The following is a 57,671-nucleotide window of genomic DNA, read 5'->3' as shown; positions in this document are numbered from 1 at the left end:
AATGCAATCATAGAATCAATGAGCACCATCGGGTCTCTATGGGCAATGAGTGTCGACATATCGATATCAAGCATCAACTTCTCCGACAATGATACAGGCGTTGTTACCGCCAAAAGCAAACGAGTTACTCATACAAATATTTGGTTTCTTTATTATTTCTTTTTGAATTATGTTTATTTTTTGCAACGTGTTATCAAGCTGATAATCGCCTTGCTTGGGCAATGACAATGGTGAGTCCACTGCCAGGCGCTGCTGTTCTATCAGTAACCAACAGATAGCCGCTTCAATCGCGCCAGCGGCCCCTAAGGTGTGACCCGTCATGTGTTTCGTGGAGCTAACAGGAACATCACATCCTAACACACTGGCAATCGCCTGCGCCTCCATTTCGTCATTCTTGGGAGTAGCTGTACCATGGGCATTGAGGTAATCAACATCCTGCGGGGTAATTTTGGCATTAGCCAAGGCTTGTAACATCGCGCTTTGTGCTCCCTCCCCCGCAGGTTCCGGAGCGGACATATGATACGCATCAGAGCTCGCGCCGCAACCTAATAAAGCAGTATGTGCAGCGCTCAGTGACGCGTCCTGACTCATCACGAAAATAGCTGCACCTTCACCGATGTTGATACCATCTCGGTCCGCAGCAAATGGTCGGCAAATTCCATCAGTGGTTGATGCTAATGCATTGAAGCCATTGACAGTGAGCTGACACAAACTGTCTGCGCCACCACAAATTACTACATCAGCCAAGCCTGCCGCCAATATGCCTTGGGCACTACTTAACGCCTTAGCGCTGGAACTACATGCTGTGGAAATACTATAAGCTAAGCCTTCTAGTCCCAATGTCGCTTTTATGTATTGTGCTGGTGCGTCCAACGCTTGATGGTGATAGTGATATCCTTGTGGCCAAGTATTATCTTGCGTCCGATCCCATTCTACCCGAGCCCTCTCACCGTCGTAGATATCTGCGGTACTGGTACCCATTACCACCGCGATACGATCTTTACGATATTGCGCTAGAACCTTAGCAAGTGTTGGTTGGATTTGCGCCAGTGCGAAGTCGATGATCTGGTTATTACGTCGTGTTGACTTCAAGTCGACCTCAGCTACCTTGCCGACAAAAGGGTCCTTACCTGTGTGACTCAGGCCGCTTTGTTGCGACAGCGGTTGAATATTCGCATTGGCAAGCGCGTCTAGATGCGCACGTTTTGTCGCTCCTAACGCACTGACAATTCCTACATCATTAAGCCAAGCCGTCATGGGTTTACCTTTTCGAATCGTATTTCATAGTCACGTAATTCATTTTTGAGTACTACGCCGTTATGTTCATAGGTGATTGTCATAAGCACGTGCTCACCCTCGAGTACTTCTCGAACTCGCCCTTGTTCGGTCGCATATTCAATGATTTTGGCGCCACGTAAGTGGTCTTGCAACTGCGCTACAGGCCAATGTACAAGCTGTATATCCGCCAAAATGTAAAGCGGATTTAATCCTGCGAGGTCAACAAACTCTTTTGCCCGAACACCAGTCACTTGATCAAACGTTAGCGTTAACACTGGAATTCCCACGGACGTCATAATGGCCAAATTCACTGTGCCGCCCTCATCGATAGCAAGTTGGCTTAATAAGGTTTTGCTGTTGCCTGAACGTGATACAAACATGCGCTTTTGCCATTGATTGCCATAAAGCTCAACGCTTGGCGCACTCAGGGTTAAGCTAGTCGCAGGTTGCAAATACACTGTCTCGCCGTTTGGTTTGTGCGCATTACTCACACAACCACTGAGGACTATGACGCACAACAGCAGGATTACGCGCATTAACTCGGCTCCAGTTGGCAAAGTTGAGCCAACACATTTAATCGACGTTCACTTTGGGCGACATAAGGGTTTTCATCATCCCAAGCATAACCCGCTAGAATTGCGCTTATCATACGGCGAACTTCTTGGCCTTGGTGTGGGTAAAAGATCACATCTTGAAAACGTGTGTCATACCACGCGGTTACAAAGGTCTTAAAGCATTCAACACCTTGTTTTAATGGCATAGCAAATTGCGTTTCAAAGTCAGCATCCTCCCCCTTGAGGTACGCATCAACCACTGGCGCAACCAAAGAGGCTGATTTAAGTGCAATGGTCACACCGGAAGAAAACACAGGGTCAAGGAACTCACCGGCATTGCCGAGTAAGGCAAAACGCTTACCATACAAGCTTTCAACGTCTGCCGAATAGCCGCCTAAGGTTTGCACGTCGTTGATAGCTTGGGCATGCGCCAACAATTTTGCGAGGTTTGGTTCTTCTTTTACGCGCTTCCATAAGTTCTCAGAGGCACTGAGGTTATCATCAAATAATGTCGGTTCCCCAACAACACCCAGACTTGCCGTACCGTCTGAAAACGGGATCAGCCAATACCAAATGTCTCTGTGATCTGGGTGCACACTAATGAGTATTTTATCTCGGTCAAAACGCTCATCAATAATGCCGTCTTGAATGTGACAGAAATGCGCTGTACGCGTTGGTAAACAGGAAGGTTTCTCCAACTCCAGTAACCGTGATAATACCCGCCCGAAACCGCTTGCATCGAGTACAAAACGAGTTTCAAGTTCATAATCACCCTCTGCGCTGCTGACATTCAATGTTACCCCCTGCTCATGCTCGTTAAAGCCTGTCACTCGGTGGCCATAGTGAATGTTTACGCCTTGTGATGAGGCGGTGTCGGCCAACAGTTTATCGAATGGCGCACGCTTAACTTGATAGGTTGTGCCGCGTCCTTGAGTAAATTTATCTGTAAAATCAATGGCAGTATCGACACCATTGTGATGAAAAGCTGCACCATTTTTAAATTGAAAGCCACACTGCTGTGCATGCTCATCAATAACCTTATCCATACCTGCTTCGGCTAAAAAGTGCATACATTGAGGCAATAAGCTTTCGCCTATTGAAAAACGCGGAAAATGTTGCCCTTCTAACACCGTTACCTGCCACCCTTTTTGTTGCAACAGCGCGCTTGCGAGTGCTCCTGAGGGACCTGCACCGATGACCACTATGTCCGTTGTGGATTCATTCTTATTCATTTTTGTTCTCGATACTAAAGGGCGCCAAAATATAAACAACAACTAGGCCAACCAATACGGCGGCACCAAACTGGCTAATTGCTGGTGTTTTTGAAAAGATTAACATAGCAAATACCGCCAAGGATGACAGTGCAGATAAACTGATAGCAGCAAACGTTTCACCACTGTATCCGCCTTGGCGATAGAAAATAAAGTAGTCGACGGCAAGCGCCAACACGAGGATCAGCCCGAGGGTGTGAAAAACGGAGATCGGCGCGAATACACTTATAATGGTAACAATGAATAACGCCGTGAGTGCTAACCATGCACTCATTTTTGCGCCACTAATCAGACCGAAACTCACAACAAATATCACAAAAATAGCGGTGAGGGCTGCCAACAATGCCCAATGAATACTGCTGTGAAAGTGCGCCAATATTTTGCTTAGTTGCTTTGGCACATCAACCACTGCACAAATTTGTAACTGTGCACAGGCTTGCTCAACAATTGTTGTATCAACGTCTACTACATTAACTAATGAAAACTCTTTACCTTGCAAATGAATAGGCAGGGGCAAGGTGTCGGCCAAAGGCCCGGTTAAAAAATTATCATAGCTGAGCAACCTAGGATTTTGTGTCGTGATTCGTGTCCCGGTGAACTGGGTGATTGACGCAAATACATTCGTCTTTACTGCTTGTTCGTATAAAGTCAAAGAGGCCTTTTGGCGTTGTTCACTCGGCAGCAATGAGCTTATGCCATAAGTATTTGCCCCTTTAGAAGACACCCAATCGCTCAGCATTTCTTCATTCGCTAACAGATCTTGAATATCATCCCCTTCAACGATAACGCGATGGCTTTGTACACCGCCACTCAAATAATCTTGGTGCGCAATTTGGGCAGCCATGAGCGTCTCGCTACTGGCATTAAAGCTGGCAATTGAGTCATTTAATTTGGGCGGCGTTATAACCCATACACACACGCACAGTAATAGAATCACCGCGCCTAACGCATTTGCATAGCGCCTTGCACTGTGCTGCAGCGCAATCGCATGAAACGCCATGGTGTCAATATTAGGTCGCAGCACAACGGCAATACGTGTGGTTGGCAAGCAAAATCGTACAAATACCCACGCGCCTAACAAACCACCGACGACAAAAATCGCCACATCTTGCAGCAGTGTCATCGGCGCAGTTAAGAAACACAAATAACCAATGCTGGTAGAGCTCAACGCGAGCAGCAAACCGCGTTTAAGTGCAGGTGAATAACCTTTTGACTTTGCACCCGAGTGAGCCATGGCATGAAAGGCATAATCAATTGCGACGCCGATTAACGTGGTCGCGAACACCAACGTGAGTATGTGAATTTCACTGCGCACAATCCATAAAGCGAGTACACCCGCCAAAATTGCGCTGAGAACTGTAAGTGAGCTTATCCATAGAGGTGCCAGACCACGCAGGAATATCGCTACGAACGTCGCCAATAGAATGACACTTATTAGACCAAAACGATTCATTTCCCACTTTGCTTGCAGCGCATTTTCGGCGTTATGAAACAGCACTCCTGAATAACGTAATTCCAAATTTGGGTATTGTTCGCTAATACGCGATATTGCCGCTACTATGGCTTCACTCAACGCAATTGAACCATTGATTGAGTCACCGTGAATTGAGCTAGTAGCAATCATCATCCACACAGTTTCACCCGATGCGTCGCGAGCTTGCAACTTCCCATCGACAAGAGTGAGAGCTTGAGCACTGCCCAAGGTGCTAACGAAACTAAACGTCGCTAATGATGGATCTTCACCGACACTTTTGCTCAACCATGGCGAGGATGTTTGAGTGAGTTGGCGGGTAAAATAGTCATTGAATGTGTTCGGGTTAGCGAGTGCTTGACGATACGCTTGACTCATCAGCGCCCCTTGGTAAGGCGCATAAAAATCAATAATCTGTTGCAAATCGCCCTGATGTTCTTGCACTTTAATATCAAGTTGATCGAGTGCAGTCGCCAAATCAAGATAAGCGTGTTGTGCCCCATCCCCCGCTAAAGAAAACACCAGCGAAGATTGCTGCTGCGTTAAGAGAGCTTGCTGCGCTTGATAAAATTCGACAGACGTAGATTGCTCGTCGTGTGCTGAGTTATCGCCCAGTATCGCTAGCATGTCACCTTTGATGCTAATCGGCTTGAGCTGCGCAGCTGCCATAATTGCTGCAAACAATAACAGTGGGAACAACGCCAGCAACGCAACATGAAAGCGAGAATTCATGACCACTATCTATCCGGTGTTAACGTAATTTCAGTCGCCGTGCCATTGTCTTCATACAAGCCAATAAATGCGACTTCTTGTTCATGCGCGCAACTAATAAAATGACTGAATAATGATTTCAGCTCAGCGACTGTTGGCACCAATTGCACACACTCAAGTGCGGATTCGGACAAAGACTCTGGAGGTGCAACTGACTCAGCTGAAAAAAACTGCGCCAATGCTGTGTCGTCCTGCGCTAGTAGCGCAGGCAGTAATGCGCCGTAGGTGCCTGTTTGCAGTTGCGCAGCGTATTCACCGTTGGCTTGGCGTTCATAGACGCCCGTTGCATCAATTTTAAGTTGCGACTCAACAGGTGTCATTGTGTGCCACAATAATTGGTCATCATCGAGGGTGTATTGCCCTGTACTTACAAACGCTTGTTTAAAGCCTGCAAAGAGTTTGCTTTGCTCAAATTGCCCTGAATCGGCCTGTACAAACGTTGACAAGAACAAAGTCAGAAGAGTGACAATGCGAATCATCCCAGCACTCCTTTAAGCTTGTCCAGCAAGATTTGTGGCGACACGTATTGCATTTCTTTACTTATCGGATCAACCGCCACCTGCACCGTGTACGCTTTCGTCAGGCGCTTATTTGTTTGCGCATCATAGATAATGTAATCAATCTTGAGACGGGTTTCGTACTCTTTTAGATAGGCTTCAACACGAATGGTCTGAGTGAACACGGCGGAATCGATGTATTTGATTCGCATATCAACGATGGGCCATGCGTATCCCGACTCCACCATTTGCAAATAATCATATTCAAACTTGCGCAGTAACTCACAGCGCGCAACTTCAAGGTAGCGCGCGTAATTGCCATGCCAAACAATGTGCATGGGATCGCAATCGTGAAAGGGAATTTCAATTTCTACCGCTGCACTTAACAGCGCATTCTTGCTATTCATATAAGTCCCAACGTTGCTGCACGATATAATCTACGGTTGTGCGCAATGTTTGTTCAAGAGGTCGATCCTCTGTGAGATTATCAAAGTATTCGCAGATGTCGCTATACATAGTGCGAATATTTACACTTAATCCCTGCTCGTTCACTTCGCCTTGCTTGATGCGAATACGCAGGCCTTGAACAGCTGCAAGTAGTGTGCACGCCAATACTTGTTCGGTAAGTTCCAGCACGCGCATGCAGTCTCGTGCAGCAATTGTTCCCATGCTCACCTTGTCCTGATTATGACATTCTGTAGAACGTGAGAAGACACTTGCTGGCATCGTCAGTTTCAATGCTTCTGCTGTAAAAGATGACGCGCCAATTTGCACTGCTTTAAATCCGTGGTTGATGTAGCGACGGGTGTCATCTGCATCACTTAAATTGCTGGGTAAGCCATTGTTATATTTTGTATCGACCAAAGACGCGATTTGACGGTCAGCCAAATCAGCAAGATTCGCAACCGCTGTCTTCATGCTGTCCATTGCCATCGCAATATGACCGCCATAGAAATGACCACCATGCAGAACGTGCTCACCTTGACCATCAATAATCGGGTTGTCATTTGCAGAGTTAAGCTCATTTTCGATGAACTGACGTAACCACGGCAAAGAATCAGCAAGCACACCAATTACATGCGGTGCACAGCGAATTGAATATCTATCCTGCAAACGCTCAGCGTTACGCGGATGAGTGTGATGATTAAGGTCTTCTCGGATCCACGCAGCGACCTGTTGTTGACCGGCATGCGGCTTTACAGAGAATAGTATTTCGTCAAAATGGTGACTGTTGCCTTTAAGCGCCAGTGAACTCAAAGCCGTAACGCGCGTCGCTAATTTATGTAAGTAATTAGCGCGGTCATAGGCTAAACAGGCCACGGCGGTCATCACCGCAGTGCCATTCATAATGGCTAAGCCTTCTTTAGGGCGCAGCGTTATGGGTTGCAAACCGACTTTGGCAAAAGCGTCTCGAGAGGGCATTACGGCCCCTTGATAATACACATCTCGCTCCCCCACTAACGCCCCTGCCACATAGGACAGAGGTGTTAAATCACCGCTTGCACCGACAGAGCCTTCTTGAGGGATCACCGGTAATATGTCGTGATTAATCATGTCACGCAGCAAGTGCAGCAATTGCCAACTTACGCCAGAGTATCCCTGAGTAAGGGAAGTTAAACGCGTCGCGAGAATGGCGCGTGATTGAGCATGTGAGAAGTGTTGCCCCATGCCACAACCATGAAAGCGTGTAAGATGTAACGGCAACTCTTTGACAAGCTCAAGTGGGATACCCACGGTGACTGAATCGCCATAGCCTGTTGTCACCCCATAAATTACGCCTTCTTTCTCCAGCAATTCATCTAAAAATGCGACGGCAGAGTCTATTTTGATACGCAGCGCATCGTCTTCGCTAATCGCAGCTTTAGCATCAGAGTGGGCAAATACCACGATGTCTTCAATTCGAAGTGGTGCAGCACCAAAGATGACTGTTGAATGGTTAGACACGAACTACTTCTCCTCGTTGCGCGTGCTCTTTTCGTCACGCTGCCAAAAATCATAAAAATTAAACCACTGATAAGGGTATTTTAAGGCCACCCTTTGCAACTCGCCGACATAGTCTTCAATCACCTGAGCGAGTGCCTGCTGGCGCGTTTTACGGGGCAAAGAAAGGCCGTCACTATAATGGGTGAATTGAACGTCAAATCCGCTGTCATTACGCATGCAAAACAGCCAATAGATTGGACATTCAAGCAACGCAGCTAGGATAAATGGACCTTGTGCAAATGGCGCTTCCTGCCCTAAAAATGAGGCGTAGTGCACTCGCCCTACTGCTGTGGTACTGGTGCGATCGCCAACAATCACTATAAATTCGCCTTGCTCTACCTTCGACTTTAACAAAATCGCTAAGTCAGGTCCCATGTCAGTCACTTGAATTAAATTAACGCTGACATTGGGGTTGATGCGTTGCAAAGTTCGATTAAATTCAACAGCATGATGAGTGAACACCAAGACATTGATCACGCTGCTAGTATGGCGCATCCCAAGGGCTCGACACACTTCTAAATTGCCTAAGTGAGAGCCAATAAAAATGGCACCTTGTTTTCGCGCGACCAAATCATCAAACAAATGTTGATTCGCATAGGTCAGTGATTGCGGTGTGATTCGTCCCAACCACGCATCGATTTTGTCAAAGGCACTGTCGGCGAAAGTACAAAAGTGCTTCAATCCAGTTCTGAACCCAGGTTTTGCCAAAGACGCATCGAATGCATGCACGTGAGTCCAGTATTGATGAGAAGCCTTTCTTGCGGATTTACCGCTAAGAAAAAAGTAAAACACCACGGGAAACATGAAAATCCACAATATTCGGCGACCAAAAATACGATACACACTCAATAAAAATTGCATGCCAAAATAACTGCCGCGTTCTTGCACTTTGGACCAATGTGTTTGGCTCATTATCTCACCCTTGGACGCGCAAAAATGAGTTTTGGGGCACGTAATAACATGGCGAAAAACAAACGCGTATGGAGCCAACTAATTTTTAAGTTATCGTTTAACGGTTGAAAGTGAGACACCCCGTTTTCGGGATAAATCACTTGCGTGTCAACAAACTCGCTGGCGGTGCCACGCCAATACATACGCACCATGACTTCAATATCAAAGTCCATACGCTTGCCTAACTCGCAGTTGTTAAAGAGCTCAATACATGGCGCAAGTGGATAAACGCGAAAACCGCACATTGAGTCTTTGATAGAAAAGCTGAGCGTTTCAATCCAAACCCAAAAATGGGTGATATAACGACTTAAATAGCGATGCTTTGGTACCGACTCGTCATAGACAGGTCGACCACTAATAATGGTATTTGGGTACGTCTTCGCACAGTCAATCAAACGGGCAATATCTTGCAAGCAGTGTTGACCATCAGCATCAACTTGCAACGCATGGGTATAACCTTGCTCGAACGCCCATTTTAGCCCAGTTTGTACTGCTCCACCTTTACCCTGATTATGCTCATGCCGCAGTAGGGTCATATTCTCGTAACGCTCAGCGAGCGTCTTAAAATGATTCTGCGCCTCTGGCGTACTGCCATCATCAACCATCACGATATCAAAATGCTCTGCACTCAACTGCGCAATGACATGATCGATGGCATGGGTATGGTTATAGTTTGGAATAACAACACACAATTTCATGATTAACTAACTCGAAATCACAACTCGGCCGCTAGCATGCTGACCTTTGTGAGAGTGATAACTGAAACTAAATTTATCGTCTTTTTTCTTAGTTAGCGTCAGCGTTAATTCAAGCTCAGGCGTCATAACAACTTGAAACTTAAGCACTTCAATATCTTTCACATCACCTTGAATAGACAAATATTGACGAGCGTACTTCACCGCCCAATCCAGTTGCACAACGCCTGCTAAAATGGGTGCGCCTGGGAAATGGCCTCTAAAATAATCGAGATCAGGGGTAGATACAGTGTCAGTACAACTTCTTCCGCAGATTGCGAAACGTTGAGGATTCTGTGGCTCTGTTAACACAAGGTCAGACAAAATATTGCTCCAATTCACTATACACCAGTTTACCTTGGCTGTTATAAGGTAACTCACTCACGTAGCGCCATTTTCGCGGTAGACACACCGCATCAAATTCCAATGAAAGCCATTGCTTTAGCGCTGTGGAAATCGTTTTACTAGACATTGGCATTTGTACATCTTTTAGCTCAACCATGGCGCCTAACCGGCCTGATTGCAATTGCACTATGACACAATTAGCAACGTCTTCATGGGCACTTAGACGTTGTTCCATACCCGCAAGGTTTACTCGTTTTTCGGCCACTTTAACCGTTCTATCAGCCCTTCCCGTTAATATAAAACAACCGTTACTCAATACCTTGCCCATATCATCAAGGATACGTTGGGGCTCGTCTATCAAAGGGGAGCACAGCAGCAAAGAAGTTTCACCCTGAGTGACACTCACTTGCGCAAATGGCTGCCACGGGGTCAAGTCTTTACTGACTACATCACGATAGCCAATACCGCCTGTTTCTGTGCTGCCATAAACCTGTGTGATGCCTACCTGCAACTGATTATGCAACGTCAAGGCGTCCTCATCTTTTAACGGCCCACCAGAAGAGAATATCTTACAAATGTTGTCACTGTGGTTCACTAATACATTATCTTGCGTTAAGCGTGATAACTGCGCAGGTGAAGCAATGACAAACCAAGTACTATAGCCACTCATTCTCTTCGCTAAGTGTTCGGGATACTGATAGGTTGTCACTTCAAAACGATGGCCGTATCGCAACGGCCACAGCAACTTAAACAGTAAGCCATAAATGTGCTGATGCGACACCATGGCCACAAATTCGGGTTCGGCCACTGCAGTAAACGTACTTTCGAGGGTTGCCAGTTCAGTGTTGATCGCATGCCAAGATTTACGAATCGCTTTTGCGGGACCCGTAGAGCCTGAAGTGAAAAAGATTAAATCTCCGGCGCCACTGTCCTCGCTTGGCCAGAGCAACTCTGGACTATCCACACGCACACCACAGTTTGAATCAATGAGAGTCAGTTCTTGCGGTAAATCCTCGATGAATTCGCCACTGTAAAGTGATGACATTTTTGCTAGGTTGCTCAGCGTCTGAGCCTGACAGTTGGGGGGCAAAATGACATCAAGATCACACTGACCTAACGCGAGCAAGCGCAATGCAAATTCCAAGCTATCGCTATGCCACAGTATCACTTTTGAGCGCTTTGGTATTTCTCGATAATTCGCTAAATAGACGCGCAACTTCTCAAGCATAAATGCTTTATCGATCACTGTGCCATCACGACTAGCCGGAAACTCTGCGATAATGTCATTTAATTTATACAAGGCGGCCCTGCCTCTTTAACCAAAAACGATAAGCAAACTCACCACCAGCTAATGCCCCCATCAATACATAAGCAATCAACCCATTGTATAGAGTCCATACTTGCACATTATCGAGATAGACAGTGTAGCTAGCTATGAGCATGTTCATGACAAAAAACACACACCAAATTTGGGTGACTTTGCGCGTATAGCGCACACCCTGTTCGCTTAAATTTGGCTCTTGCAGGCGTGCGAAGCGCTCAACCATACTTTGTGGTTGAAACAGTGAGACACAAAAGGTTATTGCCATGATGGCATTGACGACTATTGGATATAACTGCAACCACTTCGGCTCATCACTTATTGCTGCACCGAATACGACCACCAAGCCACATGCAGAAATAGGCAACAACCAGCTACTTATCGCCTGCTTTTTCAGCGATAACAACAAGCGTGAAGCCAGCAGTGCCACCAATACCCATGCTACTTGCTGTCCATATCCGTTGCTCAAACCAAAATAGACCAACACCGGATAAGCCAGCAAAGCAATGGAAATCAACACATTAACAATGCCTTTTAGCATTACTAGTTTACGAGTTGCTCTACTTGGTTTACTACATCAGCAACCGTTCTTACCTGTTTAAAGGCTTCTGGTTCAATCTTTTTGCCAGTAATTTCTCGTAGCTTAACGACTAAATCAACCGCATCAATGCTGTCTAGGTCTAATTCTTCATACAAATTAGCGTCCATAGAAATATCATCGGCATCTATTTCAAAGTCATTCTCTAAAATGCCACGTAATACGTCATAAATTTCAGCAGCAGTTTTCATGTTGTGTTCCACTTATTAAGCGTTATTTCGCGATTGTTCAATAAACTCGGCCAATGCATTAACAGATGCAAAGTGAGCTTTCGTTTGTTCAGAATTGGCATCGATTTTCACGTCGAATTCTTTTTTAATAGCCAGTCCCAATTCTAAGGCATCAATACTATCGAGACCTAAGCCGTCTATAAAAAGCGGTTCAGCATCATCAATATCCGTTACGTCAACATCCTCTAGATCGAGGCTTGAGATGATCAATTTTTTTAGTTCTAGTTTTAAGTCATTCATAAATTAGCTACTTGGTTTTGAAAGTAATTCTCTAAATATTTAGTTAAATTGCGTGATTGCATACTCAACGGGTCGTGCTGATTATGCTCCCAAGGCTGTGGTTGCTCCTTTGCAATCGCCATGGAAAAGTGCGCTTTGGTTGGCGCCACTTTGTACCAAGGTGTTCCCTTGGTCAACGTACTCGGGCGCATAGTGATCAACACGCTCGTTATCGGTGAAGCACAGCGTATGGCTATATTAGCGGCGCCCCGCTTAAACTTTTGTAATCGCCCCTCGTCCGAACGTGTACCCTCCGGAAAAATAATAAGGTTGTTACCCTGCTCCAAAGACCTGCAGCAATCCTCTAAAAGTCCTTCGGGATTAGCGTTACTAATGTAACCAGTGCTCTTAATAACCCCTCGCATAAAAGGGTTTTTAAACAAGTGCGCCTTAACTACACAGTCAGCGCTAGGTATCGCCGCAATGAGGACCACAACATCGATTAAACTAGGGTGATTAGCGAGTATCAATTGTCCACGTAACTTTTTAAATCCATTGGGATTTTCTATATGAAAACCAATCACACCTAAGGTATTCATGACCCCCACAAAAAAGCGAAATGTATTGTGTACTAGATGGCGCGCTTTGCGTTGTCGAGTCTCAATGTCTGCGTACAACAGTCGTTGGCACGGCAAAATAAATGCACTCAATATAATGCCACCCACACCAAATAGCGCAAAACAAAAGCCGGTGGCAACAATGCGCCAACAATAATTAAATCGGTTAGCCATGAACAATACGCCAAGCATCAAATACAAAGTCGTGCTTATGAGACAAAGCATCAACTAACAGCAATGCAGACTCGATACCAGATTGAGCTTTTTGATGCTGATCTAGCTGCTGTAATTCAAACCCATGGGAATTTGAGGCTTTCTCTAGAATAAAGGCAACACAATGATCACATTGTGGCTCGTCAGCAAATTCTTGATACAAGTCGGGCAGTTCACGGTCAGCATGGATCACCAATACTTTGTCTGTAGTGCCTGCATGCAGCTGCATATAGGCCTCACATAACGCGCTTGATAAGGAGTTTACTCCGCCTGCTATCGCTGTGATAGGTGCTTTATTGCTAGTAAGGATGGACAACAGTCCAACAACCGCATTGTGCACCGATAAACCAAACTGGGTTGGTGATAAAGGTTCGTTTTCGACAAGTTGCTCGAGTAAATCAGACGTTTTGTGTAAATCGCCATGGCGAGATGAAAAGACAATTGGAATTGGCTGTACACTCGGATTCACAGCGTGTGCACAACTCAGGATCATTTTGGCAAAATGACTTAATCGACGACGTTGTATTGGTTTAACCCAACTAACGTCAACCGCAATTGCCACATCTTGAATACGCTGGATGAGGTCGTTTATTTCATTATTATCTGAACAAGTTGGCGAGATGCAGACAGCCAACTTTTCGACAGCACACTTCATTGCCAAAAGTCCATTTACCTTTAAGGCGCAAATAGTAATGGATTGTAAAAAAAATAGCAAAAAAGAGCCGGTATAATTAACCGGCTGTTAAGTAGAAAAATGATAGTTAGCGGTTGCTTAGACTAATTTAACGTCATTTTCGTCGATTATTGCGGCAGTTGCGTCACCAACAATATGGTGTGCATCTATCGATGTCAGTAACTCAAGGCCAGTTTGCTGCTGTGTGCGACTTAGTGGCACATAAGGTAGGCGGAAGACGGGGTTCACCGCCCCAGTCATTGCTAGCACAGTGTTAATTGCAATAGGGTTAGGTTCGCAAAACAACCAGTTCATCAAGGGAATCAACTGGTTATTCAGTTCTGGTTGTGGTTTTTCCATTAAAGAACAAAACAGCTCTGGGATGAGATTGGAAGTCACAGAAATAACACCGTGCGCACCATGTTCATGACGTGCATCATGTGCCTCGTCGTCATTACCAGACCAACACGCAATACCCTGTCTTTCATACTGGGCAATACGCGCATTGCCGCCACATTCCTTCATACCAACAAAATTAGAGTGTGAAGCAATATTGGCGATAAATTCTGGTGTCAGATCTTGACCCGTACGCCCCGGTACGTTGTAGATAAACGCAGGACCAATATCAAGCAAGCGCTTAAAGTGCTCCAATAAACCAGCCTGCGAGGTTCGTCCATAATAAGGATTGATCTGCAATGCTGCATGCATGCCAGTCGCAAACCCATATTCAGTAGCTTTGAGTGCCTCGCGTGTATTATTACTGCCGGTATTACCAATGATAAGTATACGTTCTGAAAATGATGACACACTGTGGGCGATGAGCATTAAGTGCTCTTCCCAGTTCATCAGCTGTCCTTCACCTGTTGTTCCGCCGACAACGATCCCTTCAACCCCTGCTGCTATCTGGCGCTCAACAAGCTCATCGAAGGTCTTAAGACAAATTTCACCTGCATCATTGTAAGGCGTTTTTATCGCGGTGATGACTCGAGCTTGTCTAATTTGCTCCATTGTTCGCATGTTTTCGCTTCTCTTGTTCGATATTTTTCGTAATTTAACCATATTCACTGCTCAATTCCGAGCAACAAAATGATAAATCCCTTTGCTTTATGACTGATAATAATTCCTTGCAACTTAATTTGAATTGAACCACAATAACTGTATATTTATACAGTTATTAAAGAATTATGCATTTACTGGATTATCTAGAGCAATATTTTTACCGAGAAGATCAAGTGTGTCAGTTGTTAGGGATCAATGATGAACAACTCGAAAATTGGCAACATTTGTGTATTTTCCCACAGCCCAGTTATAGCTTAGAAAATAAAATTCAATGCCACTCCGTTCAAGGGATCTTTGATTGTCAGGTATTTTGGCAGTATTACCCGATAGCATCGGTTGAATGGGGTAAACAATTGGACAAAGCAAAAATAACGAGTGCCAGTATCGCCTTTAATCTTTTCGCGCAACGTGCACAGCACGCGCTGAAATTGCTCGTAGACCAAGGCCACTTTATTGATGAAAGTTATGCTGAAGACTTGGAAGACCACTTAACTCATCTTTGGCAGCAATTTTTGAGCGGTCAATTTGGTACCCAAACACGTCAAGGGCAAGTAGAAGAAATCATCCAGATGGACGCTATAAAATATAGCTTAGATACACTGACTGAAGGCTTTTCCCTAGCTTCTCTAGATACTGAGCAAAGAAAGAAAATTCATCCACTACTCAAGGTGTTTTCAAAAGCAATTATTGATCCTCCAAGCCACGAATATAGTCATTCATACAGAGCAAAATATTTAGATAAATTAGTGATGAAATATGACCTATCCGTAAAAAAATAGACCGCCAGTCTTAATCATTTACAAATGAAAGTACGCGTTTACTTTACGAAGACAACAGCGAAGCATAAACTGAATGTATCTGAAAAGTATGGGTAAAAGATAATTTGGTGCGTCTCATATTACTCACAATGTGGCTTTTTACGTCGGCGTTTCCTCATAATGCTGATGCAAACGAGGCTAATGCAAAGCAAACTCTCAAAGTACACTTTGTGAACCCCGGTCATCAATTTGATAACTCAACAGGACTGTTTTGGCGAAATGTTTCCATTGCTATGGAAGCGGTTGCAGACGATTTGGGTATTCAACTCACGACGACTTACGCCAACCGAAACCATATTTTGATGAAGGAACAACTCCTTAGCGCACTAAAAAGCGATGTTGATTACCTCGTAGTTGTAGATGAAAAAAAAGCGGTAACACAGCTACTTAAACAAATTGATACAGTAAACAAACCGCTGCTTTTTATATTTAACGCGCCAGATGATGACGTGCTTGTCACCAAACCGAAATGGCTTGTCGGTTACTTAGCGCCTAATAACTTTGACGCAGGTTATAAACTTGCTCGCAGCTTATATAAAAAAGCCCTAAGCCTGTATTCGCAAGACGCAAAAATTAACATGTTCGCCCTGTACGGCGACTATTTGACCGATTCTGCAATTAGCAGGCAGCATGGTTTAGATTTGTTTTTACGCCAGCACCCACAAGTAAAATTACTTCACAGCGATGTTGCAAATTGGTCAAAGAGTGAAGGCTTTAGAAAAAGTCTGGGGGTTTTAAGTCACAGTAAAGAAATTAACGTGGTTTGGGCAGCTAACGACCCAATCGCTAGCGGTGCGTTATTAGCTGCGCGAAAAGTTCGTCCCACCAATGTCCCGATTATTGGCGGTGTTAATTGGGATAAAATTGCAGAGAATGAGCGTGCGGAGGTTTCAGTGGGTGGCCACGTTTTATTGGGTGCTGCAGCTCTGATCATGCTTTATGATTCCCACAATGAAAATGCTGAATTTGCCACAGATAGTAATTTTGAAATATTTGAACCAAATAACGAAGAATTTCATCAGTTGATAGAGACCATGCACAACAATGAGTTAAGCAAGATTAACTTTAAAAGGTTCAGCACATCGCATCAAGACACCTGGCCTTTTAGTCTGCAAAATCTGGCTAAATGTTTAAACCAAGGGTGTTAAATCAATAAATAGAATTTATGCCGCTCAGACACATGTGGTGCTATGCAACTGAGCGTTAATGATAAGGGCATATTGGCCTTTGAAGTATGAGTGTTGTTCACCATAAAGACCAACTTTTCTGCGCATTACTTGCCGAACAATAATTCCCAAAAGCCCGGTGGCTCATGCAACTTATGGTACTCTTTTCGTAAACCATCAATTTTTGCTAAGGCATCTTTGGCAGCGCCGAGTTGTTCTTTTTGTGCAAACGCACGTGCTAACTCAACTTGCTGAAACACCTCGTCTAGGCCTTGTTGAGATTTCTTCGCTTCATTTTTGAACTTCGCTTGTTGCGCCTGCTTCAAATAATCCTCGAATTGGACCAATGCGGACAACATTTCATCTCTTGACGTAGATTTCACAGCGAGTTTGTAACTGTGCCCCATTTTTTTCATCACAGCTTCTAAGTCAACATCCTGTTGTGCAAAAACAGAGCTTGTCGATAGAGCAAAAATCAAACCCAACGCAATCGCATATATGTAGCGCATAGCAAACGTCTCTTAATTCAAATTGGCGCTATTGTACCCTACAGAAGCTAACACTCAATAGTGCTGTCATCCCCCTTTACACTGCAAAGGATTAGTCTTGTAGAGGCGTTGGCCATTCATGTGGTTGAGCATAACTTAAACGCCCTAGACGACTACCAAGGTGGTAACCATCAAGCCCTGTCACAGCCACTGACTCAATAGTATGCAGATCAATATGGCCATCACTACACAACGCATCATCACAAACGACCCCATGTTCGATAGAGCCTACTAATAAAATGGTGCCATTTTCTTCAATTTCCTGTTCGCGCACTAATTTCACCGCGTATTTTGCAAGGCTTTCTTTTACATAAGGCGCAGGGCAATCACCAATGAACTCAGGTTTGAGCCCGACCGCATTAAACTCGCTTTCACAGCGGTCATATTTCGCGGAAGTTTGATGAGCAGCCTGCCAAAACCTGTGGTTCACTTGATTAAGAGTAAACCAACCTGTTTCACGAATATTAGCTAACGTATGACGTTCGACCACGTCAGGCCTCATGACCATAGCAACAAGTGGGGGGTGGGCGCCTAGGTGCACTACAGAGCTCACGATTGCGAGGTTCTGCCGCCCTTCATTATCAATTGTTCCGACAAGGTTGGCACTTTTATAACCTGACAAGCTATTTATAAAATGGGCGCGATACCTCGAAGGCATGGCGTCGATATCTTTTCTACTGAACTGCATTTCTACTCTCTTTCATGCTAATCAATAAGGGATGGGTTGTTTATTCCAGTCAAAATACCCACATTCGGGGAGGTATTCGTAATCCAAACTCAATAACAAAAGGCGCTCGGCAACGAAATCTGGGCTAAACAGTTTTTCCTTAGGCACATTCTTTTGAAAGGGTTTGGATAGTGCGGTATCTGTGGTGCCGGGATGAAACAGCAGAAATTTACATGCCTTATGGGTACGCTGTATTTCTATCGCCGCTGTTTTTGTCAGCATATTCAAGGCTGCTTTTGAGGCTCGGTAACTGTACCAACCACCTAGTTTGTTATCACTAATACTGCCAATGCGGGCGCTCAATAGCGTAATCACTGCCGCTGCGTCTTTTGGAAGTAGTTTGGTGACATTCATTAGCCACCACATAGGCGTAACAGTGTTACAGCGGAGGACCTCAAAGAATGCATGTTCGCAAAAGCGAGCGATGGTTTTTTCCGGCGAAATAGACTCTGTGTGCAAGATGCCATTAAAAATATATATGTGCGAGAACTTATGCCCCTTGGCAGCCATGTTTTCGCACCACCTAGAAACTGACGATTCGTTGTAATCGAGCTGTGTGTGACCATCCCTGTTGAGCGACTTTTTGCTTACGCTAAAAACTAATTTACCTTCTTGCTCAAGCTTCTTAATCAGCGCTTGGGCAATTGCACTTGAAGCGCCAACAACTAACACTGAACTCATGGCTTGCCACCGCGACAGCGCCAAGATTGGCAGCGCTGAGCGCCAAATATCGGCCTAAGGGTCGCGAATAGAGAGTACACCCAATCAGCTAAAGTGCGCACAACTGGCGCGCGCAACATGTTGAGCCAGCGCATTTTGCCAACACAATTCCATGCCGCAACATTGGCATCAAGACCACGCAGTACGTTGCCGCTGGCATCTATCGCATGCAACGTCCTGTAAGCAGCATCGTAAGAAACAGCTGGGTATTTTGACATGTGTTCAGCATCGTTGATGTCAACCAACACCAATGTGTTTGCTACATCATGGTTTTTGAGTGCTGATATCTCTCGTGCACACAATGGGCACGCGCCGTCATAAAACAAAGTAAGCATAGATTCCTCCTAAGAATCATACGCTTTACGACTTTCTTTCGATTCAAAAAAAAGCCCCTAGCTATCGCTAAGGGCTTGGTGTGCTCACATGAGCAACTATCAGTTAACTGGCATCACGTAGGCTTGCATCTTGAGAATCTGCTCGCGAACCATCAGGGCGAAGTAGATTCATGTCAAAGTCATACTCGTCTACACGAATTGCAATTTCACGCTTGCGGTTGTAATCCACTAACGATGCATATTCGTTGGCATCGATGATACTTGCCGCAAGTGCGTTGTCCAACGTTTGCTCGAAACGCACACCGGCGCGAATTTGCTTCGATTTAATCGCCTTACGTACCTTTGCTAAGCCGTCAAGATTCGCTAACTTCGCTTTGTAAGCCTGCTCATTGATATCATGTCCATCGCCAGGCGTTGGCTTCACTAGATGTGTCAACTGTTTCTTAATCGCTGTATCTAGTTGTGCTTGATGAGCAAGCTCTCGTACTAGATCATCACTGATTGATGGCATTTTATAGCCATACTGCAACGTCAGTACTCGCATGAATTTACGCGTACCAGACGCCGGGAAGTTATCAAGGAAGCTATGCAATGCTTGCTCCGCTTGTTGCAACGCCCAACGCGTCGCATAGTGGAAGTATGGTGCTGCTTCGGCGCGATCTGCACTACTCACTTTCTGCTCGTAGTACTTGATTGAAGCCATCGCTGCGTACATGTAGCTCATCACGTCACCCAAACGCGCTGATAACATTTCAGCTTGCTTTAACTTTCCACCCAACACCAACAGTGAGAAATCTGCATATACAGCTAAGCGTGAAGACAACTTGTGTACAGCCTTTTCGTACTGACGTACTTCAGCAAGACTTGATGCACTCGGTGCAGTAAATGGTAATAAACCATGCTTAAATGCACGTAATGCGTTCGCCGTGCTGTAGCCCACTGTTTTGCGCAAAATACGATTGAATGTTGCGTCTGCATCATTTTCTTGCGAGTGAATTGACTCAACCATGCTCTGTAAATAAGGGTGACAACGCATTACACCTTGACCGAAAATCATCAGGTTACGCGTCAGGATATTTGCACCTTCAACTGTGATAGCAATTGGCTGAGCGACAAAACCGGTCGCTAATGTGTTTTGTGGACCACGTTGAATTGCTTTACCTGCTTGAATATCCATTGCTGAATTAAGTACATCGCGACCAATTTCGGTCATATGGTACTTAGCTATCGCTGTAACTACAGATGGCTTCAAGCCCATACCAAGCCCTTCAGTAGTCAGCACACGCATTGCTTCTTGAAGGTACGTTTTACCGGCGATATCCGCTAGTTTTTCTTGAATACCTTCGAATTGACCAATTGCTAAACCAAACTGCTCACGTACCGCTGAATATTCTGCAGCACCTTTAAAAGCAACTTGTGATACGGAAACGCCCAACGCCGGCAATGAAATACCACGACCTGCACCTAAGCAGCTAACCAGCATTTGCCAACCACGACCGATGTTCTTTTGACCCCCAATGATGAAATCCATTGGGATAAAGACTTTTTCACCGCGTGTTGTGCCGTTGTAGAAACGCACGCCCATAGGATCATGGCGATTTCCTAGCTCAACACCTGGATGATCGTGCGGGATAAGTGCACAGGTAATACCTAAGTCTTCTTTGCCGCCGAGAAGCTTATCTGGATCTTGTACTTTGAACGCAAGACCTAACACGGTCGCAATAGGAGCGAGCGTGATGTAGCGTTTGTCCCAAGTAACTTCTAGACCGAGTACTTTCTCGCCGTTAAAATCACCCTCTTTCACCACGCCGATGTCAGGAATACCACCCGCATCAGAGCCCGCTTCAGGACTTGTTAGCGCGAAACAAGGAATATCACGACCGTTAGCTAGACGCGGTAAATAATGATTTTGCTGTTCTTCAGTACCGTAGTGAAGTAGCAACTCGCCTGGGCCTAGAGAGTTTGGCACCATGACCGTTACTGCAACTGCTGAAGACTTAGTTGAAATCGTCGCTACGATTGTCGAGTTCGCATAAGGGCTAAACTCGAGACCACCAAATTTCTTTGGAATGATTAGCGAGAAAAAACGCTCTTTTTTAAGGAAATCTAAAATGTGCTCAGGTAGGTGAATACCTGCTTGGATTTCTGATTCATCGATCATTTCCAATAGCTGTGCTACTGGACCGTCTAGGAATGCTTGCTCCTCTTGACTCAACGTAGCCGCTGGCACATCGCGCAATGCTGCGAAATCAGGTTTACCACGGTAAATTGAGCCTTCTAGCCACACGTCACCGGCGTCTAACGCTTCTTGCTCGGTAATTGAAATACTAGGAAGGACTTTCTTTAATTTTGTACGTAAGCTCATAACCAACTCATCTGACCAGTTAATATACCCCATATTACGGCATAAAATTTTGAATAGATCAATTGGTCCAACCAGTTTTTTTAACAGAAAATTTATACCTCATTTGCGAAAGGGGGCTCAAACGGTTGAATTTCCTGCTTTTGGGCGTACACGTGTACGCAAAAAATAATTTGGATTATTTTGTATCAGAAAAGAAGCTTATCGCTTTAAGAACTGCAGTCACTACACAAAGCTGTAATTGTTTTTACCCGATTGTTTTACACGATACATCGCTTCATCGGCTTTAGTGCGCAATTCTTGCGCGTTTATTGCGTTATCTGGGAAGACTGAAACGCCTATACTCACACCAACGATTAATGAGCGTTCTTTAAATTCAATGGGTTTGCAAACCTCTGTGATAAGCCGTTGGCAAAGCGAGTGAACTGGCTCGATGCTTTGCAAGTTAGGTAAAATCATTAAAAATTCATCACCGCCGATGCGACAACAGGTATCAGTTTTGCGGACCATTTCGTTGAATCTTTGCGCAATGGTTACTAAAACGGCATCTCCAGCATCATGACCATAGGTATCATTTACTTGCTTAAAACCATCAAGATCTAAATACAACAATACCGATTTTGTCGCCGTTTGCTTGGCAAAATCAATCGCTTCTTGCAATCTAGTTTGGGCAATATTCAGTGTCGGCAATGAAGTCAATTTGTCATAGTTTGCTAAGTGTTCGTTGTGTTTGTTCTGAATATAGAGCTCGTATGTTTTTTTTCTTTGTTTATCCTTTAATTCACTCGTGGAGTGGATAAGTATCAGAGTTACCAATACAGCCGGGACAATTGTTGTGATCCATCCCACACCGGAGTTACTGTGAGCCGTCGCTGCATCAGTAATGACCAAAGTTCCATTCACTGTTAAATAAGCAACAATGAGCAGAAGCAACACAAAGACAGCTGTCACTTTCAATGCAGGCAACCTCCCCCATACTTCTGCACAGAAGAAGCCACACACAACTAAAAAAACGAACGCATTACTCGCTAAACCAAACGATGCAGCACTAGAAATACCCACTACCACAAAAGACAAGGTGATAATCCACGTTTTCTGTTCAAATGGGAGTTTTCGGCGCAACAAGTAACTGACTATTAGCACACTCCCTGTTACAGCATTGATAAAGTAAATCGGCAAATAACCCAAAGTGAACCATTTATAAAATGACAAAGGTGAAACAATTACCACAAATATAAAGAGGCCCGCCAACACTCTGTCCGCAAATTCTGCTTTCAATTTTGCCGATTCTTTTCTAATCATGTGTCGCTATCACCTAGTCGTTACCATCCTACGGGTAAGTGCAATATTTAATCATACTCCATGTACACGTGTTTTCCTTAAGAACCTCGCGTCAAGGTTGGCAATGGATCAGCTCATCATATTAAAAAGCTGATTTAATAGCCCCAAGTACAGAAACTAAAGCCAGAGGTTCAATCCCTATTTCCAGCCCCCTTTTCCCTCCACTAACAAAGATTCTTTTGTGCTGTAACGCGGATTCATGGATATAAGTTGCGAGACGTTTCTTTTGCGCAAATGGACTGACGCCTCCAAGCACATACCCTGTGACTCGCTGCACATCAAGGGCTGCCGCCATCATCGTCTTTTTACTTTTTGCGGCTTTAGCGAGTCCTTTGGTGCTCACTTGCTGACTAACCGGTGTAATGGCTACCACAAATTCATGTTCTGCGGTTTCTAGCACCAAGGTTTTGAACACGCACTCAAGAGGTAAACCTAACTTATCGACAACTTCTTGCCCGTAGTTGTCATAACTTGCATCGTGCTCAAAACTCAATAACTCAAAATCTATCTTGTTTTTTTCCAGAAACTTCACGGCAGGAGTCATTGTAAAAATCCTTGAATGTAAAATTTATTTTAGTTCTTTTATGCATTCGTATTAGCGGCAAATGTAAACAAACATAAACAGCGGGTATACCATTGCAATTTACTAACCCATGGGTCAATGCCATTGATATCTATGAGCAAGTTAATAAACTTACACTATCAGGCTCTTTTAGATTTAAACAGAACGTTTTCACCATTAATAACCCATATCATGCTCACCTGTTCACTTTACCTTGAACCTTGCCGTTGTAAGTCATGACAGTCAGTTAACGTATTGATTTAGCGAACACGTACGGATATGATAATAGATATCATTTACAATTAGCTTTGGATTATCTAATGAATGTTGTTTTAAAGTCGGTAAAAGCATTGAGCGCTGGTCTAGTCATGACCTGTGCGTTCACATTTCAACCCGTATTAGCGAATGGTCCGATTGGTGAACACGTTAATCATCTTCAAGAAAACTTAAAAGACTATTCAGAAGAAGTTGAATGGATGATTAGCAAAGTTGATGAGATGGTGACTGAATACGAAAAAAATGGTAGCAAAAGCATCAAGTCTGATGACCTCGTTGAATACTGGGAATCAGTGAAATTTCACAGCGCAATCGAAACGAATTACGTACCTGTGTATGCGTCAATTTGGCAAGGCCTATATGGTATAAAAATGGCCATCGACAATAAAGAATCCGCAGAATCCGTTCGCATGCATCAAGCTGCACTGAACCAAGCCTTGTTCGAAGGTTTAGGCGCTGTTAAACTTGCCGCGCAATACCAGCAAAAAGGCTTATTAACGGCGGTAAAAACCACTGCTAGTGAGTCAATGACTCAAAGTGCCACCATAGACGAAATTAAACACAAACTCGACCGCGTAGTAGCAAAATACGCTGAGCGTTTAGGTGAAGAAGCAACGGCAATCGTTCATGACACTTACCTGCATTTATTTGAAGGTGTTGAGGGCACGCTAATTGAGCAAGATGCTGATTTAGTTGAAGATTTAGAAAAAGACTTCAACGTTACCTTACCTAAAGCCATTGCAGATGGCAAAAGCGTAAACGACGTACGTGATGTCGTTGTTACGATGCAATCAAAGCTTGATCGCGCGAAATTATTAATCGATAAAGCTGAAAAAGCCCGAAAGGATGTATTCTAAGTGAAACGTAGGACCTTTATTCAAGGCCTAGCTGCGATTGGGGTTGCGAGTGCATTACCGCTCCCCTTCTCTCGCGCATTTGCAGCGAGTGTAGCGAATCCTGTCTCTGTAAACGAACTTCCCGCCCTTGAAGGAAGTCTGACTCTCTACCTCGGCCGAGGCGAAGGCGGCTTATATGAGAATGTCCTGCAAGCAATTCAAGATAAAAACCCGAACTTTAAACTCGGTATTCGTCGTGGCCCTACCGCTGCATTAGCAAACACCATAGTCGCAGAAGCAAAAATGGGTGTTCGTCGAGCCGATCTTTTCTGGGCAGTCGACTCTGGAGCAATTGGACTAGTAACGGATGCAGGACTCGCGCAACCCATACTATCAGATTTACAAGCGCAGTTGCAGCCACAGTTTCGCTATGAAGGCTGGGCGCCCGTTACGGGGCGCGTGCGCACATTGCCGTTCAATACCGAGCGCTTAACCAAAGATCAAATTCCACAAAGCATTATGGAAATTGCCGACAGTGATCTCTCCATCGGTTGGGCTCCTGCTTATGCCTCTTTCCAATCGTTCGTTACAGCGATGCGATTACTTGAAGGCGATGATAAAACCGCTAAGTGGCTTAAGAAAGTGCAAAAAAGAGCGAAGTCTTACGCCGGTGAACTGGGTGTTGTAATGGCAGTAGAGCGCGGTGAAGTCGATATAGGCTTTGCTAATCATTATTATACATTGCGCCTAAAAGCCGGTAAGCCTGATGCGAAACTCGCTTTAGCGTTTACGCAAAATGACGCAGGGTGTTTAGTTAATGCCTCCGGCATCCTTGCCCTCAATAAAGACCCATTGGCCACCAACTTTATGCGCTATTTGCTAAGTACTGAAGTACAAAGCTATTTAGCACGTGAAGCCTATGAAATTCCGCTAATCAGTGGCGTTGAGCCACCTCAGGGCTTACCGGCTTTGGCAAGCTTAGCACCCCCCAAAGTAGACTTAACGCAACTTGCAGATCTTCGACCTACTCTTGATTTAATGCGTAACAACGGTGTGCTCTAATGCGCCTACCAGCCTCTTATCCTATTGCGCTGCTTGCAGCGCTAATAGCACTCACGCCTGTTTATGTATTGGTCACTTTAGCAAGTGACTCAAGCACATTTTTTGATAGTCATAATCTGACAATTCTGGGCAATACGTTAGCGCTAATGGCGCTCACTGTGCTTGGTTCAATTGTTATTGGCGTACCCTTGGCATTTATTAGCGCTTACGTGCACCTGCCATTTAAAAAGCTTTGGTTAGTATTATTCGCCGCGCCTTTGGCTATCCCCAGTTATATTGGTGCTTTCACACTTTACGCGGCATTTGGTCCCGGAGGTGAAATCAATAACCTTTTAGGTATTGAAACGCCGCAAATGTATGGATTAAGTGGCGCCGCCATTGTTATGACTCTCTACACATTTCCATTCGTGATGATGACGACACGTTCGTCATTATTGAGCTTAGATGCAAGCATGGTAAACGCTGCGCGTGTGCTTGGTATGTCAATGACCATGAGCGTTTTTAAAGTCATACTACCTCGAGTTGTCAATGGTATTGCCGCAGGCTCATTGTTAGTCGCCCTGTATACCTTGTCAGACTTCGGTACGCCAGCGATGATGCGCCTCGATACCTTTACCCGCGTGATTTATGTTGAATACAATGCCTTTGGTCTGTCACGTGCCGCGATGTTGTCATTGCAACTGATGTGTATCGTTGGCTTTTTGTTGTTCCTTGAATCGCAAATAAAAACTGCCACAGAACGCCATGGCCGTCCACTCATGTTATTCCCTAGTGCATGGCAACTCGGTTTGATGTTCACCACCTTTGTCCCTGTTTTATTACTGGCTATCGGTTTGCCACTGGGTGTTTTTTGCTTATGGTTGGCGCGAGACGGCTTTGCCGATTTTGATTTTACTATTGCCTGGCACTCTGCCTACGCTTCTGGTATTGCTGCGGTTGTTGCCGTGGTTATCGCAATCCCAGTTGCTCATGCAGCACTCAGTGGAAAAGGTGGGCGGATAATGGAGCGTATCACCTATTTTGGTTTTGGCATTCCAGGCATCGTTATGGGCACCGCGTTGGTCTATGGTGGATTACAACTGCCTATGCTTTATCAAACTCTTGCGTTACTCGTTATTGCCTACGTTTTGCGCTTTTTACCCCTAGCCGTTGGCTCAGTGCGAACCAGTACAGAACACCTAGACACCAGTTTGGTAAAATCCGCGCGCGTTCTTGGCGCAAGCCCAAAAGAAGCCTTCGTACGTATTACCCTGCCGCTCACTACCCGCGGCATTATAGCTGGCGCCGCACTCGTTTTTTTAGAGTCAATGCGCGAATTAGAAGCTACTTTGCTGCTTGGGCCAACGGGATTCGAGACACTATCGACCTACCTTTGGCGAGTCTACGAAGCCGGGTACTTTGGCAGAGCAGCCATTCCTGGGCTCTTGTTAGTAGTGATCTCTGCCTGCGGTTTGGCTATTATGCTGTCAGGCGAAAAGCGCAGTCATTAATATACAAAAGGATCAGAATACATGCTGTCTGTGAGTCAGTTGTCTATCGATTACGGTAGCACTCGTGTTGTCAGTGACTTGAACCTATCTCTTGCACAAAGCGAGATCCTCATGTTGGTTGGCCCAACGGGTTGTGGAAAAAGCACAATTTTGCAAGCGCTTGCGGGTCTTATCCCTATTTCTGAAGGGGAAATTAATTTAGGCAAATGGTGTGCAACACCGAAGAATCATGTACCGCCGGAGAAGCGTCACGTTGGCATGGTGTTCCAAGACTTTGCCCTCTTCCCTCACCTCACGGTACAGCAAAATGTGTGCTTCCGCTTAAAAGATACCGCAATCGCCGATCATTGGATTGAGCTTCTCGGCCTCAGCGCGTTTCGCGATAAAAAACCAGCCACACTCTCTGGTGGGCAAAAGCAACGCGTGGCACTGGCGAGGACGCTCGCTCACCAGCCTGATTTTGTGCTGCTGGACGAACCCCTGTCGAACCTTGATGCAGCGCTAAAAGACACATTGCGCTGGGATATCCGCAACGCGCTAAAAGAAGCGGGAGTGCCAGCAATTTGGGTTACACATGACCAAGAAGAAGCATTGTCTGTTGGCGATCGCGTAGGCATTCTTAAAGAAGGTCGTATTCAACAAATCGCCTCGCCGGAACAATGTTTTAGCTTACCAAGCAACCGCTTCGTAGCACGATTTTTAGGTGAAGCCAGCTTCATCGCCGGTGAATTTCAGCACACGCAAGCAAGCACTGCGATCGGTATAGCGCCTGCAAAAGGGATTGATTGTGAACAAGGGCAAGTTGATGTTCTGCTGCGCCCAGATGACGTGCTGCTGGCGCAAGATGAAGCTCACTATAACGGTCTCGTCACATGGGTTCGATTCGAAGGTGGCAGCCGCTTATGTGCGGTAGAACTCCAATGTAAAACGGTGGTTACCAGTCGGGTGAGCCACGAAGTGGTCGTTCGTCCGGGCGACAAAGTGCATATTTCACTTTCTACTTCTCACCCCCTCGCGGTTTACAAGCGCCACAAAGCATTGCTAAAGTAAGTACAGGAATCAATTATTTAACGGTATACCATGGATAGGCAATACAGAGTGTTAGGGATCGCAATGGGTGTATACGGTGCCCTATCATTACTCATAGCAATGATTGCATATGGCTTTTTCCTGTCCTTAAAAACGCCAAATACACCTGTGCTGTACATCATATATGGGTTCCTTGTACTCAACCTCGTCATTCACTTTTTAGCGTTGTTAACGGGTATTTATTTGGGCAAAGGCAATAGCGCCGTCCATAAATTCGCACTGCCCATTTCAGTTTTTCTGTTGTTCAGTGTGCCTATGGGCACCGTGATCGGTACCATGTACCTCTGGCTCAGACTTCAAAGACCGCCATACAGTTAGAGAGTGACAAGTACAGGTGTCAGAATGAGTTAAAAGCATTGACAGTTTCGACCAGTCACTGCGTCTTTTGATTTCTCGCAAAAATGCGAATTGCCTCTTCAGTTCGAGTGCTTCTGCTAGGTAAATACAAATCCGCTCCCTTTGGAAGAGCATATATCCATAATTGCCGCCAATTCCAACTAGCCCAACTCTACACAGATAGATGAAATATCCCATACAGCAATTTATATATGCTTTGCGGGTTAATTTAACGATTTAGGTAATTGAATTGCCGTTATCATTACGTGTAACCTTATTTCTGATATACAGTATAGCGATGATATTCAGCTATTTCTTCGCAAACAAGGCAATGCTATTAGTGCTTAAAACAGCCAAGAGAAAATCGACAATTATGATTAGATAATTTCAAATAAACCATATACTTATAAACACCTAAATCAGTCTATCAACTCCCTGCAATATAAAATAATTATAAATATTTCAAACAGTTAAAAACTTTGCTTCAAACATCTATAACATACTGAAAAATAAACAAATGGACTATATACCCAATTAAAAATTCTATTTTCGCAGACTAATTCTCTCTAAAAAAACAAATTTAATATCTTCATAGACTTATATTTATATTGATTCTTTTTTTAATCAGCCAACGTAGAAAGCACTATACTCTTTATTATGAGTCGCATGACAAACACAGCAGGTGGGTTGACGTTCCACTGCAGTACATCGTCACTCCCTTCCATCGATGTTTTCACCGACTAACTAGGTACTCCTATGGTATCTGCTCTGAACATTCGTACTGGCAGTTTCAGAGGTAGACAATGCGCACAGTGAATTAGGTGTTTCACACAGCGCGTAGGCTAAGCCAAATGGATTGCAAGAGATGGAATTATGAAGATCACGCTTTTACTTTCTTTACTTTTGTCGGTGTTAGTTTTCGAAGCTGGCAACACGCCTTTTTACGTTGGTGTTTGGAAAGCGCATGAGGCGAAAACACTGCAGAGCTTGTATGCTACTCAAGGCATCACAACCGAGGAACGTCTGCAGCTCAGAGACCTAGATTTTTCAAAGTTGGTATATGTTGTGCGAGAAGACACATTCGCCACCTATTCCGAAGATTTAATGCCAGAACAGCTTACCTTCAAGCCCTACACGGTCACTGTTGTAAACGATAAAACGATTGAGACCACTCACTTCGAACTCAGTCAACGGGCAGACGTCAAACGAACGCTGACTTTCGAAGGCGACTGCTACTACATCCGTGTAACTCAATGGCATTTCAAACAGTACTTCTGCAAAGTCCAGTAGTGCTTTTTAGCTCTAGACCCATAAACGCACGATACGTTTTCACCTAAGGGAGGGTTTTATGAGCTACAGTTAAATAACATGCACAACGATGCGAGAGGCGGTTATGCTTATTAAGCGCTTTCGAACCCTGACCATTGTTCTCGTTTGTGCGGTTGTTACTTGGTTAGTACAGATTGAGTACAGCTACTGGGACCATCAACGCCAATGTGTGCAGCGTTGCGAACAATTAACCAAGGAAAAAGTGACGATTCGCGATATACGATACAGTGAGATGGCAAACATGTGCCGGTGTGACTCCGGGTTCGCAGTTTTATTAAATTGAGACAACAAAAAAGCGCCCGTAGGCGCTTTCTTATTTACACGTTACTTTGTCAAATCATCGAAGAACTTTTTCACACCATCGAAGAAACCTTTCTCCTTGGGACGATACTTAGAGCTGTCTTTGCCCATGCTCTTCTCTAACTGTTCTAACAACTCGCGTTGTTCGCTATTCAGATTGACAGGTGTTTCAATGACCACTTTACAAATTAAGTCGCCCACTGAGCCCGAACGCACAGATTTCACACCTTTACCACGCATACGGAACATTTTACCGGTTTGCGATTCAGCAGGTACTTTCAGTTTTGCGCGGCCATCAAGGGTAGGCACTTCAATTTCCCCACCCAATGCTGCTGTCGTGAACCCAATAGGCACTTCACAGTACAAGTTGTTGCCGTCACGTACAAAAATTGGGTGTTCACGCACGCTCACTTGCACATACAAGTCGCCTGCTGGCGCACCATGTGCTCCGGCTTCACCCTCTCCCGCTAAACGTATACGGTCACCCGTATCAACACCCGCTGGGATCTTCACAGATAAGGTCTTCGTTTTTTCTACGCGACCTTGACCATGACAGCTGTTACATGGATCTGAGATAACTTGGCCAGTACCTTGACAGGTTGGACAGGTTTGCTGAACAGCGAAGAAACCCTGGCGCATTTGCACTTGGCCCGCGCCATGACATGTCCCACATGTTTTCGGCTTAGAGCCCGCTTTGGCACCAGAACCATCACATGGCTCACAACCAACCCAAGTCGGAACTTTAATCTCAACTTCTTTGCCACGAACTGCCTCTTCAAGGCTCAGTTCCATGTTGTATCGTAAGTCTGCACCACGTTGTTGACGTGATTGACGACGGCCACCACCGAAGATGTCACCGAATACATCACCAAAGATGTCACCGAAATCACCACCACCAAATCCACCGTGACCACCGCCACCGCCTTGTTCAAAGGCTGCGTGACCGTATTGATCATAAGTCTGGCGTTTTTGCTCATCGCCAAGGATTTCGTAGGCTTCTTTTACTTCTTTGAACTTGGCTTCAAGCTCTTTATCGCCGGCGGTACGATCCGGGTGATATTTCATCGCCAGGCGCTTGTAAGCCTTTTTAATGTCACGTTCACTGGCGTCTTTTGCTACGCCTAGTATTTCGTAATAATCGCGTTTTGACATATCTACCACTACCCAAATATTTTACAGCTAAGCTGCAATATTAGTGGTCATAACGAATGTCTCATACAACCACTACTTTAAAATTTAGAACTCTGATTTCACCTAGAAGCACATGCTTCTCTAAAAAAACAAATCCGGCAAAAAAACTCTGGCCAGATCCTTTTTTATTTTTGGCTAATTCCTTACACACTAAGGGCGCGTCAAGCTATTGCCAGCGCGCCCTGTGTGTAACAAGTATATTACTTGTCGTCTTTCACTTCTTCAAACTCAGCATCAACAACATCGTCGTCTTGCTTAGCTTGCTGCTGTGCACCAGCATCCGCGCCACCTTGCTGCTGGGCTTTCGCTTGCGCGATTTCCATCAGCTTTTGTGACTTTTCGATAAGCGCTTGAGTTTTAGCATCGATTTCTTCTTTGCTTTCACCCTTGATTGCTGTTTCTAGCTCAGCAACCGCCGCTTCAATCGCTTCTTTGTCTTCTGCTGGAAGTGCATCGCCAGCTTCTTCGATTTGCTTGCGTGTACCGTGAACCATTGCATCTGCTTGGTTACGTGTTGTTACAAGCTCTTCGAACTTTTTATCTTCTTCAGCATTCGCTTCTGCATCACGAACCATTTTTTCTACTTCTTCATCGCTAAGACCTGAAGAAGCTTGAATAGTGATTTTCTGCTCTTTACCCGTGTCTTTGTCTTTCGCAGACACGTGTAAGATACCATCAGCATCAACGTCGAATGTTACTTCGATTTGTGGCTCACCACGGCGTCCTGGGCGAATACCTTCAAGGTTGAATTGACCCAGTGACTTGTTGTCTGCCGAACGCTTACGCTCGCCCTGCAATACGTGGATTGTTACTGCGTTTTGGTTATCTTCTGCTGTTGAGAATGTTTGCGACTTCTTCGTTGGGATCGTCGTGTTTTTCTCGATTAGCGTAGTCATAACCTGACCCATTGTCTCGATACCTAGAGACAGAGGGATAACGTCTAGTAGTAGTACGTCTTTTACGTCACCTGCTAGTACACCACCTTGAACCGCAGCACCGACTGCAACCGCTTCATCAGGGTTCACATCTTTACGTGGCTCTTTACCGAAAAACTCAGCAACCGTCTTCTGTACTAATGGCATACGTGTTTGACCGCCCACTAGGATAATGTCGTTCACATCACCTACTGATAGATCAGCGTCTGCAAGTGCTTTCTTAAGTGGTTCGATAGACTTAGTTACTAGGTCTTCAACTAGCGACTCAAGTTTAGCGCGCGTTAGCTTCACATTCATGTGCTTAGGACCTGATGCATCTGCAGTAACATACGGCAGGTTTACTTCAGTTTGTTGTGCACTTGAAAGCTCGATTTTCGCTTTTTCAGCGGCTTCTTTAACACGCTGCATTGCTAGCGGGTCGCTGCGAAGGTCGATACCTTGCTCTTTTTTGAACTCGTCAACTAAGTAGTTGATAACACGGTTATCGAAGTCTTCACCACCTAAGTGCGTGTCACCATTAGTCGCAAGTACTTCAAATGTGTGCTCGCCTTCTACTTCATCAATTTCGATGATAGAGATATCGAACGTACCACCACCAAGGTCGTATACTGCAACTACGTTGTCACCTTGCTTACGGTCCATACCGTATGCAAGTGCTGCAGCTGTTGGTTCATTAATGATGCGTTTAACATCAAGACCTGCGATGCGGCCAGCATCTTTAGTTGCTTGACGCTGAGAATCGTTGAAGTATGCAGGAACTGTGATTACCGCACCTGTTACTTCTTCACCAAGGTAGTCCTCAGCTGTCTTTTTCATTTTCTTAAGCACTTCTGCTGAAATTTGTGGAGCAGCGCGCTTTTCACCTTTTACTTCAACCCATGCGTCGCCATTGTCAGCTTTAACAATTTTGAATGGCATGATGCCGATGTCACGTTGAACTTCCTCGTCTTCAAAACGACGACCGATCAAACGCTTGATAGCGTAAAGTGTGTTTGTAGGGTTTGTAACCGCCTGACGTTTTGCAGGTTGACCTACTAGCGTTTCACCGTCTTCAGTGAACGCGATAATAGAAGGGGTAGTGCGATCGCCCTCTGCGTTTTCAATTACGCGCGGCTTATCACCATCTAGTACTGCTACACACGAGTTAGTAGTACCTAAGTCGATTCCAATAATCTTACCCATGAATCTTCTCCAACTTCAAAAATCTGTTTACATGTTTGATGTCTACTAGATAGGGGTCAGTTTTGCTAATTCAAGCGTGATTCATAAAAAAATTTCGATTTTTTGTAATTTTTTTTCGTTTGTCCCCTCTACAAAGGTAATTTAGGGAGTAAACTGGTCGGACAAGAACAAAAAGGGATCATATTATGACTTTTGACGAACTCATGGCTTTGGTCAGCGAAAGCGATATCCAAACCCTACAATTTCCTGATACATGGACGCAAGGAAGAACTGCATTCGGTGGCCTTTCATGTGCCTTTGCCTTGCAATCGATGTTATTACACTGCCACGACGAAAGAACATTGCGTTCGTTTAGCGCCCAATTCGTTGGCCCTATCGCACCTGATGAACCATTTACCCTTTCCTTTACCTTGTTACGTGAAGGCAAAAACTCAAGCCAGTATGCGGCAACAATCACACAACACGATCAAATATGCTTAACTGTACAAGGTTTGTTCGCCAAAGACAGAGACTCTATTGTTGAAGTTCCCTTTGCACAAATGGACAATAAGCAGACGCCCAATGCGCAACAATGCCTACCTTATGTTAAAGGCGTAATGCCAAACTTCTTCCAATTTGTGGATTTGAATTTGGTTGAAGGTGGCATGCCATACAGTGGTACACAGTGCACCGACTTAAGTGGTTGGATGCGTTTTAAGGCACAGACCCACAACTACAACTGGACGCACCTAATCGCACTAATCGACAGTTGGCCACCCTCACAGCTTCAAGTGTTTCCTACGCCGGCGCCAGCGAGCAGCATGAGCTGGCATATTGAGTGCTTGCACTTGCCTACACTAGCAGCCGGCCAATGGGTGGGCGTTGATATCACCACAACGGCTGCACACAATGGCTATGCGTATGAAGATGCCATTTTGTATACTGAATCAGGAGCAGTCATCGCTCAAAGTAAGCAAACCGTTGCCCTTTTTGCCTGAGACGAAAATCGCAAAAATTACTCTTCAATCATGGCCAGTGTTTGTGCACTGGCCAAAATACTTAGGTACCCTTGGGTCGATTTAAGGGATGCTAAACCGCGATTAAATTGGTCTCGCATCTCTTGGGAATTAAAAACAATGTGTCTCGGGGATGGCTCGAATATGGGGTGAATGGTCACACTCAGAGATGGATTGTTGCGCTCATACATTCGCAAATAGTAGGTAAATATCCGCTTATCAAGCACGATAACTTGCGCGTGACCACTCATCAAATGGGTAATTTGTGCAAATTGATTGGTAAACTCTTCGTAATCGGCTTGTCCTTCGACAGCCTTAGCATAGCGCTCCCCCAGATACTTGTGCGCATTCCCAAATGCAAACACGCGGTAATGAGATAGATCTTCAATTGAATCGACGCTCATGTCATTTTTAGTCAAGGTCACTGCCACATTCTGAAAGTACAATAAAGTGTCTGAATAATACCCCTGCACATTGCTCTCTTTCGGTATGTTTACCGCTCCATTAATCGTCCCAGATGCCAGCTCTAACTCTGCCCTTGGGTAACTCAAATAATGCAACTTGAGTCCACCTAGTCCCGCCATCTGCATGGCTTGTTCAATTATCTGCTGTTCAATACCATCGCTGCTGGATTTAAAAAAATAAGGAGGGAGATGTTTAGCGACCGCAAGCTCAACAACCTGTTCAGGAGGCACTATTTGATTGCTAGCGTGAGAGATAAACACTGAAAACATACACAAAACTGAACAGATACTAGATCTGATATGCGTCGCTCTCATAAATCAGCCTACGGCGAAATGATGATATTAAAGAGCTTAGAGCATAAAGGCCGTTCGCGCCTGTATGAGTAACAAAAAGGTGCTAGGATTTAACAACTAAAACAGCTATTCTTAAGGCAAGAAGGAATAATACCTTGGGAATACATGCATCTAGCTTGCTCACACTGTGACTATATTGTTTCAGTTCCCAAAAATTTAAATCCCAAAGACGTTGCTCACTGTCCTCATTGCCACAGTCAGTTGCTTAAAAGTGGCGAAAATACGGACCACCAGGTTATCGCGCTAAGCGTCAGTGCGATCATTTTACTTCTGAGCTCGGTGTTCTACCCCTTTTTGTCATTTTCCAGTAACGGCTTAACACAAACCATTACTTTACCTGATGCTGGGCGCATGTTGTTTAATTACGACAGCACCTTGCTTGGTATTTTTATCGACACCAGTATTATCGTACTGCCATTGTTGATGTTGATATTGCTTATTCCATTGCATATGGGGATATTGGAGGCGATCCCGAAAATTTGGGGACGTCGCTTGTTGAAACTCATGTCCGCATTAGAGCTATGGGTCATGTCTGAGATTTTTTTGGTGGGCGTTTTAATCAGCATGGTCAAAATCATGAGCTTAGCAGATGTGTCGTTTGGCAATAGCTTTTGGGCCTATGCTGGGTTTGTGATTTGTTATACATGGGCGTTTTGTAAAGTGAATCATGCGCGCCTTTGGCAACAGATTATGCCTTATCAAGATGTCGAAATAAGTAGTGGCCCAAGAGCTATCGACGCCCACTTACGCGCTTGCCATGTGTGCCATCAATTAACAGCGCAAAAGCGTTGTCCGCGTTGTAACACCCTAACCACTTTTCGCAATGCGCAGAGTGTGCAAAAGGCAGCAGCTTGGCTCGCTACCTCGGTTTTATTGTATATTCCTTCGAATGTCCTTCCCATCATGTACACCACAAGCCTTGGCGACAAAGAACCTTCGACTTTGATTGGTGGTGTTATTTTGTTATGGAAAGCTGGCTCTTATCCAATCGCCAGTATTATATTTTTAGCCAGTGTGGTCGTGCCCATTGCAAAAGCGCTGGTTTTGGGTACGTTATGTTTTATGGTTTATCAACGGGTTGGGCGGCGCTCTAAGGTCTATACCCGATTATATCAAGTCACTGAGTTTATTGGTAAATGGTCTATGATTGATGTTTTCGTCGTGGCGATTTTAGTGGCACTTGTGCAACTGGGAAATTTAATGTCGGTGGAACCTGGCTTTGGTGCTATGTGTTTTGGCGCTATGGTTATTTGTCAGATGCTGGCAGCCCACTCATTTGATCCCCGACTCATTTGGGATTCACCGGAACAGGTAAAGAGAGTAGTTAATGACTGAATCTGCAACCATTCAAGCAGCAAAGAAAATATCGCCAATTTGGTTAATACCGCTGCTTGCACTCTTTGTTGGCGCATGGATGTTGCTGCAATACCAACTCGACAAAGGTCAAACTATCTACATAAAAATGGCCAATGCCGAGGGTATTGTCGCAGGCAAAACCGAGATTAAAGTCCGCAGCGTAAAAATTGGGGTAGTCGATGCGATTCGTCTTGGCGACAGCAGAGACCACGTTATCGTGCGTGCACAAATAGACAAACATTATGATTCACTGTTAACTGAAGATGCAAAAATCTGGGTTGTCAGACCGCGCATTGATGAAACGGGAGTCAGCGGCTTCAGTACGTTACTCTCTGGTGTGTACCTTGAATTCTCACCGGGCGAAAGTAAACGTACCGTCATTCGCTTTAACCTTCTCGACGAGCCAGCGTTAATTGGCAATGATGTCGAAGGTGCTCGTTTTAAGCTCTCGAGTCGCAATGCAGAAGTGCTGGAAGTAGGCACAGGAGTCTACTACAAGGGCTACAAAGTCGGGCAAATAGAAACTGCCAACTTCGAGTGGGATAAACAACAAATGCGTTACGGTTTGTTTATCAATGCCCCTTATGAAAACTTAGTAACATTGAATACGATTTTTTGGGTGCAATCCGGTATTGAAGTTGACCTTTCTGCCGACGGTATCAGTGTTAAAACTGGCTCGTTATCAAAGCTAATTAAAGGCGGTATCTCGCTGGGTATCCCAGATGGAGATGCTCCTGGCCCGTTGGTGAGCGAAGGCCACACTTTTAGTTTGAGTGAGAGTTACAGCTCAGCACTTGAACAGCGATTTTATGACTTCGAGCATTATTTAATTCAGTTTGAACAATCCATACGCGGCCTACGAGAGGGCGCACCCGTTGAATACCGAGGTATGCGCGTTGGTACCGTAGAGCAAGTGCCTGCCCAAGTATTGATTGATGGCGCCCCTGCACACTTCAGTGATTCGAGCGTATCAGTGCCCGTTTTAATTCGAATCGAATTTGGCCGCTTGTACCGTGATACGCAAATGGCCCGTGAATATTGGTCAAATAGTCTTCAGGGGTGGTTGAACCAAGGCCTTCGTGCTTCGCTTAAGCCTGGCAACCTGCTAACCGGTGCTGTGTATGTTGATTTAGACATGTACCCAGATATGGAGCCCGGTGTCTTAGCAAAACGCGGCGATTTCACTGTTTTCCCAAGTACTTCCAGCGGTATCTCAGCACTGGCTAACCAAGTCAATGATGTCTTGAACAAGGTGAAGAACCTGCAGGTGGAAAGCAGCCTTGAGCAATTCGAGCAGACAATGGCCAATTATGAAGCGCTTGCTACTGATATGCGCACATTTATGAATGATCCCTCAACGCGCACCTTAGCTGCCGACATCAGCAAAGACATGGCTGATATCAGCCAAAGTATGCGCCAATTTGAAGAGAGCATGGAGCAATTTGAAATCACGATGGCTAGCTTCCAAAATGGTTCGCAAATGTATCAAGAACTGCAATCAACGCTTGAGCAAGTCAGGCGTTTAATGGACGAGCTGCAGCCTCTGTCACGGGGCTTAAACGAGCAACCTAACATGCTAATATTCGACAAGGACTTAGCCAAAGATCCAACCCCAAGGAGTAAAGACTAATGTTTCGATTTGCGCCCCCAATCATTGCGATTGCCTTGGCAAGTGCTTGTTCGAGCTCCGGCTCACCATCAGATTTACGTTACTATCAATTTAGCACTGATGTGTCGAATGTCAGTTCAGTCAGTCAAGTACGTGAGCAAACCCAGTATCTACTGCGTCTGAGCCCTATCAAAGTACATGGCACTTTGAATAACCGCGCTATGGTGATCAAACTTTCTGAGCACGAAATTTACAGTGCTAACTCTCACTTTTGGGCCGATGCACCGGCGCAAATGCTTGTCAGCCATACCCAATCTCAGCTAATACAAAATCTAAACAATGTCCTTGTTGTTAAAGGCGCTGACGTGTACGCAGAGCAATTAGAGTCGGCTTTTTTCCAACTCGATATTAGTGTTGAGCAATTCAATGCTGGCCTTGACAACAACGCCGAAATTGCGGGCTTATGGCGTTTATCTAAAGTAGACAACAAGGGTAAGTTGCATGTTTTGAAAATAGCGCGATTTGCACACTCCCAGCCTTTAGCTGATGACGGCTACAGTGAATTAGCGAAGGCACTTGAAGTAGCCTGGCACAGTAGCGTTAACGAGATGAGCTCAGATATCAATACGCTGATAGCAAAAGAAAACATGACCAATTGATAAATTATTGGTGGTAATTAAAAAGGCTCCCGAAGGAGCCTTTTTCGTTATTGCCAGCTAATCACTTGTTGGAATTGCTCAACCGATTCAAGTTTCTTCTGACCTTTCAAATCAGCGAAGTCTTGTTCCGCAAACTTGCTACCACGAAGCTGCACGTTCAAACGGGCCGCTTTAGGGTTCATCATAGTTTGCTCATAGAAGTCCTTAATATCATTAAGCGTCACAGCTTCGACTGCGGCGATGAGTTTCGCTCGGCTGTCGAAGTTAAAATCTTCACGATACCAATCAGAAATTAAACGACCCAATTCATCGTTCAAGTTCTTAGGTTTCTCTTTTAACGACACAAGCGTCGCGTTTTTAAGCTGCATGAAGGTTTCTTCATCCAAGTTCGCAAGTTCTTCTTGATATTGCTTTTTGAAGCTATCAAAACGCGCTTGCATGTCTTTTGGACCTTTCACTGGCGTTTGAATGTATAAACCTAAGCCAGCATAATCATCCAACGGACGCGCAAGTGCACCAACCGCATACGCTAATTGCTCTTCGGTACGTAACTTGTCAAATGCGACGGTACGGAAATGACCTTGCAATACTGCAGCTGCCGCCTTTTGTGCATAACCCGGTGTTGGGTGGTAAGTCATATCAATAATCGCCACATCGGCAACATCAATATCTTTTTGCATCACAAACACTTCACCTGGCACTGGTTTCCATACCTGTGAGCGCGTATAAGTTGTGTCTTTTTGCTGTGCTGGCAGTGCGTTAGCAATGCTCTTCGCAATTTGATCGACACTCGTGTCGTCATAGTTACCAAATGCAAAAACACGCACATTGTTACGGCTTAACACATCCCCCATCAAGGCTTCTAAATCAGCAACTTTAAGCGATTTAGCTGACGCAATTAGCGCGTCAGTATCATGGCTGCCTGAGCGGATAAGGTCAGAATACAAACCAAATGCTTGGTAGAAAGGGAATTGCTTCTGCGCATTCATGAGGTTACGAACGTAACGATCCACCGCTTGGTCAAACGCTTGCTGGTCAACCTTAAGAGTTAAGTTTTTCAACGCTTCCGTTAACAATACGGATTGCTTGTCAGTAAAACCACCAACTGTCAGGCTAAAACCATTACCTGGGTCCATGCTAACATTCATACCAGCGATACTGGCTTCTGTTGCCAACGCAGTTTGCGATAAGTTGTACAAATCTGCCCACAAGTTCATTAACACGCCCGCTTTAATGTCTTGCTGTTTAACTGGGCTGTTTACGTATACTTCTACAAGACCTTTTGGCTGCTCGGCAAAGTATTGGCTTGGCTGTAACCACACTTTGATGCCATCTTTTTCATAGCTTACACGTGGTTTATCTTGCGCTTTAGCGCTCTTAATATCGAACTGCTCTGGCAATAAACGGTTAACGCTAGGGAGTGCCAACGCAAACTGGCTAGGCTGCTGCCAACTCGCTTGCTCTTGCGCACTAATATCCTCAATACGATATTCACCATCATAGAAGTGAAGTTTGCTGTCTGTCTGCTCTTCTTTTGACACATACCACACGCGTAACGTATCGGCGTTCAATTGGGCTAAGACGTTTTGTATCGCTTGCTCGTCAAATTCAGGATAATAAAACGGTGCGTTAATCGCGTTATTTAACGGGTAATCTTGCATGCTTTGAGTCAATGATGACACATAGCCAAACTCGTCACTCTTTTCCAAGAACTGGAACTGGTTATTCAGTGAGGTACGAATTTCATTAAAGTATTTAGCGTCTACACCCTGCTTCTTAATCAAGTCGATGTAACGCATGATAGTTGCGACTATCTCTTCACGGTTTTGCATGCCCAAATCAGTCAATTCAACATTAACGTTCAGCTCACCGTAGTTACCATATTTGTTCGCCGCACTTGATGCGCTTAATTTAGAAACCCATCCTTTATCGCGTAAAATTTGCGCTGGGCTGCCCGGCATTTCGTTACTAAGTAAATAAGAAACAAATCGATTTGGCTTGTGAGCAAACTCACCAAGGTTGTTCTTAATCACAAAATCGAGCTGAAGCTGCTTTACGTCTTCGTTCGGCTTGTAGTAAACACGTTTGCCACCGACTTGGTCGTAATTTAACTGCGCAGTCACGCTAGGCTTATCGATATTCTTGTTTTTGATATCGGCAAAATATTTCGTCGCTAACTCACGCATTTCGTTGAGAGGACGATTTGAAATCATCGCCACTTTCATGATGTTTGACGAATAATAAGTATTGTAAAATTCAACCGTTTCTTTGTGTAGTGAACTGCCTTCCTTGTCACCCAGGGTTTCAAGGTTACCGATTAAAAAGCGGTTTGCTGGGTGTTCACCCATCATTTGGCGAGCAAGTTTGAATTGGCCGAAGAAATCCATCTCACGACGCATCGACCATTCCGCATTCACAGCATTCTTTTCTTTGTCAGTGTATTCAGGGTACAGCTTTGGAGACTTAAAGAAATCACTAAAACGGTCAAGTGCTTCACCGTACGCATCATTGTTCACTTTGAACATATAGTTGGTGATATCTAACCACGTATAAGCGTTGTGCGCGCCACCATTTTTAGTCATGAAATCGCTGTAGCCCTTAGTATCAGGGTAACGTTCCGTCCCTAAAAACAACATATGTTCTAAATAGTGGGCCATCCCCTGCTGTGACATAGGATCATGTAACAGGCCTACACCAACGCTCAATGCAGCGGCAGATTTTTCTGCACTTGGGTCAGATACAAGGATAACTTCAATGTCGTTTTCTAATTTTAAGGTCTCGTATGCACGCTTATCATTAGGGCTCACAACAAGGTTATCTGGGATAAGTTGTGGGCTCGCTGTAGAAGTAGTCGGTGTTGAATTACACCCTGCTAGGATTGCTAGGCTCAAGGCACTAAGAACAAGTGTTTTTTTCATTATTTGGTGATCTTTGTGTTAGACGTAGTTCCCAATAATCAAAAATCACAGTTCAAATTGCAATGTAAAATGTAATTAAGTTTGTAACAGATTATGAAATGCTAATTTGCAATATACCAACAATTACGCAATATCTATGTTAGGCTGGCTGTTACTTTTATAAAGCTATGCTATCAATTTGGATTCTGAGGATTAAATATGACTCAATTGCTTGTGCTTGCCCTCTTTGCTCAGGTTTTACTTACTTTAACTGTGATGGTTATTATGGGACGTCGCCGCTTCGCAGCGGCGCGACAAAAACAGATCAAAATGCAGCAATTTAACACCATGGATTTGGGCGATGCCCCTGAACAAGTTCAGGTTGCTGGTAGGAACTTCATTAATCAGTTCGAGATTCCTGTATTGTTTTATGTGGCGTCGTTGGCCGCGTTAGCCACTAATAGCGAGGGTTATCTCTTTGTCGGTTTTGCTTGGTTGTTTATTGTCACTCGAGTGATCCACACCATAATCCATCTAACTAGTAACCATCTTAGGTCGCGCTATTTAACATTTCTAGCGGGTTGTATCGTGGTGTTATTAATGTGGCTCACTCTTGTGTGGCGATTAATTTAGCGCCTTAACCGATTTGCGACGTAGCGCCACAAGCAATGCCAGTGGCGCAAACCACCATGCTGCACCTGAACTCGAATCGGTCTCAATTTCGTCGATTAAGGTGTTTTCTACAGGCGATAAATCGACGGCTGAATTAGGGTCGTTATCTATAACAACAATGTCATTAATCATAATGAGGTTCGCTGAAGTTAACGCAGTGCCTTGGTAACATTCGTCGGCAGTGTAATCGGTAACCGGCACATCATTACAGGTATCCATAGAGTTAATTTTTTCAACGATTTCCAGTCCGTCACCAATAATTTGGCCGAACACAGTAAAGCCGCCGTTTTGTAGGTCCAAGTTTGCACTGTTGTTACCAACGTTAAAGAACCACTGGCTTGTCGCGCTGTTCTTGTCACCACTGCGCTTGGCCATTGCGATAGTGCCTACCACATTTGAATAAACGGGTTCATTCACAACAGGGCTTTGCGTCGCAATAATCTCACTTTGTTCATCAAATGTGTATGCTCCACCTTGTACGATAAAATCAGACACTGAACGATGGAAGTAGCTAGCGCGGTAATCGCCACGGTTCACATAGCCAAGGAAATTATCAACAGTTTTAGGTGTTTGTTGGTCGAATAAGTTTACTTGGAAGCTTCCTTGTGATGTTTGAAATTCAACAATGGTAGCGTCAGCGTATGAGCTATAAGCAGCACTTAATGCGGCGATAATGCCGGCGGCAATAGTCGGTTTCATTATGATTCCTCAAATTTAAGTCAGCCCAACCATACTGATACTTTATTGACTAAACCATGTTTAAAACGTGACAAAAACAAATTGATACCTAGTTGTTAACGGCGGTTACATTTGTACATCTCTTTAATAACCAAAAGTTATTAAATTATAAATTTTAAAACATATTGGACTTATCAAACGGGGAACAATTGCCTAAGATGTTGGCCATGATTAAGCACTATGGAATCAACACACATGAACAATAATAACAACATCATATGTGATTTCGGCGTCCACAAAGGCGAGTCTTACAAACAAGTACCGGCATCCTTTCTTACTTGGATGGTTGGAATCAATCACCAAAAAGCATCGATTGCCAAGGCCGAATTACAGCGCCGAGAACAAGCTGTTCAACAATCACTAATGAAATCTTCATAAAACTACTTTAAGATATCAGGCGCACTATTTACTCCAACGGGATACATGACGTGCGCCTGTTACTTTTACTTTCTACTGTAATTCTTAGTGCGTGTTCACACAACTCAGTCACTTCTAATACGACTACTGAAGCGCAACCCACGCAATACCTCACTGTGTTGCACACTAATGATCATCACGGGCGTTTTTGGCCAAATGATAAGGGTGAATATGGGATGGCGGCGCGCGCTACCCTGCTCAAAAATTTACGCCTGCAAGCAGCAAGCCGAAACGATGCAGTCATACTCCTATCTGGTGGCGACATTAACACAGGTATCCCGGAGTCAGATTTACAACAAGCAGAACCAGACTTTAAAGGTATGAGTATGCTTGGTTACGATGCGATGGCCATTGGTAACCACGAATTCGATAACCCTTTAGCTGTGCTTGAAAAGCAACGTCAGTGGGCAAACTTCCCGCTATTAAGCGCCAACATTAAGCGTAAATCGACTGGTGAACATGCGTATCAACCCTATGTATTCATCAACAGAAACAATTTAAACATTGCTGTACTGGGCCTCACCACAACCGACACAGCAAAGATTGCCAACCCTGATTTCATCGCCGACTTTGATTTTATTGACCCAACAGAAGCAACCACCGAAATACTGCGTGAAATTGAACGTAAACGTCCTGATGTCATTATTGCAGTCACGCACATGGGTCATTACAGTGACGCCAAGCACGGCATTAATGCACCGGGTGATGTCACCTTAGCAAGGCAGTTACCAAAAGGCGCGATCGACATGATAATCGGCGGTCATTCACAAGAACCTGTTTGTATGAGTGATGTAAACGTTAACAATGATGCATACAAACCTACAATGCAGTGCCAACCCGACCAACAAAACGATGTATGGATCATGCAGGCACACGAGTGGGGAAAATATGTCGGTGAAGCACGTTTCGCCATTCAAGGAGAAACTGTAAAACTAGTGAGCTACACATTGCACCCTGTAAATCTCAAAGACGAAACGGGGCAATGGGCCACGGACTTCATCTCACCAGATGAAAAAATGCATGCCTTTTTAGCGCCCTATCAAGCGAAGGGCCAAAAGCGATTGAGTGTTACGCTTGGTCATACCGATATTCGCTTAGAAGGTGACAGAAAGAAAGTACGCTTTATGCAAACTAACTTGGGGCAACTCATTACGACCGCGCAAAAACAACATGTGAATGCAGACTTTGGCATTATCAGTGGCGGTGGTATACGTGATTCTATCGCTGCTGGTGATATCAATTACAAAGATATCTTGCGCGTCCATCCATTTAAAAATCGCATTGGCTTTATTGATTTCACTGGTAAAGAAGCACTCGCATACGTAAAAAAGGTTGCTACATACCCTGCAGATTCAGGTGCTTATACGCATTTCAATGGAGTGAGTGCCATCTGTCAGCAAGGCCAACTGACGAATATTCGCATTAATGGTAAAGCGCTTGAACCTACTCAAACCTATCGCATGAGTATCAATAGCTATAATGCTGCGGGGGGAGATGGTTTCCCGAGACTAAATACCGATCCCCGTTTTGTCGATACCGGTGATTCTGACGCAAGCGTGCTCAGTGCCTATGTGAAAGAGCACAGCCCAATTGGTGACATCAAGGTGCCAAACCCCGTTACTTGCCAATAATTATGAATGACTGAGAATCTTCCACTCCAAGCCCATAGTGATGAACGCGAGAGCGAGAACCTTCACCGTGGGCTTTTGGAGGATAAAAAGGGTCTTTTGAGTCAGCATCACCTGCAAATGCTTCATCTAAGGCGGCGCGAATTTCACTGAGCGTTTTTTCGAGGCTGTTGCTGAAATTAGGCCTTTTACGGATGGTGTGTCCAAGCTCGATTAATCGCGCAAAATACTTGTGAGCTAATTCCAATAAATCATCCGGTACGTCTTTATTTTGGTTCAGCGTCACACCCGAATGTTCAACGGCAAATTCCAGCAACGCAAGATAAAAACACAGCGGCTTATTTGCCAGCTTCACTCTTTCGCCTTGCTCGCCAAAACGAATCGTTTTGTCTGCCAAATCTACCACAAGGTACTTTTGCTCAATTTCTTGCTCTGGCTGAGTCTGCATAGATTTAATTTTGGTTTGCATCGCTTTAAACCAAGGCCAAACCAATAACATTGCAATCAAGGTAATAAACAACGTCAATGCACTAACCCGTGTAGCGAAAGGCATAACATCCACGGTGTAAACAACGTTTACTGATGTCCCATCTGGTAGTGACAAATGCAATTGAGTTTCATCACTTTGGGATACCTGGGCATTGTCTATACCAATGCGCTTAACGTGTAATGGATAGTCTTGTTGTTGAAGTTTGGCGTTCAACGACCGAATGTAGTCATTCGTTTTGGCATTATCAGCAGGTACTTCTAATAAAGGGTTTGCTAGACCTATATATTGTGAATCAAGCGCAATTCGCGTCTTTAATTGTGATAGCGCGGTTGTTTGTATTTGTTGCCAACTTGACGACGCACCAAAATAAAATGCAATGACACTGACGATTAATGTGACGCCACCAAAATACGCGATCGCTTTATGCGCATCAAACTTCTCTGGTTGCGTTTTTTTTCTCATTAGTGACAAAATAATTCGTCTCAATTTCATCACTCACCCTCTTTGAACTTGGCCGTTTGCGCATCACTGCACTGCCAATAGGCCTTCGCCCCGCTGAAATACGCTGAAGTTTGCGCTTTTGCCATAGCAATCAAGGTGTCTTGCAGCGCACACGCTAAATCTGGGTTGTCCGCAGCCTTTTTCAAATACCAATGACTCCCGCTAATATTACTGCCAATCGCTGTAATATAGTTCGCTGAAAACCGTTCGCTGTCACTCTGTTGCCAATAGGAGGCAATGACGTCTAACTGCCCTTTAGCCAACTTTTCACGCAATGATTGGTGCGAGTTAGCAAACGTAATATTCAGGGTGTCTAGGTTAATGTCGAGTTCTTTAAACACTTGTTTCGGAATGATGTGCCCAGAGCGGCTGGTCGGATAATCAATGAGTCCAATACGCTTATCAAGAAAGTAAGCTTTATCCAATCTGGGTTTTTCATGGCTGCCAATAAAGTAAGCCGTATACGATGGGTAACCGATTATCGGGTAATAACCATATGTATTTCGGGCATCAAAAGCATCGATCAAATTATCTTTAGCAAGAATTAAGTGCGCCAGTCCTTTGCCGAGGAAATTCACTTCATGTTGCGAAGTGCCACCCCAATAAGCATAAACTTCACCATATTGCTTTGAAACAACAGGGTTGTCACAAAGTTCTTGTGCTAATTCCGTTGCAATCGGTTGGCTTTGCGCAAAGAGAGTCAACTGCGTCTTATTGCCGTCACTTTTACTCTTACAGCTGAACGACGTTTCAACGACATTATCCAACTGCGGCAAATGCGAAGCAGCGCTGCGCTCACCCATGAGGTAACTCAGTAAACCAACAATAATTATAGTTGTTAAAATTAGCGCACGGTCACGCAAGCGTTTTAGTGATTGCAACTAGGTTTGTATTGAATTGAATTTCTGTTGCCGTTATTTCAACAGTTATTATTACTCATTGCAATAAGTAATTTTATTCGTTATTCGTAACCTATTGATTTAACATGTATATTAACAAGTAATTATGAATCCCATTAAGTCCTTTTTTTTCAGACAAAAAACTTGGAAAATTTATATCAACAAGGCAACAGTGCAACTTGATAACAACAATGGATTTACAGCATATTCGCGAACACTTTACGGCTTTTGTATTAGCTTCAGTGCTCATGATCATGACATTTACAAACCATGCTTTTGCTTGGGGCGCGAACGGTCATCGCATCATCGGTGAGATTGCTCAGCAAAACCTATCTGCAGAAGCAAAAGCAAGGGTGTTGGCTATTTTAGGAAATCATAGCCTTGCTCAAGTCAGCACATGGGCAGATGAAATGCGTTCTGCGCCAGATGAATTCTGGCAACGCCAGTCATCGCGTTGGCACTACATTAACATCGATTCTAAAAAAGACTTTTTAACTGCTACCTATTCCGCACAGCAGCACAGACATGACATCCAAGACGCCTACACCGCTATTTTGAGTGCCATCGAGGCATTAAGTTCAAAGAATACGTCAATTGAAGAACAAGCTTTTTACCTTAAATTCTTAATTCATCTTGTGGGTGATATTCACCAGCCCCTTCACGTTGGCCGCTCAGCAGATAGAGGCGGTAACAAAATAAACGTCGACTTTTTTGGCAAGGTAACCAACTTGCATCGCCTCTGGGATAGCCAACTAGTTGATAACCAGCAGCTGTCATATTCTGAATATGTATCATTTCTATGCTGCGAGCGTGAACAAACGTCTGTCTATAAAGATGACATCAACGTAAAGGGCTGGTTGTTGGAATCGCATGAGCTTGCCTCGGCTATCTATACAGACACATCTGAGCGTATAAGCTACGCTTATGTATATGAAAATAAGACTATATTAGAACAACAGCTGCTTCGTGGTGGTTTGCGTTTAAGCGCGCTGTTGAATCATATCTATCAAGGGACAGCGGGATAACCGCACAAAAATAATTATCGGTGCATTACGGCCGAGCTTAAATAATGTTTAACAAATAAACTAAACACGGGAAACGACAACATGAAAATGCAACTTAGGAAAACGGCCATCTCTGTCGCTATTGCAGCGACTATGGGTGTATCCGCTGGTGCTTTCGCAAACGAGACTTCATCGTCTATCAAAGGTCAAATCACAGGCCCAAGCGGCAACCCTGCTGCAGGTACTGTGGTAACAATCATCCACTTGCCAACTGGCTCAACTAAAACAGCTGTTGTTAACGACGCAGGTTACTTTAGTGCGAAAGGCCTTCGCGTAGGTGGTCCATACAACGTTTTGATTGACTCTGACAAATTTGAAGATCAAGTAGTTGAAGGTGTATCACTTTCTCTGGGTAAAGAATACCCAGTTACTGTTCAGCTACAGGCAAAAAGCGACATTGAGCAAATCGTTGTAACTGGCCGTCCTATTAGTTCATTCTCTGGTGGTACAGGTCCAGCTTCTACCTTCACACAAGAAGATTTAGAAAACGCACCTGCAATCAACCGTGACCTTAAAGACATCGTACGTATCGACCCTCGTGTATACATCGATGATAGCCGTGACGCTATTCACTGTGGTGGTGCAAACCCTCGCTTTAACAGCTTGACGCTAGATGGCGTGCGTATGAACGATAACTTCGGTTTGAATTCAAATGGTTACCCAACAGTTCGTCAGCCTTTCGGTTTTGATGCAATTGAGCAGGTTGCTGTAGAAATGGCACCGTTTGATGTTCAGTACGGTGGCTTCACTGCGTGTAACATCAACGCGGTATCTAAGTCTGGTACCAATGAAGTGCATGGTGGCGTGTTCTATGACTACACCAATGATTCAATGAAGGGTGACAGCATCGGCGATATCGATGGCAAAATCGATAACGGCGACTACACCGAAGAGCGCTACGGTTTCAACGTTGGCCTACCGCTTATTAAAGACACGCTTTTCCTATTCACTTCTTACGACAAGTTAGAGGGTGTACAACAGTTCAACTATGGTCCTGTTGACAGTGGTTCTATTTCACAAGCTGATATTGACCGTATTCGTCAAATCACGCAAAGCGTATATAACTACGACCTAGGTGGCACTCCGGGCTCAATGCCAGTTGAAGACGAAAAGCTACTTGTAAAGCTTGACTGGAACATCAACGAAAATCACCGTGCAAACATCGTTTATAACTATAACGATGGCTTCGCACTTTCTCAGTCAGACGCAGATAACGATGAGCTAGCATTTTCTAGCCACTTCTATGAGCGTGGTGCTGAATTTACGTCAATCGTAGGTGCGCTTTACTCAGACTGGAGCGACAGCTTCTCAACTGAAATTCGTGTTGGTAAATCTGACCTAGATGCGCGTCAAGAGTCTCTCGATGCTGCAAGCAGCTTTGGTGAATTCCAAATTCGTGTAGGCGGCAACACCGTTTATATCGGTCCTGATGACTCTCGTCACTCAAACGACCTTGATTGGGATAACTTCACCGTTAAGCTTGCAGGTACTTATTACCTAGACCAACACACTATCTCTGCTGGTTATGAGTATGAAGACCTAAGCGTATTCAACCTGTTCGTTCAGCACACTGATGGTGAATTCCGTTTCAACTCAATCGACGATTACGAGCAAGGAATCGCGGATCGCATTTATTACAATAATGCTGCGGGTACCAACAACCCTAACGATCTAGCTGCTAATTTCTCTTACGAAGTGCATACTTTCTATGTACAAGATGAATATGCATTCTCTGACATCGACGCAACATTATTATTCGGTTTACGCTATGACGCGTATAAGAGTGATGATCTACCAAATTACAATGCGCAATTTGAAAATCGCTATGGCTTCTCAAACCAACAGAACCTTGACGGTGTAGACCTAATTCAACCACGTGTTGGCTTTAACTGGTTTGTAGATGATGCCCTAGAAGTACGCGCTGGTTTCGGTCTTTACTCAGGTGGTAACCCGAATGTGTGGGTTTCAAACGCCTACCAAAACGACGGTGTAACACAAATCGGCCTATTAGCGCGTGGCGGAATCAATCTATTTGATATCGCTTACACTAATGGCGGCACACCGGGCTTTGAAGTACCACAAAGCATGTACGATGAAATCCAAAATACGCCAGCAGGTGAAGGTGATGCATCGGTCAACGTGGTTGATCCAAACTTTGAAATCCCTTCAGAGTGGAAGTATTCACTAGGTGCCACATACACGTTTGAAAACGAATACGTGTTAAACCTAGATGTGCTTCATACCCAGAAGCAAGACTCAGCAATCATTCGCGATATCGCACTTCGTGACAGCGGCGAAACAACATTCGACGGTCGTCCTATCATGGAAAGCATCGAAGGTCGTAACAGCGAATACATGCTGACCAATGTACAAGGTAACGACGGTGTGTCTACTGTGCTATCAGCAGCGCTAAGCAAGCGCTTTGACAACGGCGTTGACTTTACTGTTGCCTACTCGTACACAGACAGCGAAGACGTTAACCCAATGACTAGCTCAGTGGCGGGTTCAAACTACGGTAACCTGGCAACCATCAACCCAGAGAACCCAGGTAAAGGCACATCAGATTATGAAGTACCACACCGCTTTACGTTCAGCCTAGGTTATTCACACGAGTTCTTTGACGGTTACGCAACGCGCTTCAACCTATTCGGTCAAGCGAGTGAAGGTCTTCCTTACAGCTATACATTCAACCGTGCAGACGGTGAATTTGGCGACTCAAACTGGAACGGTAGCCGCCAGTTGCTGTATGTACCACTTACAAACGATGCGAACGTAGTATATGACATGCCAGCTGACGAGCTAGCTGCATTCAACCAGTTCATTGAAGATGAAAACCTAGAGCGCGGTTCTATTCGCTCACGTAACAGTGAAAGTGCGGATTGGTTCGTGAAGTTTGATCTGAAGATTTCACAACAACTTCCTGGTTTCATGGAAGGCCATAAAGGTGAAGCATTCTTCGTAATCGACAACCTCACTAATCTTCTTAATGATGATTGGGGTACGTACAAGAAAGGTTCATTCGTTGGTAACACAATGGTTGACATGCACATAGATGACCAAGGTCGTTATGTGTACACAGGCTTCAACGATGGTAACCAAGATACTTCTGTACAACGTGATTCATCTCTTTGGGAAATGCGTGTAGGTGTTCGTTACACCTTCTAATCACGATTAGACAAATTTTGCGTTTTACGTAAAAACTGCCAAAGCCCATCCCTACTGATGGGCTTTTTTTATCGCTTTTGCTTGAGCTTCAAGCTTGGCCAGCAAGCTAAGTAATACCGCCCTCTCTTGCTCATCAAAATCAGCTAATAAGTGCTTTTGCCACGTTAGTGCGTTGGGGATTAAATTGGCGAACTCGCGCTTCCCTAAGTCCGTCAAACTCACCTGCTTAGCTCGTTTGTCCTCTTCACATTGGCTCACCTCAACCCACTGCATCTGATGTAGCTCGCCAACTGCACGCGACGCTGTAGATTTATCAAGCATTGCTTTATCGCACAGTTGTTTTGATGTGAGTGTGGATGGTGTTTGCATTAAATGGCAAACAATACGCCACTGCGGATTAGTGAGCTTATCTTGATACACTTGTGAAAAGGCATCACTCACGGCAGAGCCCGTCAGCGTCATAAGATAGGGAATAAAGGTATCGAGGTTAAAAGTCATGTTCTTTATACACGTAAATTATTGCTTACACCGATATCAAACCAGCATTTGAATTTACTCTCACATGAGAGTATCTTCTTAAACAATACAACAGGAGTATCGCAATGAGCAACACGCAACTTGAATATATGACTGGCTTTGGTAATGAGTTTGAAACCGAAGCACTGGAAAATGCATTACCTATCGGCCAATTTAGCCCCCAAAAAGTAAATTATGGCCTCTACGCGGAACAATTCTCTAGCACGGCGTTCACCGCTCCACGTGCTCATAACCGCCGTACATGGCTATACCGTATTCGTCCGTCTGTTATTCAAGGCGACTACGAGATTATGGACAACGGCCTACTTCGTAGCGCGCCAATCACCGAAGTCCCTACTCCACCGACCATGCTGCGTTGGAATCCTGTTGCAATTCCAGAGCAAGACACGGATTTTGTAGATGGTCTAGTGACTATGGCTGCTAATGGCAGCGTCAATGGCCAAGCGGGTATCGGCATTCATGTGTATGTCGCCAATAAATCAATGACAGGTCGCTACTTTTACAATGCAGATGGCGAAATGTTATTTGTACCGCAGCAAGGCCGTCTTGTATTGAAAACAGAGTGTGGCGTACTTGAAATTGAAGCAGGTGAAATCGCCGTTATCCCTCGCGGTATGAAGTTCAGCGTAGAGTTGCCGGATGGACCAGTACGTGGCTATATTTGTGAAAACTATGGCAACCCATATGAGTTGCCAGAGCGTGGTCCTGTGGGCGCCAATGGTTATACCAACGACCGTGACTTCCAATACCCTGTTGCAGCGTTTGAAGACATCGAAGGTGACTTTGAGCTGGTTGCCAAGTTCAGTGGCCAACTTTATCGTGCCGACATCAAGCACTCGCCTTTAGACGTCGTAGCATGGACCGGCAACAGTGCACCGTATAAATATGACTTAGCGCGCTTTAACGTGATGAACACTGTGAGCTATGATCACCCCGACCCTTCAATCTTCACAGTGTTAACCTCGCCATCGGGTACACCGGGTGTAGCAAATGTGGATTTTGTTATCTTCCCAGAGCGCTGGATGGTTGCTGAAGACACGTTCCGCCCTCCTTATTATCACCGCAACTTCATGAGTGAATTCATGGGCTTAATCAAGGGTGTATACGATGCTAAGGAAGCGGGCTTTGTGCCGGGTGGTTCAAGCTTACACAATTGCATGTCACCACATGGTCCTGAAGCAGACGTCTTCGAAAAAGCGAGTAATGCAGAGCTAGAGCCTGTACGCTATGAAAATACGCTAGCCTTTATGTTCGAGTCACGCTACATCATTGCACCGACCAAGTACGCGCTGGAAGGTGAGGAGCGTCAAAGCAATTACCTAGATTGCTGGAAAGGCATCAAAAAACACTTTAATGGAGAGAAGTAATGAAGCTATATAGCTACTTTCGCTCATCAGCGGCCTATCGTGTCCGTATTGCTTTAAATTTGAAAGGCCTTACGCACGAGATTGTCCCCGTGAATTTGTTGAAATCAGAACAGCAAGGTGAGCAGTACCTTGAGAAGAACGTGCAAGGTTTACTCCCTGCATTGGAAACTGATCAAGGCATGCTTGGGCAATCATTGGCTATTTTAGAATGGCTAGAAGACACAACTGAAACAACACCTATCTTGCCATGCGATCCTTGGCGAAAAGCGCAAGTGCGTAACCTTGCATACGCCATCGCCATTGATATTCATCCTCTCAATAATTTGCGCGTTCTTAAGTATCTAACCAACGAGTTGGAAGTAACGGACGAGCAAAAAACTAAGTGGTATCAAGACTGGATCATGACGGGCTTTGATAAGGTAGAAAAAATGCTAGGTGACACAGCATTTTGCTGTGGCGAGCAGCCAACGCTTGCCGATATTTGCCTAGTGCCTCAGGTCTATAATGCGTTGCGCTTCAATACACCAATGGATAACTACCCGAAAATAATGGCAATCTACAACCATTGTAATACCCTTAAAGCATTCAGTGATGCTGCACCAGATCAGCAAATAGATGCACAGTAGGGTATGACTAACGGGACCGTCAAATGAACAAAACGCTGTTTTTAGTGGCTATTTTTATAAGTGCCCACCTCAGTGCTAATGAACCAAAGCGAGCAAACGTTATTGTTGGCGCGGGTGATGCGCTATCACCTGCACAGGTGTGTTGGTACAAAGAGCAGCGTTACAGCGAAGGAGCAATTGTATTAATGGGAAATACCAATAAAGTGTGCGCCCTTAAATACCCTTCGCAGCCAAACGGTCCCCTTGTTTGGTTATCCATGGATGACCAAGGACAAGCGTTATACCCGCAAAAGAAAAGTAAACTGAGTGTGCGTTAATTAACGTACACTTGGCACCATCACCTTCAATGAGCTTGGTTGAATTTGGATGTTCAGCTCATCTGCCTGACGCGTTTCACCATCAACCACATAGTCTATGGGTTCATCACTTTGAACCGTCACATTTTTAGCATTCGTATGATGCACATTGACGTCCAACTGGGTCTGGGTGACACTATTAAAAGCCAGCTCGGCGATACTTAACGCTTTCACGCTTGAGTCTTTCGCAGGTTCCAACCAATTAACATCCAACAAACCATCATCATGCTCTGGTTGCCCTCTGCCTTGTGCAAGCAAGGTGAATACGGGTGCTGCATTGGCAATGATCATGCTATTGGTGTGCAGTTTTTGTGGTTCCATTTCATCCAGTGTCAGCACATAGTCTTTGGCCTTGTGTTCACTGAGTGCTTGCCAAAAACCTTGTAAATACGCAAATTGACCACTGTTATTTTTCGCATCACGATGTGCGGATTCAATCATCTTGTGTTCAAACCCAATCCCCACCAGCAACAAAGCGATCTCATCGTTGCACGTAGCCGTGTCAATTGCCTTTGCATCTCCACTAATCAACACATCGAGTGCTTTATCGACGCCAAATGCTTTGGTCTCAATGCCCATGAGTACATGTGCTAACGCATTGGCAGTGCCAAGGGGAATGATGCCTAGAACTACATTGGTATTTCGAATAACACTGGCAACCTCGGTGATTGTACCGTCACCACCACACGCAATGATCATGTCAGGGTTCTCTTGCATCGCTTGCTTGGCAAGTTCGGTACCACTGACCTCCTCGGAAGTCACCTTAACAGACATGTCAAAATAGCCGTTTAATCGCGACATGATGTCATGCTTTTTGTCAGCCCATAATTTGCGCCCAGAAACTGGATTCGCAATTAAACAGACTTTATTGCGCACAACAAGCTCGCCCCGTTTGTGCATTTTTTTCAGTGCTTTGAGCTGAAAACGGTTCAAGCTCGCAGTCTCTCGCGTCTCTTGAATCCGAGCCAACACTTCATCAACGTTAGCATCAGGCTCTTTTGCCAAAAGATATGCAGCCATCACCAACACTGAACGACCACGGCCCAGCGCACAGTGCACTACCACATTGCGGTTGCGTTTTCGATGATGGTGAATCCAATTGATGGCTTGTCGCAGTTGCGCTCGGTTAGGTGCAGCGTGATCAAGGACAGGGATATTTAGATAGCTAATATTTTCGCCAAAGACTGTCCAATCAAGACCGTCAAATTCGCATGTCGCATCGAGAATAGCGGTGACATTTTCGTGTTTGAGTGTGTCTACATCAGGCGGAAACAATCGGCAGGCCAGAAATAAACCAGGTTCTACTTCTTGAATCGGGGGACTTTATCTGTTCTGCGCTGCCACGCATTATAGAGCTGAGCACCGAGTAAAAACGGGATAAATGCCCAACGAATGTACCAAGGTATGGTGCCGTTTTGCCGTTTCCTGAAAATACGCCCAGCATTGGCCAAATAAGCAAGGGAAACAAGGAACAACGACAAGGCAGTCCAGTAAAAAAAGACTGCAAAATAAGAGTGCTTAATTACTGAGGCCGAAGCGCACAGAATGACGGCTAACACCAAGTATGCAATAGCGGCGTACATCTACCACTCCCTGTATGTGTTTATAATTTAAAAATATCACGACAATGACTATACGCAAGCAATATCATGTATTTAGCCAAACCGTATCGCCTACGTTCACTCCTCACTTAATAAAAATGTACAGCAAAGTGTCTGACACTCCTACACTTTAGTTAAATTTTTGTATCCATTAAAGTGCAACAGCCAATATATACATAACCTATGACTTTCTAAGCTATCGATTTACTGAGTGAGTAAAACGAATCAATACAGCGCTTATCGCCTTTGAGCATATTCAATTTTTAGCCCTTCGATGGCACACGCGTTGTTTGTCGTATCAGTATTAATGAATTGCGTCGATGGCAGTTGCGTCAAAGCGAAATCAAAATATTTTCCTTGCGCATATTGCTCTGCTTTAGCACGTGGCGTTGCCGTTAAACACATCGCTTGGGTTAAGCTGCGTAACTTGCCATCGTACAGGATATCGCCAAAACGTTTATCTGGCAGAGTTCGGGCCATTGGAGCATGTGTATCTGTTTGGTTAGTCTGTGAAGCTAATTGCCACTGGTCATCGTTAAACTCTAAACGAACACCTGAGGGGTAATAACTGTATAAAAATACCCCTTGCTCAATCGGTATTACCTTCACCACTCCCGATTGCCCGAGCACGGTCGCCACGCTTCCTTGTTCAGAAGTAATGGTAATTAGCGCCGTTGTCTCATCAATACCATAGCCCGCGATTTGGCCACTTTGTCGCACCACTTGGTTTAACCGAAGAGTTCGATTTCGTTCACTAAAATGGGTGTCAATCACACCATAGTCAACACTACCTAATCCACCTTGGGGATCGAAACTGATGGCGTCATAACCATGATTTTTATTCGTTTTTGCAGGGCTAGACGCATTATCTTGCCAAAGAGCTGTGATGGCATCTCCGCCTGTGATCATAGGCACAAAGCCAGCACTATTGTGTCCGCCACTCTGTACTGCACTACCAGCACTGGTCCCCACAATAACTTCGCGTTCTTTTAACGCTGCTGTCCAGGGATATGCATCGCCCTTTTCGTCGAATAATATGGTCTTCGTTCGGCTTTGGTCACCCCCACTAAAAACCACAGTAGTGGCACTTTTAATCTTGGCAATAAGGGCTTCAATACCGCCCATACACAGGGCTGCTTCTTGCTTTGTTCGTTGGCGATAAACACGTGACCTGTCAAACACGCCAAATTTCAGGCGCAATGCCTCTAATTCATCACATTGTTTGTTACTAATGGCCTGTGCCAATGACGGTGTAAGAGCCAACCATTCACTATTGAGGTTTGCAGACGAGAAGAGTTGTTCATAGTAATCTGCACTGGCATAGGGGTCACGATTTGACGCGGTAATGACTAATACCTGCGCCGACTCTTGGCGTTGCTGCGCAGCTATTTTAGTGGCATTGGTTATAAATGAAACCAACTCGGTACTTGCTGATGACGCGCTTTGAGTTAAGTAAACTTGTTCTACTCGTTGTTGCGACTGAGCATTCAATTGCACTACTTCTAACGAGTCTAAAACAAAATCAAGCTCTTCAGGAGATAACAACTGAGCTTGTTCGTATACACCATACCACTTCTGCAACAGCGCGAATTCAGAATATTGGGCATTACTTATCAATGGCGTGAGTGAAGTAATAACCTGCTTTTTGAATACATCATGGTGCGCGGGGAAAGTCTCGCTGATACGGGAAAGTCCCTCTGTATCAACTTGATAGGTAGCTTCAATTTTGCCCTGTGGCACAAAGCCTTCTGTACAAAAGTTTGGTGATGTTGATGTACATATCTCCAACGCTCCGCCTATCAATATGTGTGTTTGCGCTTTTGCTGCTCCACTAAAGATGGCAAGCACAAACGGCATTAATATGGCTGCAGCAAAGAAATGGTGTT

Annotated in this window: 54 protein-coding genes and 1 pseudogene (2 of these 55 running past the window's edge); 20 read left to right on the top strand and 35 right to left on the bottom strand. The window is 44.7% G+C overall.

The features are described 5' to 3' along the window. From ACH19P_RS17495 to dapA, 18 genes are all read right to left on the bottom strand, one after another. Positions 1-74, bottom strand: the 5' portion of a protein-coding gene (locus tag ACH19P_RS17495) for a hotdog family protein (RefSeq protein ID WP_462159896.1). 382 nt of this gene lie to the left of the window's left edge; the window shows 74 of its 456 coding nt (coding positions 1-74); its start codon is at positions 72-74; its stop codon lies beyond the left edge, outside the window. Then, positions 67-1,257 (bottom strand): beta-ketoacyl-ACP synthase, encoded by a 1,191-nt coding sequence (locus ACH19P_RS17490; RefSeq protein WP_462159895.1) that lies wholly within the window; start codon positions 1,255-1,257, stop codon positions 67-69. The genes ACH19P_RS17495 and ACH19P_RS17490 overlap by 8 nt, the downstream gene beginning before the upstream one ends. Continuing rightward, a complete protein-coding gene (locus ACH19P_RS17485; protein WP_462159894.1) occupies positions 1,254-1,814 on the bottom strand; it encodes a DUF3261 domain-containing protein in 561 nt (186 codons plus the stop codon). The genes ACH19P_RS17490 and ACH19P_RS17485 overlap by 4 nt, the downstream gene beginning before the upstream one ends. Continuing rightward, on the bottom strand, positions 1,814-3,064 hold the full coding sequence (locus ACH19P_RS17480; protein ID WP_462159893.1) for an NAD(P)/FAD-dependent oxidoreductase: 1,251 nt from the start codon (positions 3,062-3,064) through the stop codon (positions 1,814-1,816). Before ACH19P_RS17480 ends, ACH19P_RS17485 begins: the two co-directional genes overlap by 1 nt. Beyond that, positions 3,057-5,306 (bottom strand): MMPL family transporter, encoded by a 2,250-nt coding sequence (locus tag ACH19P_RS17475; protein ID WP_462159892.1) that lies wholly within the window; start codon positions 5,304-5,306, stop codon positions 3,057-3,059. Before ACH19P_RS17475 ends, ACH19P_RS17480 begins: the two co-directional genes overlap by 8 nt. Positions 5,307-5,311: 5 nt before the next feature. Beyond that, a complete protein-coding gene (locus tag ACH19P_RS17470; RefSeq protein ID WP_462159890.1) occupies positions 5,312-5,824 on the bottom strand; it encodes a LolA-like protein in 513 nt (170 codons plus the stop codon). Next, positions 5,821-6,249, bottom strand: coding sequence for an acyl-CoA thioesterase (locus tag ACH19P_RS17465; RefSeq protein WP_462159889.1), 429 nt, complete (start codon positions 6,247-6,249; stop codon positions 5,821-5,823). Before ACH19P_RS17465 ends, ACH19P_RS17470 begins: the two co-directional genes overlap by 4 nt. Continuing rightward, positions 6,242-7,786 carry an HAL/PAL/TAL family ammonia-lyase gene (locus ACH19P_RS17460; RefSeq protein ID WP_462159888.1) on the bottom strand — a complete coding sequence of 515 codons (1,545 nt, stop codon included), beginning with the start codon at positions 7,784-7,786 and terminating at the stop codon, positions 6,242-6,244. Before ACH19P_RS17460 ends, ACH19P_RS17465 begins: the two co-directional genes overlap by 8 nt. A 3-nt stretch (positions 7,787-7,789) precedes the next feature. Beyond that, positions 7,790-8,737 carry an LpxL/LpxP family acyltransferase gene (locus tag ACH19P_RS17455; protein WP_462159887.1) on the bottom strand — a complete coding sequence of 316 codons (948 nt, stop codon included), beginning with the start codon at positions 8,735-8,737 and terminating at the stop codon, positions 7,790-7,792. Beyond that, a complete protein-coding gene (locus ACH19P_RS17450; RefSeq protein ID WP_462160193.1) occupies positions 8,737-9,477 on the bottom strand; it encodes a glycosyltransferase family 2 protein in 741 nt (246 codons plus the stop codon). The genes ACH19P_RS17455 and ACH19P_RS17450 overlap by 1 nt, the downstream gene beginning before the upstream one ends. 3 nt (positions 9,478-9,480) lie before the next feature. Beyond that, positions 9,481-9,834, bottom strand: coding sequence for an ApeI family dehydratase (locus ACH19P_RS17445; RefSeq protein WP_462159886.1), 354 nt, complete (start codon positions 9,832-9,834; stop codon positions 9,481-9,483). After that, a complete protein-coding gene (locus ACH19P_RS17440; protein WP_462159885.1) occupies positions 9,827-11,155 on the bottom strand; it encodes an AMP-binding protein in 1,329 nt (442 codons plus the stop codon). Before ACH19P_RS17440 ends, ACH19P_RS17445 begins: the two co-directional genes overlap by 8 nt. Then, the gene (locus ACH19P_RS17435; RefSeq protein ID WP_462159884.1) at positions 11,148-11,717 is read right to left on the bottom strand and encodes a COG4648 family protein; all 570 of its coding nucleotides are present in this window, start codon (positions 11,715-11,717) and stop codon (positions 11,148-11,150) included. Before ACH19P_RS17435 ends, ACH19P_RS17440 begins: the two co-directional genes overlap by 8 nt. 2 nt (positions 11,718-11,719) lie before the next feature. Further along, positions 11,720-11,965, bottom strand: coding sequence for an acyl carrier protein (locus tag ACH19P_RS17430; protein ID WP_347389987.1), 246 nt, complete (start codon positions 11,963-11,965; stop codon positions 11,720-11,722). 15 nt (positions 11,966-11,980) lie between these two features. Further along, on the bottom strand, positions 11,981-12,244 hold the full coding sequence (locus ACH19P_RS17425; RefSeq protein WP_462159883.1) for a phosphopantetheine-binding protein: 264 nt from the start codon (positions 12,242-12,244) through the stop codon (positions 11,981-11,983). After that, on the bottom strand, positions 12,241-13,014 hold the full coding sequence (locus tag ACH19P_RS17420; protein ID WP_462159882.1) for a lysophospholipid acyltransferase family protein: 774 nt from the start codon (positions 13,012-13,014) through the stop codon (positions 12,241-12,243). Before ACH19P_RS17420 ends, ACH19P_RS17425 begins: the two co-directional genes overlap by 4 nt. Then, entirely contained in the window at positions 13,007-13,708 is a 702-nt protein-coding gene (locus ACH19P_RS17415; protein ID WP_462159881.1) for a beta-ketoacyl synthase chain length factor, read from the bottom strand. The genes ACH19P_RS17420 and ACH19P_RS17415 overlap by 8 nt, the downstream gene beginning before the upstream one ends. Positions 13,709-13,825: 117 nt before the next feature. Next, positions 13,826-14,743, bottom strand: a complete 918-nt coding sequence (gene dapA / locus ACH19P_RS17410; protein ID WP_462159880.1) for a 4-hydroxy-tetrahydrodipicolinate synthase — start codon at positions 14,741-14,743, stop codon at positions 13,826-13,828. A 167-nt stretch (positions 14,744-14,910) separates the two neighbouring features. Here dapA and ACH19P_RS17405 point away from each other — a divergent pair, with 167 nt between their 5' ends. Both ACH19P_RS17405 and ACH19P_RS17400 read left to right on the top strand, forming a co-directional pair. Beyond that, positions 14,911-15,564 (top strand): DUF6058 family natural product biosynthesis protein, encoded by a 654-nt coding sequence (locus ACH19P_RS17405; RefSeq protein ID WP_462159879.1) that lies wholly within the window; start codon positions 14,911-14,913, stop codon positions 15,562-15,564. A gap of 107 nt (positions 15,565-15,671) precedes the next feature. Next, positions 15,672-16,751, top strand: a complete 1,080-nt coding sequence (locus ACH19P_RS17400; RefSeq protein ID WP_462159878.1) for an ABC transporter substrate-binding protein — start codon at positions 15,672-15,674, stop codon at positions 16,749-16,751. 125 nt (positions 16,752-16,876) lie between these two features. On the opposite strand, the gene ACH19P_RS17395 is transcribed toward ACH19P_RS17400, so the two are convergent. From ACH19P_RS17395 to ybaK, 7 genes are all read right to left on the bottom strand, one after another. Then, positions 16,877-17,278: a cytochrome b562 gene (locus ACH19P_RS17395; protein ID WP_462159877.1), complete on the bottom strand. Its 402-nt coding sequence runs from the start codon at positions 17,276-17,278 to the stop codon at positions 16,877-16,879. 91 nt (positions 17,279-17,369) lie between these two features. Then, a complete protein-coding gene (locus ACH19P_RS17390) occupies positions 17,370-18,005 on the bottom strand; it encodes a flavin reductase family protein (protein ID WP_462159876.1) in 636 nt (211 codons plus the stop codon). Between the two features lie 21 nt (positions 18,006-18,026). After that, a complete protein-coding gene (locus ACH19P_RS17385; RefSeq protein WP_462159875.1) occupies positions 18,027-18,725 on the bottom strand; it encodes an SDR family NAD(P)-dependent oxidoreductase in 699 nt (232 codons plus the stop codon). Continuing rightward, positions 18,722-19,099, bottom strand: coding sequence for a thiol-disulfide oxidoreductase DCC family protein (locus ACH19P_RS17380; RefSeq protein ID WP_462159874.1), 378 nt, complete (start codon positions 19,097-19,099; stop codon positions 18,722-18,724). Before ACH19P_RS17380 ends, ACH19P_RS17385 begins: the two co-directional genes overlap by 4 nt. A gap of 103 nt (positions 19,100-19,202) precedes the next feature. Then, positions 19,203-21,464, bottom strand: a complete 2,262-nt coding sequence (locus tag ACH19P_RS17375) for an acyl-CoA dehydrogenase (RefSeq protein WP_462159873.1) — start codon at positions 21,462-21,464, stop codon at positions 19,203-19,205. Positions 21,465-21,686: 222 nt separating this feature from the next. Continuing rightward, positions 21,687-22,763: a diguanylate cyclase domain-containing protein gene (locus ACH19P_RS17370; protein ID WP_462159872.1), complete on the bottom strand. Its 1,077-nt coding sequence runs from the start codon at positions 22,761-22,763 to the stop codon at positions 21,687-21,689. Positions 22,764-22,884: 121 nt separating this feature from the next. After that, positions 22,885-23,346: a Cys-tRNA(Pro) deacylase gene (gene ybaK / locus ACH19P_RS17365; protein ID WP_462159871.1), complete on the bottom strand. Its 462-nt coding sequence runs from the start codon at positions 23,344-23,346 to the stop codon at positions 22,885-22,887. A 338-nt stretch (positions 23,347-23,684) separates the two neighbouring features. On the opposite strand from ybaK, the gene ACH19P_RS17360 reads away from it, so the two are divergent. The 6 genes from ACH19P_RS17360 to ACH19P_RS17335 all read left to right on the top strand — a co-directional run bounded on the left by ACH19P_RS17360 (position 23,685) and on the right by ACH19P_RS17335 (position 29,743). After that, on the top strand, positions 23,685-24,497 hold the full coding sequence (locus ACH19P_RS17360) for a hypothetical protein (RefSeq protein WP_462159870.1): 813 nt from the start codon (positions 23,685-23,687) through the stop codon (positions 24,495-24,497). Beyond that, positions 24,498-25,538, top strand: coding sequence for a substrate-binding domain-containing protein (locus tag ACH19P_RS17355; RefSeq protein ID WP_462159869.1), 1,041 nt, complete (start codon positions 24,498-24,500; stop codon positions 25,536-25,538). Further along, on the top strand, positions 25,538-27,028 hold the full coding sequence (locus ACH19P_RS17350) for an ABC transporter permease (RefSeq protein ID WP_462159868.1): 1,491 nt from the start codon (positions 25,538-25,540) through the stop codon (positions 27,026-27,028). Before ACH19P_RS17355 ends, ACH19P_RS17350 begins: the two co-directional genes overlap by 1 nt. A gap of 21 nt (positions 27,029-27,049) precedes the next feature. Next, positions 27,050-28,078: an ABC transporter ATP-binding protein gene (locus ACH19P_RS17345; protein WP_462159867.1), complete on the top strand. Its 1,029-nt coding sequence runs from the start codon at positions 27,050-27,052 to the stop codon at positions 28,076-28,078. A gap of 30 nt (positions 28,079-28,108) precedes the next feature. Continuing rightward, positions 28,109-28,435, top strand: coding sequence for a hypothetical protein (locus ACH19P_RS17340; protein WP_462159866.1), 327 nt, complete (start codon positions 28,109-28,111; stop codon positions 28,433-28,435). An 891-nt stretch (positions 28,436-29,326) separates the two neighbouring features. Next, positions 29,327-29,743, top strand: a complete 417-nt coding sequence (locus ACH19P_RS17335; RefSeq protein ID WP_462159865.1) for a hypothetical protein — start codon at positions 29,327-29,329, stop codon at positions 29,741-29,743. Positions 29,744-30,106: 363 nt separating this feature from the next. On the opposite strand, the gene dnaJ is transcribed toward ACH19P_RS17335, so the two are convergent. Next, on the bottom strand, positions 30,107-31,234 hold the full coding sequence (gene dnaJ / locus ACH19P_RS17330) for a molecular chaperone DnaJ (RefSeq protein ID WP_462159864.1): 1,128 nt from the start codon (positions 31,232-31,234) through the stop codon (positions 30,107-30,109). A 239-nt stretch (positions 31,235-31,473) separates the two neighbouring features. Next, on the bottom strand, positions 31,474-33,390 hold the full coding sequence (gene dnaK / locus ACH19P_RS17325) for a molecular chaperone DnaK (RefSeq protein ID WP_462159863.1): 1,917 nt from the start codon (positions 33,388-33,390) through the stop codon (positions 31,474-31,476). A gap of 185 nt (positions 33,391-33,575) precedes the next feature. On the opposite strand from dnaK, the gene ACH19P_RS17320 reads away from it, so the two are divergent. Next, on the top strand, positions 33,576-34,367 hold the full coding sequence (locus ACH19P_RS17320; protein WP_462159862.1) for an acyl-CoA thioesterase: 792 nt from the start codon (positions 33,576-33,578) through the stop codon (positions 34,365-34,367). A 17-nt stretch (positions 34,368-34,384) separates the two neighbouring features. Here ACH19P_RS17320 and ACH19P_RS17315 read toward each other — a convergent pair whose 3' ends face one another. Next, positions 34,385-35,080, bottom strand: coding sequence for a type 2 periplasmic-binding domain-containing protein (locus tag ACH19P_RS17315; RefSeq protein WP_462159861.1), 696 nt, complete (start codon positions 35,078-35,080; stop codon positions 34,385-34,387). Between the two features lie 228 nt (positions 35,081-35,308). Between ACH19P_RS17315 and ACH19P_RS17310 the strand changes: the two genes are divergently transcribed. The 3 genes from ACH19P_RS17310 to ACH19P_RS17300 are packed head-to-tail and all read left to right on the top strand — an operon-like array spanning position 35,309 to position 38,827. Further along, on the top strand, positions 35,309-36,538 hold the full coding sequence (locus ACH19P_RS17310) for a PqiA/YebS family transporter subunit (RefSeq protein ID WP_462159860.1): 1,230 nt from the start codon (positions 35,309-35,311) through the stop codon (positions 36,536-36,538). Next, complete coding sequence (pqiB, locus tag ACH19P_RS17305) at positions 36,531-38,189, top strand: intermembrane transport protein PqiB (RefSeq protein WP_462159858.1); 1,659 nt, start codon at positions 36,531-36,533, stop codon at positions 38,187-38,189. Before ACH19P_RS17310 ends, pqiB begins: the two co-directional genes overlap by 8 nt. Beyond that, positions 38,189-38,827: a PqiC family protein gene (locus ACH19P_RS17300; RefSeq protein WP_462159857.1), complete on the top strand. Its 639-nt coding sequence runs from the start codon at positions 38,189-38,191 to the stop codon at positions 38,825-38,827. The genes pqiB and ACH19P_RS17300 overlap by 1 nt, the downstream gene beginning before the upstream one ends. Positions 38,828-38,874: 47 nt before the next feature. Here ACH19P_RS17300 and ACH19P_RS17295 read toward each other — a convergent pair whose 3' ends face one another. Then, complete coding sequence (locus tag ACH19P_RS17295) at positions 38,875-41,745, bottom strand: insulinase family protein (protein ID WP_462159856.1); 2,871 nt, start codon at positions 41,743-41,745, stop codon at positions 38,875-38,877. Between the two features lie 198 nt (positions 41,746-41,943). Here ACH19P_RS17295 and ACH19P_RS17290 point away from each other — a divergent pair, with 198 nt between their 5' ends. Then, on the top strand, positions 41,944-42,357 hold the full coding sequence (locus ACH19P_RS17290) for an MAPEG family protein (protein ID WP_462159855.1): 414 nt from the start codon (positions 41,944-41,946) through the stop codon (positions 42,355-42,357). On the opposite strand, the gene ACH19P_RS17285 is transcribed toward ACH19P_RS17290, so the two are convergent. Next, positions 42,349-43,095 (bottom strand): peptidylprolyl isomerase, encoded by a 747-nt coding sequence (locus ACH19P_RS17285; protein WP_462159854.1) that lies wholly within the window; start codon positions 43,093-43,095, stop codon positions 42,349-42,351. The genes ACH19P_RS17290 and ACH19P_RS17285 overlap by 9 nt on opposite strands. 234 nt (positions 43,096-43,329) lie before the next feature. Here ACH19P_RS17285 and ACH19P_RS17280 point away from each other — a divergent pair, with 234 nt between their 5' ends. Together ACH19P_RS17280 and ushA are read left to right on the top strand one after the other, a co-directional pair. Further along, a complete protein-coding gene (locus ACH19P_RS17280; protein WP_462159853.1) occupies positions 43,330-43,512 on the top strand; it encodes a hypothetical protein in 183 nt (60 codons plus the stop codon). 50 nt (positions 43,513-43,562) lie between these two features. Next, complete coding sequence (ushA, locus tag ACH19P_RS17275; RefSeq protein WP_462159852.1) at positions 43,563-45,182, top strand: bifunctional UDP-sugar hydrolase/5'-nucleotidase UshA; 1,620 nt, start codon at positions 43,563-43,565, stop codon at positions 45,180-45,182. Here ushA and ACH19P_RS17270 read toward each other — a convergent pair. Both ACH19P_RS17270 and ACH19P_RS17265 read right to left on the bottom strand, forming a co-directional pair. After that, positions 45,169-46,131: a hypothetical protein gene (locus ACH19P_RS17270; protein ID WP_462159851.1), complete on the bottom strand. Its 963-nt coding sequence runs from the start codon at positions 46,129-46,131 to the stop codon at positions 45,169-45,171. The genes ushA and ACH19P_RS17270 overlap by 14 nt on opposite strands. Before the next feature lie 29 nt (positions 46,132-46,160). After that, on the bottom strand, positions 46,161-46,973 hold the full coding sequence (locus tag ACH19P_RS17265; protein WP_462159850.1) for a PhnD/SsuA/transferrin family substrate-binding protein: 813 nt from the start codon (positions 46,971-46,973) through the stop codon (positions 46,161-46,163). Positions 46,974-47,260: 287 nt separating this feature from the next. Here ACH19P_RS17265 and ACH19P_RS17260 point away from each other — a divergent pair, with 287 nt between their 5' ends. Then, a complete protein-coding gene (locus ACH19P_RS17260) occupies positions 47,261-48,094 on the top strand; it encodes a S1/P1 nuclease (protein ID WP_462159849.1) in 834 nt (277 codons plus the stop codon). An 81-nt stretch (positions 48,095-48,175) separates the two neighbouring features. After that, positions 48,176-51,298, top strand: a complete 3,123-nt coding sequence (locus tag ACH19P_RS17255) for a TonB-dependent receptor (RefSeq protein ID WP_462159848.1) — start codon at positions 48,176-48,178, stop codon at positions 51,296-51,298. Between the two features lie 51 nt (positions 51,299-51,349). On the opposite strand, the gene ACH19P_RS17250 is transcribed toward ACH19P_RS17255, so the two are convergent. Beyond that, positions 51,350-51,796, bottom strand: a complete 447-nt coding sequence (locus tag ACH19P_RS17250; protein ID WP_462159847.1) for a MarR family winged helix-turn-helix transcriptional regulator — start codon at positions 51,794-51,796, stop codon at positions 51,350-51,352. 104 nt (positions 51,797-51,900) lie between these two features. On the opposite strand from ACH19P_RS17250, the gene hmgA reads away from it, so the two are divergent. From hmgA to ACH19P_RS17235, 3 genes are read left to right on the top strand one after another with little or no spacing between them, the layout of a single operon-like run. Further along, complete coding sequence (gene hmgA, locus ACH19P_RS17245; protein WP_462159846.1) at positions 51,901-53,202, top strand: homogentisate 1,2-dioxygenase; 1,302 nt, start codon at positions 51,901-51,903, stop codon at positions 53,200-53,202. Next, positions 53,202-53,828, top strand: coding sequence for a maleylacetoacetate isomerase (gene maiA / locus ACH19P_RS17240; protein WP_462159845.1), 627 nt, complete (start codon positions 53,202-53,204; stop codon positions 53,826-53,828). The genes hmgA and maiA overlap by 1 nt, the downstream gene beginning before the upstream one ends. Before the next feature lie 23 nt (positions 53,829-53,851). Next, entirely contained in the window at positions 53,852-54,145 is a 294-nt protein-coding gene (locus ACH19P_RS17235) for a DUF1496 domain-containing protein (protein WP_462159843.1), read from the top strand. Here the strand turns inward: ACH19P_RS17235 and ACH19P_RS17230 are convergent. After that, positions 54,146-55,767: pseudogene (locus ACH19P_RS17230) on the bottom strand (diacylglycerol kinase family protein). A gap of 255 nt (positions 55,768-56,022) precedes the next feature. Next, positions 56,023-57,671: the 3' portion of a cyanophycinase gene (locus ACH19P_RS17225; RefSeq protein ID WP_462159842.1), read on the bottom strand. Its footprint extends 16 nt past the window's final position; 1,649 of the gene's 1,665 nt are visible here — the last part of the coding sequence; its start codon lies off the right edge, out of view — the gene reads right to left on this strand; the stop codon is at positions 56,023-56,025.

It is taken from the genome of Pseudoalteromonas sp. GB56 (genome assembly GCF_054923835.1).
This window is presented reverse-complemented; position numbering and strand designations above follow the sequence as displayed.

Coding starts and splice junctions, on each gene's coding strand:
- ACH19P_RS17320 (WP_462159862.1), top strand. CDS start 33,576: ATGACTTTTGACGAACTCATGGCTTTGGTCAGCGAAAGCGATATCCAA.
- ACH19P_RS17405 (WP_462159879.1), top strand. CDS start 14,911: ATGCATTTACTGGATTATCTAGAGCAATATTTTTACCGAGAAGATCAA.
- ACH19P_RS17490 (WP_462159895.1), bottom strand. CDS start 1,257: ATGACGGCTTGGCTTAATGATGTAGGAATTGTCAGTGCGTTAGGAGCG.
- ACH19P_RS17470 (WP_462159890.1), bottom strand. CDS start 5,824: ATGATTCGCATTGTCACTCTTCTGACTTTGTTCTTGTCAACGTTTGTA.
- ACH19P_RS17475 (WP_462159892.1), bottom strand. CDS start 5,306: ATGAATTCTCGCTTTCATGTTGCGTTGCTGGCGTTGTTCCCACTGTTA.
- ACH19P_RS17430 (WP_347389987.1), bottom strand. CDS start 11,965: ATGAAAACTGCTGCTGAAATTTATGACGTATTACGTGGCATTTTAGAG.
- dapA (WP_462159880.1), bottom strand. CDS start 14,743: ATGCGAACAATGGAGCAAATTAGACAAGCTCGAGTCATCACCGCGATA.
- ACH19P_RS17480 (WP_462159893.1), bottom strand. CDS start 3,064: ATGAATAAGAATGAATCCACAACGGACATAGTGGTCATCGGTGCAGGT.
- ACH19P_RS17265 (WP_462159850.1), bottom strand. CDS start 46,973: ATGGGTGAGCGCAGCGCTGCTTCGCATTTGCCGCAGTTGGATAATGTC.
- ACH19P_RS17420 (WP_462159882.1), bottom strand. CDS start 13,014: ATGGCTAACCGATTTAATTATTGTTGGCGCATTGTTGCCACCGGCTTT.
- ACH19P_RS17385 (WP_462159875.1), bottom strand. CDS start 18,725: ATGAGTTCAGTGTTAGTTGTTGGCGCTTCAAGTGCAATTGCCCAAGCG.
- ACH19P_RS17335 (WP_462159865.1), top strand. CDS start 29,327: ATGAAGATCACGCTTTTACTTTCTTTACTTTTGTCGGTGTTAGTTTTC.
- ACH19P_RS17345 (WP_462159867.1), top strand. CDS start 27,050: ATGCTGTCTGTGAGTCAGTTGTCTATCGATTACGGTAGCACTCGTGTT.
- ACH19P_RS17285 (WP_462159854.1), bottom strand. CDS start 43,095: ATGAAACCGACTATTGCCGCCGGCATTATCGCCGCATTAAGTGCTGCT.
- ACH19P_RS17465 (WP_462159889.1), bottom strand. CDS start 6,249: ATGAATAGCAAGAATGCGCTGTTAAGTGCAGCGGTAGAAATTGAAATT.
- ACH19P_RS17415 (WP_462159881.1), bottom strand. CDS start 13,708: ATGAAGTGTGCTGTCGAAAAGTTGGCTGTCTGCATCTCGCCAACTTGT.
- ACH19P_RS17360 (WP_462159870.1), top strand. CDS start 23,685: ATGAATGTTGTTTTAAAGTCGGTAAAAGCATTGAGCGCTGGTCTAGTC.
- ACH19P_RS17310 (WP_462159860.1), top strand. CDS start 35,309: ATGCATCTAGCTTGCTCACACTGTGACTATATTGTTTCAGTTCCCAAA.
- ACH19P_RS17295 (WP_462159856.1), bottom strand. CDS start 41,745: ATGAAAAAAACACTTGTTCTTAGTGCCTTGAGCCTAGCAATCCTAGCA.
- ybaK (WP_462159871.1), bottom strand. CDS start 23,346: ATGACTCCTGCCGTGAAGTTTCTGGAAAAAAACAAGATAGATTTTGAG.
- dnaK (WP_462159863.1), bottom strand. CDS start 33,390: ATGGGTAAGATTATTGGAATCGACTTAGGTACTACTAACTCGTGTGTA.
- ACH19P_RS17455 (WP_462159887.1), bottom strand. CDS start 8,737: ATGAGCCAAACACATTGGTCCAAAGTGCAAGAACGCGGCAGTTATTTT.
- ACH19P_RS17395 (WP_462159877.1), bottom strand. CDS start 17,278: ATGCGCTACATATATGCGATTGCGTTGGGTTTGATTTTTGCTCTATCG.
- ACH19P_RS17235 (WP_462159843.1), top strand. CDS start 53,852: ATGAACAAAACGCTGTTTTTAGTGGCTATTTTTATAAGTGCCCACCTC.
- ACH19P_RS17300 (WP_462159857.1), top strand. CDS start 38,189: ATGTTTCGATTTGCGCCCCCAATCATTGCGATTGCCTTGGCAAGTGCT.
- ACH19P_RS17280 (WP_462159853.1), top strand. CDS start 43,330: ATGAACAATAATAACAACATCATATGTGATTTCGGCGTCCACAAAGGC.
- maiA (WP_462159845.1), top strand. CDS start 53,202: ATGAAGCTATATAGCTACTTTCGCTCATCAGCGGCCTATCGTGTCCGT.
- hmgA (WP_462159846.1), top strand. CDS start 51,901: ATGAGCAACACGCAACTTGAATATATGACTGGCTTTGGTAATGAGTTT.
- ACH19P_RS17260 (WP_462159849.1), top strand. CDS start 47,261: ATGGATTTACAGCATATTCGCGAACACTTTACGGCTTTTGTATTAGCT.
- ACH19P_RS17290 (WP_462159855.1), top strand. CDS start 41,944: ATGACTCAATTGCTTGTGCTTGCCCTCTTTGCTCAGGTTTTACTTACT.
- ACH19P_RS17390 (WP_462159876.1), bottom strand. CDS start 18,005: ATGCAGTTCAGTAGAAAAGATATCGACGCCATGCCTTCGAGGTATCGC.
- ACH19P_RS17250 (WP_462159847.1), bottom strand. CDS start 51,796: ATGACTTTTAACCTCGATACCTTTATTCCCTATCTTATGACGCTGACG.
- ACH19P_RS17375 (WP_462159873.1), bottom strand. CDS start 21,464: ATGAGCTTACGTACAAAATTAAAGAAAGTCCTTCCTAGTATTTCAATT.
- ACH19P_RS17435 (WP_462159884.1), bottom strand. CDS start 11,717: ATGCTAAAAGGCATTGTTAATGTGTTGATTTCCATTGCTTTGCTGGCT.
- ACH19P_RS17340 (WP_462159866.1), top strand. CDS start 28,109: ATGGATAGGCAATACAGAGTGTTAGGGATCGCAATGGGTGTATACGGT.
- ACH19P_RS17380 (WP_462159874.1), bottom strand. CDS start 19,099: ATGCTTACTTTGTTTTATGACGGCGCGTGCCCATTGTGTGCACGAGAG.
- pqiB (WP_462159858.1), top strand. CDS start 36,531: ATGACTGAATCTGCAACCATTCAAGCAGCAAAGAAAATATCGCCAATT.
- ACH19P_RS17270 (WP_462159851.1), bottom strand. CDS start 46,131: ATGAGAAAAAAAACGCAACCAGAGAAGTTTGATGCGCATAAAGCGATC.
- ACH19P_RS17425 (WP_462159883.1), bottom strand. CDS start 12,244: ATGAATGACTTAAAACTAGAACTAAAAAAATTGATCATCTCAAGCCTC.
- ACH19P_RS17350 (WP_462159868.1), top strand. CDS start 25,538: ATGCGCCTACCAGCCTCTTATCCTATTGCGCTGCTTGCAGCGCTAATA.
- dnaJ (WP_462159864.1), bottom strand. CDS start 31,234: ATGTCAAAACGCGATTATTACGAAATACTAGGCGTAGCAAAAGACGCC.
- ACH19P_RS17485 (WP_462159894.1), bottom strand. CDS start 1,814: ATGCGCGTAATCCTGCTGTTGTGCGTCATAGTCCTCAGTGGTTGTGTG.
- ACH19P_RS17255 (WP_462159848.1), top strand. CDS start 48,176: ATGAAAATGCAACTTAGGAAAACGGCCATCTCTGTCGCTATTGCAGCG.
- ACH19P_RS17370 (WP_462159872.1), bottom strand. CDS start 22,763: ATGATTAGAAAAGAATCGGCAAAATTGAAAGCAGAATTTGCGGACAGA.